At 60.7% G+C, this 57283-nt stretch carries 51 protein-coding genes, 2 tRNA genes and 1 pseudogene; 28 read left to right on the top strand and 26 right to left on the bottom strand.

What is annotated here, in order from left to right; translation table 11 throughout:
* Positions 1 to 160 precede the first annotated feature (160 nt).
* The gene (locus FH061_RS20445; RefSeq protein WP_151637685.1) at positions 161 to 379 is read right to left on the bottom strand and encodes a glycine zipper 2TM domain-containing protein; all 219 of its coding nucleotides are present in this window, start codon (positions 377 to 379) and stop codon (positions 161 to 163) included.
* A gap of 317 nt (positions 380 to 696) precedes the next feature.
* Here FH061_RS20445 and FH061_RS20440 point away from each other — a divergent pair, with 317 nt between their 5' ends.
* The gene (locus tag FH061_RS20440; RefSeq protein ID WP_151637684.1) at positions 697 to 1026 is read left to right on the top strand and encodes a hypothetical protein; all 330 of its coding nucleotides are present in this window, start codon (positions 697 to 699) and stop codon (positions 1024 to 1026) included.
* Between the two features lie 36 nt (positions 1027 to 1062).
* Here the strand turns inward: FH061_RS20440 and FH061_RS20435 are convergent, their stop codons facing one another.
* Together FH061_RS20435 and FH061_RS20430 are read right to left on the bottom strand one after the other, a co-directional pair.
* A complete protein-coding gene (locus FH061_RS20435) occupies positions 1063 to 3972 on the bottom strand; it encodes a serine/threonine-protein kinase (protein WP_151637683.1) in 2910 nt (969 codons plus the stop codon).
* Positions 3973 to 4011: 39 nt separating this feature from the next.
* Positions 4012 to 4206, bottom strand: coding sequence for a hypothetical protein (locus tag FH061_RS20430; protein ID WP_151637682.1), 195 nt, complete (start codon positions 4204 to 4206; stop codon positions 4012 to 4014).
* 350 nt (positions 4207 to 4556) lie between these two features.
* Between FH061_RS20430 and FH061_RS20425 the strand changes: the two genes are divergently transcribed.
* Entirely contained in the window at positions 4557 to 5198 is a 642-nt protein-coding gene (locus tag FH061_RS20425) for a response regulator (RefSeq protein ID WP_151637681.1), read from the top strand.
* A gap of 78 nt (positions 5199 to 5276) precedes the next feature.
* Here FH061_RS20425 and FH061_RS20420 read toward each other — a convergent pair whose 3' ends face one another.
* Both FH061_RS20420 and FH061_RS20415 read right to left on the bottom strand, forming a co-directional pair.
* Complete coding sequence (locus FH061_RS20420) at positions 5277 to 6770, bottom strand: ATP-binding response regulator (protein WP_192805163.1); 1494 nt, start codon at positions 6768 to 6770, stop codon at positions 5277 to 5279.
* Positions 6771 to 6958: 188 nt separating this feature from the next.
* Positions 6959 to 7930, bottom strand: coding sequence for a DMT family transporter (locus FH061_RS20415; protein ID WP_151637679.1), 972 nt, complete (start codon positions 7928 to 7930; stop codon positions 6959 to 6961).
* Positions 7931 to 8417: 487 nt separating this feature from the next.
* Between FH061_RS20415 and FH061_RS20410 the strand changes: the two genes are divergently transcribed.
* Both FH061_RS20410 and FH061_RS20405 read left to right on the top strand, forming a co-directional pair.
* The gene (locus FH061_RS20410) at positions 8418 to 9815 is read left to right on the top strand and encodes a hypothetical protein (RefSeq protein ID WP_151637678.1); all 1398 of its coding nucleotides are present in this window, start codon (positions 8418 to 8420) and stop codon (positions 9813 to 9815) included.
* A 613-nt stretch (positions 9816 to 10428) separates the two neighbouring features.
* A complete protein-coding gene (locus tag FH061_RS20405; RefSeq protein ID WP_192805162.1) occupies positions 10429 to 11580 on the top strand; it encodes a diguanylate cyclase in 1152 nt (383 codons plus the stop codon).
* A gap of 47 nt (positions 11581 to 11627) precedes the next feature.
* Here the strand turns inward: FH061_RS20405 and FH061_RS20400 are convergent, their stop codons facing one another.
* Together FH061_RS20400 and FH061_RS20395 are read right to left on the bottom strand one after the other, a co-directional pair.
* Positions 11628 to 11996, bottom strand: coding sequence for a DUF423 domain-containing protein (locus tag FH061_RS20400; RefSeq protein WP_151637676.1), 369 nt, complete (start codon positions 11994 to 11996; stop codon positions 11628 to 11630).
* A 57-nt stretch (positions 11997 to 12053) separates the two neighbouring features.
* A complete protein-coding gene (locus FH061_RS20395; protein ID WP_318841035.1) occupies positions 12054 to 12977 on the bottom strand; it encodes a LysR family transcriptional regulator in 924 nt (307 codons plus the stop codon).
* Between the two features lie 116 nt (positions 12978 to 13093).
* Between FH061_RS20395 and FH061_RS20390 the strand changes: the two genes are divergently transcribed.
* The 4 genes from FH061_RS20390 (at position 13094) to FH061_RS20375 (ending at position 18228) form a co-directional block, all read left to right on the top strand.
* Complete coding sequence (locus FH061_RS20390) at positions 13094 to 15265, top strand: alpha/beta hydrolase domain-containing protein (protein WP_151637675.1); 2172 nt, start codon at positions 13094 to 13096, stop codon at positions 15263 to 15265.
* Positions 15266 to 15426: 161 nt separating this feature from the next.
* Positions 15427 to 16782 (top strand): acyclic terpene utilization AtuA family protein, encoded by a 1356-nt coding sequence (locus FH061_RS20385; protein WP_151637674.1) that lies wholly within the window; start codon positions 15427 to 15429, stop codon positions 16780 to 16782.
* A gap of 65 nt (positions 16783 to 16847) precedes the next feature.
* On the top strand, positions 16848 to 17195 hold the full coding sequence (locus FH061_RS20380; RefSeq protein WP_151637741.1) for an AtuA-related protein: 348 nt from the start codon (positions 16848 to 16850) through the stop codon (positions 17193 to 17195).
* 67 nt (positions 17196 to 17262) lie between these two features.
* The gene (locus FH061_RS20375) at positions 17263 to 18228 is read left to right on the top strand and encodes a Bug family tripartite tricarboxylate transporter substrate binding protein (protein WP_151637673.1); all 966 of its coding nucleotides are present in this window, start codon (positions 17263 to 17265) and stop codon (positions 18226 to 18228) included.
* Positions 18229 to 18674: 446 nt separating this feature from the next.
* On the opposite strand, the gene FH061_RS20370 is transcribed toward FH061_RS20375, so the two are convergent.
* Positions 18675 to 19268, bottom strand: coding sequence for an RNA polymerase sigma factor (locus FH061_RS20370; RefSeq protein WP_151637672.1), 594 nt, complete (start codon positions 19266 to 19268; stop codon positions 18675 to 18677).
* Positions 19269 to 19780: 512 nt separating this feature from the next.
* Here FH061_RS20370 and FH061_RS20365 point away from each other — a divergent pair.
* Positions 19781 to 23083 carry an EAL domain-containing protein gene (locus FH061_RS20365; RefSeq protein ID WP_192805161.1) on the top strand — a complete coding sequence of 1101 codons (3303 nt, stop codon included), beginning with the start codon at positions 19781 to 19783 and terminating at the stop codon, positions 23081 to 23083.
* 82 nt (positions 23084 to 23165) lie between these two features.
* Here the strand turns inward: FH061_RS20365 and FH061_RS20360 are convergent, their stop codons facing one another.
* Positions 23166 to 24035, bottom strand: a complete 870-nt coding sequence (locus FH061_RS20360; protein ID WP_151637670.1) for a LysR family transcriptional regulator — start codon at positions 24033 to 24035, stop codon at positions 23166 to 23168.
* 346 nt (positions 24036 to 24381) lie between these two features.
* Between FH061_RS20360 and FH061_RS20355 the strand changes: the two genes are divergently transcribed.
* Both FH061_RS20355 and argH read left to right on the top strand, forming a co-directional pair.
* Complete coding sequence (locus tag FH061_RS20355) at positions 24382 to 25350, top strand: Bug family tripartite tricarboxylate transporter substrate binding protein (protein WP_225984761.1); 969 nt, start codon at positions 24382 to 24384, stop codon at positions 25348 to 25350.
* 144 nt (positions 25351 to 25494) lie between these two features.
* Positions 25495 to 27027 carry an argininosuccinate lyase gene (argH, locus tag FH061_RS20350; RefSeq protein WP_151637669.1) on the top strand — a complete coding sequence of 511 codons (1533 nt, stop codon included), beginning with the start codon at positions 25495 to 25497 and terminating at the stop codon, positions 27025 to 27027.
* An 85-nt stretch (positions 27028 to 27112) separates the two neighbouring features.
* Here argH and uidB read toward each other — a convergent pair whose 3' ends face one another.
* On the bottom strand, positions 27113 to 28468 hold the full coding sequence (uidB, locus tag FH061_RS20345) for a glucuronide transporter (RefSeq protein ID WP_151637668.1): 1356 nt from the start codon (positions 28466 to 28468) through the stop codon (positions 27113 to 27115).
* A 9-nt stretch (positions 28469 to 28477) separates the two neighbouring features.
* The gene (locus tag FH061_RS20340; RefSeq protein ID WP_151637667.1) at positions 28478 to 29365 is read right to left on the bottom strand and encodes a LysR family transcriptional regulator; all 888 of its coding nucleotides are present in this window, start codon (positions 29363 to 29365) and stop codon (positions 28478 to 28480) included.
* 264 nt (positions 29366 to 29629) lie between these two features.
* On the opposite strand from FH061_RS20340, the gene FH061_RS20335 reads away from it, so the two are divergent.
* From FH061_RS20335 to FH061_RS20310, 6 genes are all read left to right on the top strand, one after another.
* Positions 29630 to 29836, top strand: a complete 207-nt coding sequence (locus FH061_RS20335; protein WP_151637666.1) for a hypothetical protein — start codon at positions 29630 to 29632, stop codon at positions 29834 to 29836.
* Positions 29837 to 30025: 189 nt separating this feature from the next.
* Positions 30026 to 32791 (top strand): glycoside hydrolase family 2 TIM barrel-domain containing protein, encoded by a 2766-nt coding sequence (locus FH061_RS20330; RefSeq protein ID WP_151637665.1) that lies wholly within the window; start codon positions 30026 to 30028, stop codon positions 32789 to 32791.
* Between the two features lie 344 nt (positions 32792 to 33135).
* On the top strand, positions 33136 to 34032 hold the full coding sequence (locus tag FH061_RS20325) for a LysR family transcriptional regulator (RefSeq protein ID WP_151637739.1): 897 nt from the start codon (positions 33136 to 33138) through the stop codon (positions 34030 to 34032).
* A gap of 262 nt (positions 34033 to 34294) precedes the next feature.
* Positions 34295 to 35449 carry a muconate/chloromuconate family cycloisomerase gene (locus FH061_RS20320; RefSeq protein WP_151637664.1) on the top strand — a complete coding sequence of 385 codons (1155 nt, stop codon included), beginning with the start codon at positions 34295 to 34297 and terminating at the stop codon, positions 35447 to 35449.
* A 76-nt stretch (positions 35450 to 35525) separates the two neighbouring features.
* Positions 35526 to 35804 (top strand): muconolactone Delta-isomerase, encoded by a 279-nt coding sequence (catC, locus tag FH061_RS20315; protein WP_151637663.1) that lies wholly within the window; start codon positions 35526 to 35528, stop codon positions 35802 to 35804.
* Positions 35805 to 35846: 42 nt separating this feature from the next.
* Positions 35847 to 36818 (top strand): tripartite tricarboxylate transporter substrate binding protein, encoded by a 972-nt coding sequence (locus tag FH061_RS20310; protein ID WP_151637662.1) that lies wholly within the window; start codon positions 35847 to 35849, stop codon positions 36816 to 36818.
* A 186-nt stretch (positions 36819 to 37004) separates the two neighbouring features.
* Here the strand turns inward: FH061_RS20310 and FH061_RS20305 are convergent, their stop codons facing one another.
* Entirely contained in the window at positions 37005 to 37883 is an 879-nt protein-coding gene (locus tag FH061_RS20305; RefSeq protein WP_151637661.1) for a LysR family transcriptional regulator, read from the bottom strand.
* A 120-nt stretch (positions 37884 to 38003) separates the two neighbouring features.
* Here FH061_RS20305 and FH061_RS20300 point away from each other — a divergent pair, with 120 nt between their 5' ends.
* The 3 genes from FH061_RS20300 (at position 38004) to FH061_RS20290 (ending at position 40229) form a co-directional block, all read left to right on the top strand.
* Positions 38004 to 38426 (top strand): VOC family protein, encoded by a 423-nt coding sequence (locus tag FH061_RS20300; protein ID WP_151637660.1) that lies wholly within the window; start codon positions 38004 to 38006, stop codon positions 38424 to 38426.
* A gap of 27 nt (positions 38427 to 38453) precedes the next feature.
* Complete coding sequence (locus FH061_RS20295) at positions 38454 to 39155, top strand: fumarylacetoacetate hydrolase family protein (protein ID WP_151637659.1); 702 nt, start codon at positions 38454 to 38456, stop codon at positions 39153 to 39155.
* Positions 39156 to 39293: 138 nt separating this feature from the next.
* Complete coding sequence (locus FH061_RS20290; protein WP_151637658.1) at positions 39294 to 40229, top strand: dihydrodipicolinate synthase family protein; 936 nt, start codon at positions 39294 to 39296, stop codon at positions 40227 to 40229.
* A gap of 37 nt (positions 40230 to 40266) precedes the next feature.
* On the opposite strand, the gene FH061_RS20285 is transcribed toward FH061_RS20290, so the two are convergent.
* Positions 40267 to 40905 (bottom strand): flavin reductase family protein, encoded by a 639-nt coding sequence (locus FH061_RS20285; protein WP_151637657.1) that lies wholly within the window; start codon positions 40903 to 40905, stop codon positions 40267 to 40269.
* 217 nt (positions 40906 to 41122) lie between these two features.
* On the opposite strand from FH061_RS20285, the gene FH061_RS20280 reads away from it, so the two are divergent.
* From FH061_RS20280 to FH061_RS20255, 6 genes are all read left to right on the top strand, one after another.
* Entirely contained in the window at positions 41123 to 41332 is a 210-nt protein-coding gene (locus tag FH061_RS20280; RefSeq protein ID WP_151637656.1) for a dodecin, read from the top strand.
* A 357-nt stretch (positions 41333 to 41689) separates the two neighbouring features.
* A complete protein-coding gene (locus FH061_RS20275) occupies positions 41690 to 42649 on the top strand; it encodes a hydroxymethylglutaryl-CoA lyase (RefSeq protein WP_151637655.1) in 960 nt (319 codons plus the stop codon).
* Positions 42646 to 43884, top strand: coding sequence for a CaiB/BaiF CoA transferase family protein (locus FH061_RS20270; RefSeq protein WP_151637654.1), 1239 nt, complete (start codon positions 42646 to 42648; stop codon positions 43882 to 43884). Before FH061_RS20275 ends, FH061_RS20270 begins: the two co-directional genes overlap by 4 nt.
* A gap of 63 nt (positions 43885 to 43947) precedes the next feature.
* Positions 43948 to 44472: a gamma carbonic anhydrase family protein gene (locus FH061_RS20265; RefSeq protein ID WP_151637653.1), complete on the top strand. Its 525-nt coding sequence runs from the start codon at positions 43948 to 43950 to the stop codon at positions 44470 to 44472.
* A gap of 47 nt (positions 44473 to 44519) precedes the next feature.
* Positions 44520 to 45494, top strand: a complete 975-nt coding sequence (locus FH061_RS20260; protein ID WP_151637652.1) for a Bug family tripartite tricarboxylate transporter substrate binding protein — start codon at positions 44520 to 44522, stop codon at positions 45492 to 45494.
* 606 nt (positions 45495 to 46100) lie between these two features.
* A complete protein-coding gene (locus tag FH061_RS20255; RefSeq protein WP_151637651.1) occupies positions 46101 to 46565 on the top strand; it encodes an MgtC/SapB family protein in 465 nt (154 codons plus the stop codon).
* A 215-nt stretch (positions 46566 to 46780) separates the two neighbouring features.
* Here FH061_RS20255 and FH061_RS31795 read toward each other — a convergent pair.
* From FH061_RS31795 to FH061_RS20220, 7 genes and pseudogenes are all read right to left on the bottom strand, one after another.
* Positions 46781 to 47023: pseudogene (locus FH061_RS31795) on the bottom strand (porin); the annotation flags it as partial.
* A 79-nt stretch (positions 47024 to 47102) separates the two neighbouring features.
* The gene (locus FH061_RS20245) at positions 47103 to 47447 is read right to left on the bottom strand and encodes a hypothetical protein (RefSeq protein ID WP_151637650.1); all 345 of its coding nucleotides are present in this window, start codon (positions 47445 to 47447) and stop codon (positions 47103 to 47105) included.
* Positions 47448 to 47702: 255 nt separating this feature from the next.
* Positions 47703 to 48038 (bottom strand): BON domain-containing protein, encoded by a 336-nt coding sequence (locus FH061_RS30600; protein ID WP_192805160.1) that lies wholly within the window; start codon positions 48036 to 48038, stop codon positions 47703 to 47705.
* A 330-nt stretch (positions 48039 to 48368) separates the two neighbouring features.
* Positions 48369 to 48842 carry a hypothetical protein gene (locus tag FH061_RS20235; protein WP_151637648.1) on the bottom strand — a complete coding sequence of 158 codons (474 nt, stop codon included), beginning with the start codon at positions 48840 to 48842 and terminating at the stop codon, positions 48369 to 48371.
* A 193-nt stretch (positions 48843 to 49035) separates the two neighbouring features.
* Positions 49036 to 49506: a hypothetical protein gene (locus FH061_RS20230; protein ID WP_151637647.1), complete on the bottom strand. Its 471-nt coding sequence runs from the start codon at positions 49504 to 49506 to the stop codon at positions 49036 to 49038.
* A 174-nt stretch (positions 49507 to 49680) separates the two neighbouring features.
* A complete protein-coding gene (locus FH061_RS20225; protein WP_151637646.1) occupies positions 49681 to 49959 on the bottom strand; it encodes a hypothetical protein in 279 nt (92 codons plus the stop codon).
* Positions 49960 to 50036: 77 nt separating this feature from the next.
* Positions 50037 to 50390 (bottom strand): hypothetical protein, encoded by a 354-nt coding sequence (locus FH061_RS20220; RefSeq protein WP_151637645.1) that lies wholly within the window; start codon positions 50388 to 50390, stop codon positions 50037 to 50039.
* Between the two features lie 306 nt (positions 50391 to 50696).
* Between FH061_RS20220 and FH061_RS20215 the strand changes: the two genes are divergently transcribed.
* Entirely contained in the window at positions 50697 to 51785 is a 1089-nt protein-coding gene (locus FH061_RS20215) for an integron integrase (RefSeq protein ID WP_151637644.1), read from the top strand.
* An 86-nt stretch (positions 51786 to 51871) separates the two neighbouring features.
* On the opposite strand, the gene FH061_RS20210 is transcribed toward FH061_RS20215, so the two are convergent.
* The 5 genes from FH061_RS20210 to FH061_RS20190 form a co-directional block, all read right to left on the bottom strand.
* On the bottom strand, positions 51872 to 52222 hold the full coding sequence (locus tag FH061_RS20210; protein ID WP_192805159.1) for a DUF2195 family protein: 351 nt from the start codon (positions 52220 to 52222) through the stop codon (positions 51872 to 51874).
* Between the two features lie 4 nt (positions 52223 to 52226).
* A complete protein-coding gene (locus FH061_RS20205; RefSeq protein WP_151637642.1) occupies positions 52227 to 52742 on the bottom strand; it encodes a L,D-transpeptidase family protein in 516 nt (171 codons plus the stop codon).
* A gap of 666 nt (positions 52743 to 53408) precedes the next feature.
* A tRNA-Thr gene (locus FH061_RS20200) sits at positions 53409 to 53484 on the bottom strand.
* 3 nt (positions 53485 to 53487) lie between these two features.
* Positions 53488 to 53563: transfer RNA gene (locus FH061_RS20195), tRNA-Asn, on the bottom strand.
* Between the two features lie 244 nt (positions 53564 to 53807).
* Entirely contained in the window at positions 53808 to 54308 is a 501-nt protein-coding gene (locus FH061_RS20190; RefSeq protein ID WP_151637641.1) for a phasin family protein, read from the bottom strand.
* An 894-nt stretch (positions 54309 to 55202) separates the two neighbouring features.
* Between FH061_RS20190 and FH061_RS20185 the strand changes: the two genes are divergently transcribed.
* Positions 55203 to 56378 (top strand): carbohydrate-binding protein, encoded by a 1176-nt coding sequence (locus FH061_RS20185; RefSeq protein WP_192805158.1) that lies wholly within the window; start codon positions 55203 to 55205, stop codon positions 56376 to 56378.
* Positions 56379 to 56590: 212 nt separating this feature from the next.
* Here FH061_RS20185 and FH061_RS20180 read toward each other — a convergent pair.
* The coding region (locus FH061_RS20180; protein ID WP_151636289.1) for a succinate dehydrogenase iron-sulfur subunit at positions 56591 to 57283 on the bottom strand (693 nt) is incomplete at its 5' end.

The following is a 57283-nucleotide window of genomic DNA, read 5'->3' as shown; positions in this document are numbered from 1 at the left end:
TGCCTTGCTTGAGGAGTCGATCGGGGTTGGTATCCGCAAGGAAGAGCCCTCGGATGATGGCGTTGTCAGGCCGGTGATGTTCATGATGACAGCCTCTGCAGGAAGGAAATTCCTGCAGAGAGTGCGCGCGGCCGGCGTATGGTGCCAATTGATGCGGAGCTCAGCGCCTTCTGCCGCCGACCTGGTTGCCAATCACGCCACCCACCGCCGCGCCGCCGACAGTGCCGATGCCGCTGCCGTTGGTCAGCACCGAGCCGGCCACCGCGCCGATGCCGGCTCCCATGGCGGTGTTTTTGTCACGCTGGGACATGCCGGCGCATCCGGTCAGCATCAGCATTGCGGCAAGCGATGTCGCGGCAATCAAAGATCCTTTCTTCATTTCATCCACCCATAAAAATTTAAGACACGGTCATTCGGGTGCCAGAGGCACCAGTGTCGCAAAGCATAGGATAGGAAGCGGCGAGGTTTTGCGCGTGTTGCCAATTGTTACCAATGCGACGGTGCCAATGGACATGCCCGCAACAAAACAAGCGCTGCAGTCACTGCAATTGCTGTCTTGCCTGAGTGCCGGGCATGTCCGCAAGACCGGAAGGTTTTATCCCGGACCGCGATGTGGAACTGGAAGACGGCTCATGCAACTTAAGAAATATAGTTAATTGTTATTTTTGTCAGAACCTTTGTTAAGGAGAGAACAACATGAATCCAGTCGCAAATTTCGCAACTCAAATGAAACTTCAGGGTGGCAAGGGCGGCGCTGAAGATTTGAGCGAAAAAGACTTAAGGTCAATGCTGGCCCAGCCAAAGCTTGGTGACAAAGTACAAGAGAAACTGATTAATGAATTAGCCAAGCGTCTTGAGGCAAAGCTCAACTCGGGGAAAGGCACATCCGATGACATGCGTCAGCTGGAGCTGTTGTCCAGGTTAAAAGAGGGGACGATCACTGAATCAGAAAATGACGACCTCGGCCAACTCATGGGAGTGAAGCTTCCTGACGTGACGAACAGGCAAGGTTCACACACCGTTTGATTCGCGCCCATGCGGCAGGCATGAGCGCGCGCCGGCTTATCTGCCGGCGCCCTCCGCGTCATGCCCTTCGCGCGTGCCCTCGCCGCCGCTGGCTGTTGCCGGCACGGTGCCGGGGCTGCTTTCGGCGCGTACCAGCTGGCCGTTCGAAGTCTGACTGCCGTCGCGGAATTCTCCTTCCCAGTAATTGCCGCTCTGCCAGGTATAGCGGCCTTGCCCGTGGTGCTTGCCGCGCGCCCACTGGCCGACATAGACGTCTCCCGAGCGGAAGCGCGTCTTGCCCTGCCCATCCGGCTCGCCGTTGCGCAGCTCGCCTTCGTAACGGTCGCCGGTGGCGAATTGCAGCACGCCGCGTCCGTTGAGCACGCCGCGCACCCAGTTGCCGCTATAGACATCGCCGCTCTGGAAACGTGTCGTGCCCTGTCCATGCGGCTGGCCGTCGCGCACTTCGCCGTCATAGCGGTTACCGTTGGCGAACTTGAGCACGCCTCTTCCGTTAGGCTTGTCGGCGGACCAGTCGCCGCTGTATTCCTGGCCATTGGCCCAGACGAAACGGCCCTTGCCTTCCTTGACACCCTTCACCAGCCGGCCTTCGAATCGATCGCCGTTGTCCCAGCGGATCTGGCCGCTGCCGGATACCAGGCCGCTGACGGGATCGGCGCTGAAGTTGCCCACCATGGTCTGCCCCGGGAAAGTGTAGGTGCGCTGAGGGCCTGCCGCGGCGGGCAGTGAATTCTCTTCTTTCGGTTCGGCGGGAAGCGGTGCTTCCCTGCGCGCTTGTTCGGATTGTGCCGCAGGCGCCGTATTTTTTGCGATCGTATCCGCCGGCGTTGCGGCTGGGGCGCTGGCCGGGGTATCGGCCTTCTGCGGCGGCTGCACCGGCTGCGGCTGCTCGACTTGTCTGGAGCGCTGGGACAACGTCGTCGCGGCGGCGGTCTCGCTGCGCTCCCTGGGAGCGCCGTCCGCCGTTTTCGCCGTATCGCGTCCGTTGCCGCTACGGCTGGTGCCGCTGGTACCACTAGTGCCACTCATACTGCTGGTGCTGGTGCCGGTGCTGCTTCGGGACACGGCCGCATCGCCTTTCGCCTGCCGTTCCGACGGCTCGCCAAGCATCGCAAGTTCCGAATGCTGTTTTTCCTGCGCGAGGATGCGCGCCACCGCCGCATATTTTCCTTCCGGATATCGCTTCAGGTAAGCCTTGTATCCCTCGGCGGTATCGGTGTTCTTCGCGCCGTTCCACAGCCTTTCTTCCGCCGCCTCGGTGGCCGGTGCGGCAGGCGCGGTTGCCTTGGCCTGCGGCGGCAATTCGCGTGTCGCCCCCTTGTCCTTGGCTGCGGAAGAACGCTCGGCCTGGATGGGCGGCGGAATGATGTCGCGCGTGCGCGTCGCATCGCTGGCCGTGGGTGGTGCCGGCGGTGCCGGTGCCACCGGTGCCATGGGCGGCGTCGCCGCCGTTGGCGCCGGCCTTGGTGCGGGCACGCGCGCCGTACCCTGGACCGTTCCGCCACTGCCGTCGCCTGAATCCATGCCCCTGGCGGTGTCTGGCGTTCCCGTACTTGCCGCCGGCATCGCTCCGGCACTGCCGCGCCGGGTATCCTCGGCCTGCGCGAGAACGTCTTGCCCCTGTCCGGGCGTTATCAGCTGATAGGCGATCAGGGCCGAACCGGCGCCCGCTGCCAGCAATACCGCTGCAATAACTCCCGCCTTCCTGCGGCTGCGTTCCTGCGGGTAGTAGCGCTGCTCGCCGACCATGGATTTCTTCCAGTCGACCTCGGTGGCATCGGCGTCAGCATCGGCATCGGCCGCATCTTTCGGCATCGTGGACGGCGGCATGCTGCGCGCAGCCTGGCGTGTCTCTTGGCGTGCCGCCTGGTTGACATGCTTGCCCGCCATGCCGGTCATTCCGGCGGCGCCCGACTCCGGGGCGGCGCCCGCTTTCGGCTTGCCGGCGCGAGCGGCGCCGGCCGTGCCCGGCAGCGGCCTCGCTTCGACGCCTTCCATGTCCAGCGCCAGACGCATGGCCGGCACCGACTGGATGCGGTGTTCCGGCTTGACGGCGAGCGCATGGTCGATCGCCGCGAGGAAGGCATCGCTGAACCTGCCGCGCCCCGCTGCGCGGGCCGGCACCATGTCGTCATGCACGACCCGCGAGACGGCCGGCGAGGGCGCCTTGCCCGTGATCAGGTAATACACCACCGCGCCCAGCGCATAGATGTCGGTCCACGCACCCTGGCGCAAGCCGGGAATGTCGGCATACTGCTCGATCGGCGCGAAGCCGGGCTTGAGAATGACGGTCGGCCCCTGGGTCAGGTCGCCGATCACGCGGCGCGCCGCGCCGAAGTCGAGCAGCAGCGGCCGCCCGTCCTTGAGCAGCAGGATATTGTCCGGCGCCACGTCGCGATGGAAGCATTGTTCGCGGTGGATGGTTTCGAGCGCGTCGAACATGTTGGCCAGCAGCGCGCGTATCCATTCCTCGTCGGGCGAAATGCGCTTTTCCTTGTAAGCCTGCTTGAGCGTGACGCCGTCATAGAAAGGCATGGCCATGTAGGCGGTGCCGTTTTCCTCCCAGAACCGGTAGACCTTCACCAGCGAAGGAGAATCGAAGCGCGCCAGCAGGCGGGCTTCATTGATGAAGCTTTTCAGGCCGGTAACAAAGGTGTCTTCATACTGGCGCGAGCGCACCGTCACCTGCCGCATCTGCGTGCGTGCCGCCATTCCCGAAGGCATGTATTCCTTGAGCGCCACATGGCGGTCGAGGGAATGGTCATAGGCCAGGTAGACGATGCCGAAGCCGCCCTCGCCGATCAGGTCCATGATTTCGAATTCCCCGAGGCGGGTGCCGATAGGCAGGGTATTCATTGCGCCGCTCATCGCGTTCATGTCGTCGCCCGGAGCGCGTGAGGTTCGGTGTCCGGTGCGTACTACGGTTCTGTCGTTGTCGAATTCCATGTCGTTGAGCCAGTAGGGATGTGATGGGGGCTCCGGCCTTCAGAAACTGTCTGCCCGGGGCGCCGCCGGCGTATCGATGCGGCCGGTCGGCATTAACGCGGAAATGTTCCGGCCGCGAGTCGCCGGATGACGGGTCTTCCGATCGGGAAGACCATCAAGGTCTCTTTCCTGCTGCTCAAAATGCGGGGTCTGAAGAAAGATGTCTTCCGGCCAGATCACCTTGTTTTTCCACATGGGCATGGACTCGCGGTGGGATGTGAGTGAGGCGGCATGCTGCGCGCCATGACGAGCGCGCCCCGCGCGGCTTCTGCCGCAGGGCGCGAACTTGACAACTGCGTTCCGGTCAGAACGGGCAGCGAACCGCGGCGCGGTCAAACACGGACAGGCGGGCGCCTGCCTCGCGCACGCGACAGCCTGGCCATGTCTGGCTACGATACGCCAACGCCGCGCCGGATTCGATAATACTCAAGTAGTAAAGACAGCTTCACCCATGCCATGTAGGCTTTTTTCAAACTGCAACAGAAGCGAAGAAAACATTCACGAAAGAATTTACAAGAGAGGCCGGAGGAAAGGCGACGCATGCGATGAATGTCCTGATAATCGACGATCATGCGCTGATACGCGAAGGCATCGCGATGATGGTCAAGAGCATCCGGCCCGAGGCCGGCGTCTGGCTGGCCGATACCGCATCCGCCGGCGCCGAGATCGCCAGCCGCCAGAACATCGACTTCGCCTTCCTCGACTTGCAGCTTCCCGATGGCTCCGGCTTCGATGCGCTGCAAAGCATGAAACGAAGAAACGAGATGATGTCGGTGGTTGTCGTATCCGCACAGGAAGACCGGCCCACGGTGCTGCGCGCCCTGGAAATGGGTGCCAAGGCTTTTGTTCCGAAGTCGGCCAATTCCGCGGAGATCAGGAATGTCGTGCGGAACCTGTTCGAGGGCAAGGTTTGCCTGCCCGACAGCGTGCTTGCTCCGGATGCGGGCGCGGGCGCGGCGCAAACGCGTTTCGCCGAACCCGAGTGGAACCTGACCGAGCGCCAGAAGGAAGTGCTGGCGCTGCTGGTGCTGGGCCTGTCGAACAAGATGATCGCCCGCAAGCTCGACATCGTCGAATCCACCGTGAAGATTCATGTCAGCGCGATCCTGCGCGAGATGAAGGTGGCCACGCGCACCCAGGCGCTGCTGGAAGTGGCGCGCCGGGGAATTTCGCTGCCGATGTTTTAAATGCCGCTTTCGAGCGCCGTGCCGCCGCCGGCATCGCATGCGGCGTTGCCGGTCGGCCATGCGGCCCGCCGCAAGTGCCTACGCCGCCTTCTCCATCGCCGCCGCCGTCTTCGCCAGCGCCTCTTCAAGGGCGCGATGCAGGCGCGGCGCATTGACCGGCTTGCTGATGAAGGCGTAGCCCATCTCCTGCGCTTCCTTTTCCAGGCCGGGCGAACACTCGCCGGTGATCATGATGACCGGCACTTCATAGGGCAGCATGGGAGAAACTGCCGAGACCACATCGAAACTGGTCAGGTGATGGTTTAGCCGGTGATCGGTGATGATGACATCCGGGAAGCGCGGGTTGTCGTCGATGTAGCGCGCCGCTTCGCCCGGGGAGCGGGCGGTGATGCAGTAACATCCCCATGAGCTCAGGATCGCTTCCATTGCCGCGAGGATGTCGGTTTCATCGTCGACCACCAGCACCAGCGCGCCGTTGAGTATGGAGGCCGGCACCTTTGCAAACGGTTCGCACATGTCGACGGCTTCCGCCGGCGCGCCCTGCAGCTGCAGCTCGAAACAGGAGCCGCGGCCCACCCGCGAACGCAGCCGGAGGCGGTGATCCAGCACATTGGCCAGCCGCTTCACGATGGCCAGCCCCAGTCCCGAACCCTTGCGGCGATCCCGCGACGGATTGTTCAGCTGCACGAACTCGTCGAAGATCGCGTCGAAGTATTGCGCGGGAATGCCGCAGCCGGTATCGATTACCTGGATCAGCACCTGCCCATGACGTTCGCGCAGGGACAGCAGCACGCCGCCGCGCTGTGTGTTGCGGAAGGCGTTCGACAGCAGATTGCTCAGCAGTTCATCCAGCAGGACAGGATCGCTGCGCAGCCGCAGGCCCTCGCGGCAGCGTATGCGGAAGTCGAGCGACTTGCTGGCCGCCACCGCAGCGAAGCGCGATTCCAGCGTGTCGGTGATGGCTCTTGCGTCGAAGGTCTTGAATGCCGGCGTGATGACGCCGGCGTCGAGCCGGCGCAGATCGAGCAGGCGGTTGTACAGTTCGTCGAGTCCCGCGATCGAGCGGTCGAGGCGGTCCAGAAGATAGCGCGGGCGGCCCTCGAAATTTTCTGCCTTGAGCGCGGCCACGAACAGCGTGATCGCATGCATGGGCTGGCGCAGGTCATGGCTCGCCGCGGCAAGGAAGCGGGTCTTGTCCAGACAGGCCTGCTCGGCGACGTCGAGCGCCTTCCGCATGTTTTCCAGGGCCATGCTCTGCTGCGACAACTGTTCGCGCAGCGCGGCGAGATCGCGCCGGTATTCGGATTCGGCGTCTGCCGCATGGCCGAGCCTTGCGGCAAGACGGTGGCGGATGCAGCCGTTGACTACCGTCCAGACTGCCAGGGCATAGCCCATCCAGGCCATGAATGAAAAAGGCTTGCCGCCTGCCAAGGACAGCCAGAGCAGGCAGGCGGCGCCTGCCCCCGGCAGCGCGACAAGACCTGCGAGGCGCATCGCATGCCGCAGCGGCGACGGCTTGCGAGGGGGAATCTCCGGGTGAGGCAGGGAAGCAGGATGGTTCGCAATGCGCATGTCAGACCTCGTCGGTGATGAGTGCCATGCCTGAGATGCGTATGGTACCGACAGCTGCCTGGTAAAACATCGAACCGCCGGTGCGCCGGTTTGAGCGACATTAAGCTCGCGCCAGATATCATGCCGCCGGCGCCGCGACGGCGCCGGCATGGGTATGGAGCCGATAAACGATGGCCTGCGGGGCTTGCTCAGGGCTTGCGTGTGTTCGAGACCTGGCGCGTGACAAGCCAGATGCCGCTGCACACCAGCAACAGCGCCAGCAGGTTCTTCCATTCGAGAATGCTTTCATCGAGGAAGAATGCCGACAGCGCGCTGCCGAAGACCGGCACCAGGAAATTGAAGACGCTGATCGTGCCCACCGGGTTGTACTTGAGCAGCAGGCTCCAGATGCTGAATGCCGCCGCCGACAGCACCGCCAGATACAGCAGCAGCGTCGTCGACATCGGCGTGAAGCCGCTCAGCGTGCCGCCGGTGGCATAGCCGGCGAGCAGCAGGAACACGCCGCCGATGCCGAGCTGCCAGCCGGTCATCACCATTACATCCATGCCCTGCGACAAGCGCTTGCCATAGATCGACGCGGCCGACAGCACGAAGGCGGCGATCACGATGAAGCCTTCGCCCAGCAGCGTGAATTCGAAATCGAGCAGGCCCTGGCCGAAATTGACGACCAGCACGCCGGCGAAACCGGTGAGGCAGCCGAGCGCCTTGCGCCCAGTGATCCTGTCATTGTGAAAGATGAAGTGCGCCAGCAGCACGCTGAAGAAGGTGGTGGTGGCATTCAGGATGGAGCCGCGCACGCCGGTGGTGTAGGCGAGGCCGATGTAGAAGAACACATACTGGATGGCCGTCTGCGTGAGTCCGAGCAGGGAAAGCCGCGCCATGGTGCGCGCATTCATGCCGAACGCCGGCTTGCCGGACGCAACCGCGATGGCCAGCAGCAGCGCGCCGGCGAGCACGAAGCGGTAACCCGCGAACACCAGCTTGCCCGGGATATCGCCCTGGGCGATATGGAACAGCGCATAGCCGTTCTTGATGGCCGGATAGGAACTGCCCCACAGCAGGCAGCACAGGGTGGCAAGCAGAATCACCACCTTGGGCCGGGAGAAGAATTGCTGGACGGAGAACAGGGAAGCGGGAGTTGATTTTGAACTGGCGGACATGCGTGGGAAAACCTGTAAACGGAAATGATGGAAGCCTGAGCCCGGGCATTTCCATTGGTGAATGGCGAAATGCCTGTGGCGGCGAATGGCTGCCATCATAGCAGTCATCGTACAAGTTTGCTTTGATGTCTTACAACAGGGTCGGAATGGTTGATGCCCGGCAAAAACCGGGAAGGGCATGGAACCATTCCTTTTCCGTGGTCACTCAGGAGCGGCGTTTTAATTTGACAAATTAAAGCAAAGGTATCCGCCTTAAACAACAAGCGTTTTTCTTAACCATTAATTTCTTCGGACTGACATGTCATTCTCCCCATTCCGCACTCCGCCTTTACCTGCAACTGTTCCTCTTCCAGATTCTCTGAGTCCTACCAGAGCGCCTTCCGACGCCGGAAGCTCGAGCCGTGGCTCGAATGCTTCCTCGACAGAGGCTGGACGATTGCGTTTCGCCGCTCATCTTGGCGGATTGGTTACCGCATACGAACAGGTAATGAACCACGATCCGATCAGGGATGCCGCCACTGAATTCCAATCGAATATCGCCAGTTATTACAAACGCCGTCAAGGTAAGGAGGCCAATAGCGAGGAACTTTTAAGATCATTCGGCTATGCGCGAGGGCTGCTGCAAAATATGGCAGCATCTCGCGATGCTTCCCCCGTAATGAATGACATGTCCACGATCGTCGCCGACTTTCAGAACCTGAACCTATCCGACACAGCCCGCGCTCGCCCTGGGGGCGATCTGAAGAGACGCGCAGAGCTTCTCAACGTATTGCATGGAAAAATCGGCGACCTCGACCAGGGAAAGACTTCGGGTAATCTGCTGCAAGCTATTGTTTCGCTGCACGCATATGTATCGGAACTGCAGACAGCAGCGCAGACCGCTGCTGCTAGCCATCCCGCCGGATCAAGTATGCCGGTTGCCGGGCCATCGAATGCATCGGAGCGCCAAGAAACATCGATAGCGTCTTTGCATGAACAAACAAGAAGCGCAATATCGCAGCCTGCGCGGAGTCGAAGCTCTTTGATTCCCCAAAACCCCCGGGTCAAGCGTTCACCTGAAGATGCAGGGCAACAAGCCGGCTTCAGGGAGGAGGATGTGCAAAAGGAGACAAGCCGCAGCCCGGATGCGGCGCCCACTAATCCACAATTAGCCCGCGCAACTCGTCCCACGCCCCAGACGCCGGCCGCTCCTGTCGCCCCGTCCATTCCTCCAATGAGCGCCGAAGAGGAAAGGCAAGCAGATGCATTGCTGGAGAAGGCAGCCAGTCGCATAACCAAAATCGGTGATGAGAACACCGGATCTACGGTTAATTTTAAAGTTATGTACCATTCCAGAAAGCTCTCTGCGGCATTTTCTGATCTCAAGACCTTGATGGGAAGGTATTCTGCCGGAGATGATTTGAATACCCGTCAAGCGCTGAGGGAGCATGTACTACTCGGACTTTCACAACTTTGCAGGCATGACAATTTTCCACGGCTTCCCAATGATTTGAAAACCCAGTATGTAAGGCTCTTTCAACGAATCATGCTGCCCAGCAGCCTGGAAGCAGGGCGTCACCGACTCTTTCACAAGAAACCCTATGCTCCTGTGGTGGCCGGTCTGATGCAAAACAATAATGCCGACGTGGGCAGCCTGAAGCTGATTTCGGCTGAGACGGCTCGGACGATCCTGGAAAGACTCGCACCTCTGACAGAACGGTCTTTGATCCGCGCTGAGATTGAACGAATGCTCACTCAAGACCACTCACAAGGAAGCGATCCCACTGATATCACGCACCGTGGCGTTCTTTTCCTTCAAGCGCATCTCATTGCCGCAATACGCCGGCATTGGTTGGAGGAGACGGCTGCGCCAAATCCATCTCAGCCAAATCCATCCGGGCGATAAGACAGTAAGCTGATGCGGCACCCACTTCATTGGCAAATTGGCCGTGGGTGCCGATCAGGCCCGGCGCAGCCTTTTCATGCCTGTCAGGCTCATCAGATATGCGGCTGCCGACAATAATGGGCACCCCCCTCCGGTTAGCGTAATGGCGGCCGAGTCGCCTGACCTGATGCCAGTCCCATGTCATTCCATGCCATGAGCCCGCGTCACTATCCATGTGGTCGCATTGCGCTCCTCATCCATCGCCCTCGCCAGCGAAAAAATCCCGCGATCCCGTTCGGCATGTGATGACCCGGGACGGTTATCACCCGGAGCCGCCGTCATTCCCGCATGGCATGTAGACGAATAGACATGTTCTCGAACGCCGAGTTATAAATCGCGGCGCACAACCGGTTTTGATTGTCGAACGGAAATTTAGTGTGATTTAATAAGACGTTGATGCCCATTGATCAAGGCATTGATCAATGCATCGATCAACGCACAGGCCATATGCCGACTGCGTGAAGTGACGAGATCGCGCCGAGCGTCTTGCCCTGTATTCCGAGGCTGACCCGGACTCCGCCCCGGCAAGGGCGCCATGACTATCGCAACGGCCGGACTGCATGGAAGATCAGACATGAACACAGGCGGTTCCCTGATTTCACATCGGCTTTTGCCGCTGATCCAGCGCGTCGTGCCGGAGCACCTGCGCGGCGATGTCCGGCTCATGTCGCGCACCGAAAATCTGCTGGTGGCGATGGCGCTGTCGACGCTGGTCATCCCAGGCTATGCGGTGTTCTATCAATGGCATGGCCATTCTGTCAACGCGACGTTCTGCTTGCTGGCATGCATCCCTCTCTTCACCAGTCCGGTACTGCTGCGTGTCACCGGACGTCTCGGCCTCGCGCGGGAAGTGTTCGTCGCCGGCATCTTCGGCTTGTTGCTGGCGCTCACTTACGAACTCGACGGCATCATGGCGCCCACCGTGATCTGGCTGGCGGTGTGCCCGCTCATCGCCACGGCGGCGGGCGGCCGCATGCCCGGCTATATCTGGTCGGCCATCAGCATGAGCGCCGTGGCCGGCATCTATGCCTGCGACCGGCTCGGCCTGATTCCGCCCACCACGTTCGGCGACATCCGCCTGCTGCAAGCGGTTTCCACGGTGAGCTTCGTGACGATTGTCGCCTGTTTCCTGATGGTCTACGAACGCATCACCGCCATGGCCATTGTCAGGCTGGATCAGGCGCTAGTGAAGATCAATGAACTTGCCATCCGCGATGAACTGACCGGCGCGTTCAACCGGCGCGAACTGCTGCGTCTGGCCGAGCGGGAAAGGCAGCGGGCGGCGCGAAGCGGCGCCGGTTTCTGCCTGTGCCTGATCGACATCGACCACTTCAAGGAGATCAACGACAGACATGGCCACGCGGCCGGAGACCTGGCCCTCAAACAGGTGGTTCGGCAGGTGCAGGGCGAAATTCGCAGGATCGACATGTTCGGCCGCTACGGCGGCGAGGAATTCCTGCTGTTGCTGGTCGACGCCGAAATGGAAGATGCGCGCGTGCTGGTCGAGCGGGTCCGGCAGAGCATCGAAGGCATGATGCTGCCCGGATCGATGGCCGGCGAGCGCCTCACGGTATCGATCGGCATCGTCCGGTACCGGATGCCGGAAGCCATCGATCAGACCGTTTCCCGCGCGGATGCCGCGCTGTATCACGCCAAGCATACGGGGCGCAATCGGGTGGTGCTGGGCGATGAACCGGAACGGTGGGAAGCGAAGGCGAGGGCGTAACGGGCCGAAAGCAGCGCATAGCAGCTCTGCCTCCGATCCACCCGAAGTCAGCCCCGGAACGCCGCCCAGGCCAGGCACAGCCAGCCCGCCAGCATCGCCAGTCCGCCCAGCGGCGTGATCGCGCCCAGCCAGCGGATACCGCTCAGGCTCAACAGATACAGACTGCCGGAAAATACCAGGATGCCCGCGATGAACAGCATGCCGCTCGCGGTCACCAGCGTTCCCGGCCAGCGCGTATGCGCCCAGGACACGGCCAGCAGGGCCAGCGCGTGATACATCTGATAGCGCACCGCGGTTTCGAAGACCGCCAGCATGTTGGCATCGAGCCTGGTTTTCAGGGCGTGCGCCCCGAATGCGCCGGCGCCGACGGCAATGAAAGCGAAGAGCGCGCCGAGCGCGAAGAATGTTCTGTCCATGTGTGATTAGAAGCCTGAAAGAAGGTTGACCCGGTCGCCGGCAAGCATAACCCGCTTTCAGTGCCGGCGTTCATCCTTGCCAAGTTCCGAACGTATCTTCGATCTGCGTTTCTTCAGCAGGCCGAGGAAGGCTTCCGCCGCGACCGACAGCGGCCGGTCGCCCTGCCGCACCACATAGATGGTGCGCACGATCTTCGGTTCCTTCAGCGGCCGTATCACCAGGTCGGGATGCGAGAACTGGAACAGCGCGAGGAAGGGAATCACGCTGATGCCGATATTGTTGCCGACCAGCGAAGCGACCGAGGCCAGGTGGGCCACTTCCATGATGCCGGCGATGCGGCCCGGATGCAGCGCCGCGTCCAGCAGCTGGCGCACGCTGCTGGTGTGCGACAGGTGAATGAAGGGCTGATGCTGCAGGTCGTGCGCCGACAGCGTCTTCCTGCGCGCCAGCGCATGTTCGCGGTGCATGACGACATAGAATTCGTCGGTGCACAGCGGCTCCGCTTCCAGCCCCGCCATGTCGGCGCCCGCCGCGCACAGTGCAAAATCCGCGCGCCCGGCCCGCACCAGTTCCAGGCATTCATCCGACAGCGTGTCCGCCAGCTCGGTGCTCACGCCCGGATAGCTGGCGCGGAATTCCTTGATCACGACGGGCAGCCAGCCGGCGGCCAGCGAGGGCAGGGCGGCCACCGAGACCCGTCCCTTGCGCTTTTCCACATGGTCTTTCATCTCGCTTTGCACCAGCGCGAATTCGCCGAGCAGGCGGTTGGCCGAGTCGGCAAATACCTTGCCTTCCGCCGTCATCTCGACGCGCCGCGTGCTGCGTGCAAACAGCTTCACGCCGAGCTCATCTTCCAGCCCCTGGATCAGGGCGCTGAAAGCCGACTGCGACAGATGGCATTGCTCGGCGGCACGGGTGAAATTCCTTTGTTCCGCCAATGCAACAAAGGCACGCAGGTCGCGCATGGAGATGTTCATCATTAATTCTAAAAACAGGTTAATTGATCGAAATAATCCGTAAATCGAATGACTAGGCTGCCTATAATTTCCCAGGCAGTCAAGCTATTCGCATACATACATACCTCAGCGAGGAGACAATGCAGAACAGAACCATTACCCTGGCCGCGGCAGCCGCCACCCTGTCGATGCTGTCGGCCTGCGGATCGGGCAACGACCAGGCGTCCGTCAGCGCGCCTTCGGTCACCGCCAATACACCCAGGCAGACCCTTAACATCGCATCGACCCAGGACTTCACGCCGGGTACAAGCTATGGCGCCGCCGGCGCCTATGAGCAGGTGACGGGCACCATCAAGGGAGAAGTCGACCCGAAGGACCCGAAGAACGCCATCATCCAGGACCTGGCACTGGCGCCGGTGAATGCCAACGGCATGGTGGAATACACCGCCGACTTCGTCATGCTCAAGCCCAAGGACATGAGCAAGGCCAGCGGCGTGCTGCGTTACGACGCGCCCAACCGCGGCAACATCCTCACCATGGTCAACCCGACGGCGTCCCCGAGCGATGCCGTCTATCTCGAGCGCGGCTATGTGATTCTGTATTCCGCATGGCAGGGCGATGTGCCGAAGAGCAATCCGAACCGTTTGACGGTCAGCGTGCCGGTCGCGAAAAACGCCGACGGATCGTCCATTACCGGACCCTACCGGGCGGAACTCGTGCCGTCCGCCGCCACGCCCGTCATGACCCTCCCAGGCGGCGTGTTCAACGGCAGCATGATTCCGTATGCGCCGGCCTCGCTCGACAATACCCAGCCCGGCTATGCGCTGACGCGGCGCGCCAACGAAACCGACCCGCGCACGCCGATTCCGGCAAGCGACTGGAAGTTCGCCAATTGCGGCAGCAGCGACAATGCCTTCCCGGGAACGCCGGACCCGACGCGCATCTGCCTCAGGGGCGGCTTCGATCCGAAATACCTCTACGAAATCGTCTACGTCGCCAAGGACCCGCTGGTGATGGGCGTCGGCCTGGCCGCGCTGCGCGATACCGTCAGCTTCTTCCGTTCGAAAGCCGCCGATGCGGCAGGCAAGCCCAACCCGCTGGCCGGGCGCATCACGCACACGATAGGCCAGGGCACATCGCAGTCCGGCAATGCGATGAAAACCTTCCTGCACCTCGGCTTCAACCAGGCGCTCGACGGCGGCAAGGTGTTCGACGGCATGTATGCGCACGTGGCCGCGCGCCAGACCAATGTCAACACGCGCTTCGCCGTGCCCGGCGGCGGCGGCGGGCTGCGCACCGACCACACCGCCTTCGGCCAGACCGCGCCGCGCGGACTCGACAAGGACTATGTCGATGAGCTGAGCGGACGCAAGGGCGGCGTGATGGCCCGCTGCGCGGCAAGCAATACCTGCCCGAAATTCTTCCTCGGCCTGTCGGGAACGGAGTTCTGGCAGTTGCAGGGGTCGCCGGTGCTCACCGATACCTACGGCTTCCGCGATCTCGCGCAGCCGGAGAATGCGCGCATCTATTATTACGCCAGCACGCAGCATGGCGGCCCGGGCGGCACGGCGAGCATCAGCTATGATCCGACGCGCGATATCTATCCGCGCGGCACCGTGGTGCACTTCAACGACACGTTCCGCGCGCTCTTCCTTGACCTCGAGGACTGGGTCACGAAGAACACCGCGCCGCCGGCGAGCCAGGTGCCGAAGATTGCCGACGGCACGCTGGTGCGGCCCGAACAGCTGAAGTTTCCGGTGATGAAGGGGCTGACCTGGGCAAGCGGCGGCACTCAGGGAGCACAGGGTACGCCGGGTGTGCAGACTGCGATCCCGGAGTTCAATTACCTCGCCCGCTACAACGGCTTCCCGCTGCTCGACTTCGGCCCGCAATACAAGCCGCAGGACGAGTCCGGCATCGCCACCCAGCTGCCGCCGTTCTATACCGGCAAGGATTACGCCATCCTCGTGCCGCAGGTCGATGCAAGGACAGGCCTGACGCTGGCCGGCATCCGCAGCGTCGAGGCGCAGGCGCCGCTGGGCACCAGCATCGAGTTCAACTATGTGGCCACGCCGGGCATCGTCGATCTGTCCAACCTGGGCGGTTCCTACATTCCCTTCCACCGGACGGAAGCGGCAAGGATCGCCGCCGGCGATACCCGGCCGTCGCTGGAATCCCTGTACGGCAACCAGGCGGGCTATGTGGCGGCGGTGACGCAGGCGGCCAACTCGCTGGTGGCGCAGCGGCTGCTGCTGCAGCGCGATGCCGAGCGCATCATCCGCGACGCGAACGCGGCGCCGATATTGCCTTGACCCGCATCTGAGGGAATCGCGGGAAGGGCGCCGTACTGCCCTTCCCGTCCCCGGACCATCGCATGCAGTACGATAGCCTGAACCGGCAGCCGCACCGCCGGGACAGGGACAGGCAGCAGTCCGTTTCATTTTTAATTGATCAAACCAAACGCGTGCCTCACATGAATACTTTCCTGGTCGGATCCGCAGCCGGCTTCTCGGGGGACCGCACCGACGCCGCACCTGCCGTGGTCGACACCATGATCCGGCGCGGCCGGCCCGCCGCGCTCATCTTCGAGACGCTGGCCGAACGCACGCTGGCACTGGCCCAGCTGGCGCGGCGCGAGAATCCCGATGCCGGCTATGAACCGCTGCTGGCCGACATGCTGTCGCCGGTCCTTGCGCAATGCCTGCGCCACCGCATCCGCATCGTCAGCAATTTCGGCGCAGCCAATCCCGCCGGCGCCGCGCGCCGCATTCATCAGCTCGCGGCTGAGCAGGGGCTGCCCAAGCCGAGAATCGCCATCGTGTCCGGCGACGAGATCGCCAATGCCGAAGGCAAGGCGCTGCTGCGCGCGCAGATGGGCGAAGGCTTCGATGAGACCCGCTTCGTCTGCGCCAATGCCTATATCGGCGCAGCCGCCATTGCCGGCGCGATCCGGGCCGGCGCCGATATCGTCGTCTGCGGACGCGTCGCCGATCCTTCGCTCACGCTCGGTCCGGTGCTGGCGCACTTCAACTGGCATGAACATGACTGGGACCGCCTGGCCCGCGCCACCATGGCCGGCCATCTGCTGGAATGCGGCGCCCAGGTCACCGGCGGCTACTTCGCCGATCCCGGCTACAAGGACGTGCCCGACCTTGCCCGCGTCGGTTATCCCATCGTGGAGATCGACGAGAACGGCGACTTCGACATCGGCAAGTCGGAACCGACGGGCGGCATCATCGATACCCGCACCGTCACCGAACAGCTGCTGTATGAGCTGCATGATCCCGCCGCCTATCTCACGCCCGACGTGATAGCCGACATTTCGAACGCGGAAGTGCGGCAGACCGGAAACAATCGCGTCGCCGTCACCGGCATCCGGGGGCATGCGCGTCCGGCCCGGCTCAAGGCCAATATCTTTTATGAAGGCGGCTGGTTGGCGGAAGGCGAAATCTCCTATGCCGGTCCGCGCGCCGGCGCCCGTGCCCGGCTGGCCATGGACATCCTGCGGCAGCGCCTGCCGCATTTGAAGATCCGCTTCGACCTGATCGGCGTCATGAGCGTGTTCGGCGACGACGATGGCGCGCAGTTGAACGCAATCGATGCCGGCGCGCTCGCGCAGGCAAGCGACGTGCGCCTGCGCGCCGCCTGCACGCATGAAGACAAGCACGGCGCGGCGCTGCTGCTGCGCGAAGTGGTTGCCCTTTATACCTGCGGCCCGGCCGGCGGCGGCGGCGTGCGCACCAGCCTGCGCTCCCGCCTGAATGCGACATCCTGCGAAGTGCCGCGGGAAACGGTCTCCGAACAATTCAGCTTTGTGGAGCAGGAATGAACGACCATCACAACCACACCGGGCGCAACGGCGATGACAATAAAAATAACAATAACGATGGCGAGATGCGCATTCCGCTGTACCGCCTTGCCCACGGACGCACCGGAGACAAGGGCAACCGATCCAATATCAGCATCATTGCCTATCACAAGGCGCTTTATCCGCTGCTGGAAAGCGAGCTGACCGAAAGCGTGGTGGCAGCGGTGTTCGCCGCGCGCCGGCCGCAGGCGGTCACGCGCTATCTGCTGCCGAAGCTCGGCGCAATCAACTTCGTGCTCGACGGCGTGCTCGATGGCGGCGTCAACGATTCCCTCAATCTCGATTCCCACGGCAAGGCGCTGGCCTTCCTGCTGCTGCAGGCACCGGTGGCGGTGCCCATGCATCTCCGGTCCCTGCTTGCGGGCGGCGAATAGCCGCAAGAACATCAACCACGACGCATTCGACTCATTCAAACCATTCAAATCATTCAAGGAGACACCCATGAAACTTGCCAGACTTCCATCGCTGCTGCTGTCAGCCGCCTGCCTGCTCATTTCCGGCACCGCCGCCGCCGAGTATCCCGACAAGCCGATCCGCTTCGTCGTTCCCTTCGCCTCCGGCACCGCGACCGACCAGATCGCCCGCGCACTCGGCCAGGCCATTACCGTTGAGACCAAGCAGCAGGTCATCGTCGACAACAAGCCCGGCGGCAACGGCTTCATCGGCGCCAGCGAGGCGGCCAAGGCCGCGCCCGACGGCTATACCGTCTTCATCACGACCAACACCACCCATGCGGCGGCGGAGCATCTGTACAAGAAGCTGCCCTACGATCCGGTCAAGGATTTCTCGCCCGTCACCGGGCTGGGCAAGGGCGGACAGATCATGGTGGTCAACAGCCAGTCGCCGATTGCCAGCGTCAAGGATTTCATTGCGGCGGCAAAGAAGAACCCCGGCAAGCTCACTTTCGGCAGCGGCAGTTCATCGAGCCGCATCGCCGGCGAAATGCTGCAGCAGCTGGCGGGCATACAGATCCTGCATGTGCCCTACAAGAGCAATACCTTCGCCGTCACCGACCTGCTTGGCGGCCAGATCGACATGATGATCACCGATACCGCCACCGGCCTGCCGCATATCAAGAGCGGCAAGCTGCGCGCCCTCGGCGTCTCCACCAAGAAGCGCTCGCCGCTGGCAGCCGACCTGCCCACGATTGAAGAGGCCGGCGTGCCGGGCTATGACATGGGCTACTGGTTCGCGGCCTATGCTCCGGCGAAGACGCCGCAGCCCATCGTCAACAGGCTCAATGAGCTTTTCGCGAAGGCCGCAAGCAGCCCGAGCGCGACGACCTTCTTTACCAACAGCGGCGTCGAACCCTTCATCACCAAGCCCGACGAACTGGCGAAATTCCAGGCGGCCGAATCGAAGAAGTGGGAAGAGATAGTCAGGAAGGCCGGCATCGAGAAGGAGTAAGCCTGATTCCGATGCCCGAATAAAAAGCCCACGAACGCAACTTCTGGCGATCGTGGGCATAAGGAAACCGCACTTGGGCTGCGGTTACGGAGACACGGTTGGCCGGCACGGCTTGCAGGCGCTGCGGAATGCCGCTTGCGCAAGCCGGAAATGCCGGTATTCGGTCAACTCGTCTTTATCGCTTCGTTTCAGAATCAGGCCTGCGGGGAAGCCGCCCGCAAATCAGGCGCGCGTTTCAGCGTTCTGCGTAAGCCCTGTAATGTCCCGGCATTCAATGCCGTTCAAGAATGCCGTTAAAGAATGCCGTTAAAGAATGCCGTTAAAGGAGGAGCCACATCTTCTGCCGCGTTTCTTTAAACACAGCTTAGTACAGTATTTCCCAAATTCAAGAGTGGCATGCAAGAATTTTTTCAGGCCGTCGGTGTCCCGAACGGCAGGCTGCCGTTCTACTTGCATTGCGCCCGTACCACGGCGCGAACGCGCGACACGCGTGAGCGCACCGTGCCGACCGGGATTCCCAACTTCTTGGCCGCTTCCTCATAGGTAGTGTCCCCTTCGAGCACCGCCTCGAACGTCGCGCGCAACTCCGGGTCCATTCGATCGAGAATGGCATCGACCTTGCCGACGATCTGGCGCGACTCCACCAGCGCCATCGGATCGATACGGTACTGGTCCACCACTTGCTCGAGCGCTTCCTCGTCGATGGGATCGCACAGCGAGGAGCAGGTACGGCGCACCTGGTTGCGCGCCAGGTTCAGCGCAATGCCGAACAGCCAGGTCGAAGGCTTGGACAGGCCCGAGAAGCGGTCGGCGCAGCGCAGGGCTTCGGCGAAGGTGCTCTGCACCACGTCCTCGGCATCTTCGGGATTGCGGACATAGCGCATCACGAAGCGCAGCAGCTGGGAATGATGTTTTACAAACAGGGCGCTGACATCAATGTTCGGCTGGGCGGCCGCTGTGTCGGTGGTATCGGCGCTGCGGCTGCTGGCGAGCAGGGCAGCGATCTCTGCGGAGATCTCGTTGGCGGTATCGAATGTCATGTTTGTCTCTCAGGCGGTAAGTGGCTACAGTCCCAAACGGCAGTTTTTTGTTAGCTGCCTTACAGTGACTGCAAGATACCCGCGACGAGTTTCCTCATGACAATTCGATGAGGAATGGTGAGACATTGAGACTTTTTGAGAGTGCAGTCCGTAGCGGCCGGCATCGGATGGCGGCGTGATTCCCGGAGCGCAACGCGGCCAGGCGGCAAAAGACGCAAGAGGCGTTTTCTACTTTTTATCACCCTACCAGCCGCCATTCTGGCAAGCGCGGCGCAGCAACGCAGTCGCACGCACCGAATGCATGTTCAATAAAGAGTGCGCGCGTGAGAAACCAGACCGCAACGACCGGCCGTTTGCACGAATGCGCCAGGAAGCCGCCATGCGACATGCGGCATGAACCCGTCAGATTCAGTGGGACAAGCTGCCACTTGGTTACCGGATGTTGTCGTCTTTCCAATCATGGCTTGATAGGCATACAATCGCTCCTACCTCCAACCGATGCAGGATTTTCCATGCCAGGCGACAGCGAGTTTCTTTCGGGCCTTGGCGGAATGCGCAGGCGCCTGAATGCCTACGACTGGGCGGCATTTCCCCAAGGACATCCCGAGACATGGCCGGATGCGGTGAGAACCGCGCTCCAGCTCATGCTTGATTCCCCCCAGCCGGTCGCCATGGCGTGGGGGCCTCAACTTGCGCTGTTCTATAACGATGCCTATGCGGAACTGTTGTCGCACAGGCATCCGGATGCCCTGACACGTCCTTTCCGCCATGTCTGGCCGGAACTGCAAGCCATTCTCGATCCCTTGCTGGAGCAGACCCTCGCGGGCGTCCCGGCATATCTCCAGGACAAACCCTTCCAGGTGCCGCGCAACGGAGAGCGCGAGCATGCCTTCTATCTCTGGTCCCTGCTGCCTTTGCGCGACGGCGACGGCAAGGTCATTGGCATTCTTATTCCCTGCATGGAGATCACGCGCCAGCTGGAAGCGGAGCAGCGCCTCTCCCTGCTCATCGAGCAGACCGCCCAGGCGATATGGGAAGCGGATGCCGACGGCAGGATGTGCCTGAATTCGCCCTCATGGTGCGCCAGCACCGGCCAGACGCCGGCGGAATCGATGGGCCACGGCTGGATCGATGCCATCCATCCCGACGACCGCGTCAATGCCGAACTGCAATGGCAGGAAGCCGTCGCCGGGCGGCACGCGGTCGATGCGGAGCTGCGCCTGCGCTCGGCCGGCGGCGGCTGGCGCTGGTCCAATGTGCGCGCCGCGCCGCTCCTCGATCCCGACGGCGGCATACGCAAGTGGGTTGGCATGAGCCTCGACATATCCGCGCGCAAGGCGACAGAGGAAGGATTGCGCACGCGCGAGGAGCGCTATCGCACCTTGTTCGACTCGATGGATGAAGGCTTCTGCATTGTCGAGATGATCAACGGCCCCGACGGCAAGGCCGTCGATCACCGCTTCATCGAAATCAACCCCGCTTTCGAAAAACTGACCGGCATGCAGCAGGCGGTCGGCAGGACGGCGCGCGAGGTGACGCCGCAGATCGAGCCGTACTGGTTCGATCTGTACGGCAAGGTGGCGGAAACCGGCGAGCCGGTCCGCTTCGAACACCGCTTCTCGGCCAACAACTGCTGGTTCGATGTCTACGCCACCCGCGTCGGTGGCGCCGGCAGCAGGATGGTCGCCGTACTTTTCAGCGATATCACGCAGCGCAGGCTTGCGGAAGAGGCGCTCAAGGCGAGCGAGCTGCGCTTTCGCCAGCTGACCGAACTCAGCCCCGACGGCATCCTGGTCAATGTCGAGGACCGCTTCGTCTATGCCAATCGGGCCGCGCTGCGCCTCTTCGGCGCCGACCGGATGGAACAGCTCATTGGCCTGACTCCCTTTGATCTGGTCGAGCCGGCAAGGCATGAATTCGTCAGGGAGCGCACCGCCATCGTCCGCAGGAGCGGCGATGCCCTTCCGCTGGTCGAGATGCGCTGGCGTCGTTTGGACGGCCAGTACGTGCGGCTGCAGAGCACGGCCGGAGAGATGACCTGGGAAGGGCGGCCAGCGATCCAGGTCGTGCTGCGCGACACCGCCGAGCTGCGGCAATCGCAGGACAAGCTGCGCATCATGGGCGAGCGGCTCAAGCTGGCGATCGAAGGCTCGGGGGAAGGGATCTGGGACTGGAACTTCACTGACAACTCCTACGTGCTGGCGGGCGGATTGAAAACCGTGCTCGGCCACGCCTGCGAGGAACTCGGCGGCAGCGCCGACCAGTGGCTGCAGCGCATCCATCCCGATGACCTGCCTCATGTGCGCACCGCGTTCGAAGCCTGCGCCGACGGCGACGTGCCGGTCTACGCTTCCGAATACCGGATTCGCAGCAGCGCCGGCAACTGGATCTGGGTACGCGCCCGCGGCGTGGTCGTGGAACGCGATGAAGAGCGAAAGCCGCTCGTGATGACGGGCACGCTGACCGACATCACCGCCCGCAAGGAGTCCGACGAGCTCGCGTGGCGGCATGCGAATTTCGATGCCCTGACCGGCCTGCCCGGCCGGCGCCTGTTCCGCGAACGCATGGAAGTGGAAATGCGCCGGCTAAGGCGCAGCAACGATCACCTCGCACTGCTCTTCGTCGACCTCGACGGCTTCAAGCAGGTCAATGATCTTTACGGCCATGACGCCGGCGACCGTGTGCTGGTGGAGGCGTCCCGCCGCATTTGCGCCTGCGTGCACGAGGGCGATACCGTGGCTCGTCTCGGTGGCGACGAGTTCACCATCATCCTGGCCGAGCGCGTCGATCTCGACCACATTGAATTCGTCTGCCACAAGATCCTGTCGCGGCTCGCCGATCCTTTCCGCGTCGGCAAGGAAACCGCCTATGTATCGGGCAGCATCGGCATCAGCCTGTTTCCGCATGACGCGGTCACGCCGGAAGACCTGCTGCGCAAGGCGGACCAGGCCATGTATGCGGCCAAGCGCGCCGGACGCAACCAGTTCGGTTACTTCACGAAGGAAATGGACGACCGGGCGCGCGACCGCCTGCGGATGATGCATGAACTGCGGCACGCGCTCAGGGAGGGCCAGCTCGCCGTGCACTACCAGCCGGTGGTCGACCTCGTCGATCGCCGCATCGTCAAGGCGGAAGCGCTGCTGCGCTGGCAGCATCCCACCATGGGCAATGTCAATCCGGCCGATTTCATCCCGATGGCGGAAGAGTCCGGCCTGATCAGGCAGATCGGCAACTGGGTGTTCCGCCAGGCGGCCGGCTGCTGCAAGCGCTGCACCGACCGTGCCGGCGCGCCGTTCCAGATCAGCGTCAACAAGTCGCCGGTGCAGTTCATGTCGCGCGACACCGACATGAACTGGCTGCAGTATCTGTCGGAGCAAGGCATGCCCGGCAGCAGCATCTCGGTCGAGATCACCGAGGGCGTGCTGCTGCATGCTTCCGCCCGGGTCACCGACAAGCTGCTGCAATATCGCGACGCCGGCGTGCAGGTGGCGCTCGACGATTTCGGCACCGGCTATTCCTCCATGTCCTATCTGCAGAAATTCCAGATCGACTATGTGAAGATCGACCAGTCCTTCGTTCGCAACATCAATACCGATGTGGGCAGCCGCACGATCGCCGAGACCATCATCATGATGTCGCACAAGCTGGGCAAGAAAGTCATTGCGGAAGGTATAGAGAACCAGGAGCAGCTCGACTGCCTCACCGAAGCCGGCTGCGATTTCGGCCAGGGCTATCTGTTCGCGCCGGCGCTTCCGGAAGAAGAACTGATCCGCATGGTGGCCAGAAGGGACGCAATGCGGATGCGGGTGCATTGAACGCGGCGGCCAGGCTGTGTTTAATAAGCGTCGCGAGCGGTTCAGATTGGCGCCGACCGCGCAGCAGCTTATCAAGCACAGCCTAGCCGACATCCTGCAGGCACGCATAGAATGCCGTCGCCAGCGAATGTTCGACCCGGTTCTCGGGGCGCAGCAGGTAGCTTGCAAAATCGATCGCGGGTTCGAATGGCACTGCCTTGAGCGATGGAATCTGCAGGTTGCGGATCACCAGCGGATTGATGATGCTGACACCAAGCCCGGCCGCCACCATGGTGCAGATCGCCGGCGCAAACGTCGCCTCCAGGGTGTGATTGCGGCTGTCCGGCTGAAACGCCGCATCGATCACCGCGCGGGTGGCATCTCCCTTCGGCAGCGAGATGAAGGGCTGCCCGTGCAGATCGGATTTGCGGATGCGTTTTTTCGCCGCCAGCGGATGTGCCTGCGGAACCACGCATACGCCTTTCTCGCGATGGCAGATGCTGGCGGCGACGCCGGGCGTATCGACGGTGTAGGCGACGAGTCCGAAATCAACATAGCCGGTCGCCGTCCACTTGCTGACCGTTGGCGAGTCGCTAATGCGTACGGACACCGGCACATCGGGGAAACGATCGCGGAACCTCCTGATGACCTTCGGCAGCAGGCCGATGGCAATCGAGGACACCGATCCTATCCGCAGTTCTCCGATGCCGAGCCGCCGTATCGACAATGCGGCTTCATCCAGCGTCTGCAGGCTGATGAATGAGCGTTCGACTTCCTTGAACAAGGCTTCGGCTTCCGGCGTTGCCAGAATCTTCCCGGCCTTTCTTTCGAAGAGCCGCAGGCCGGTATCCCTTTCGAGCTGGGACATCAGCCTGCTGATGTTGGGTTGCGAGGTAAAGAGCTTTTGCGCCGCAATGGTCATGGAACCAGTGAGCATGACTGTGTGGAATGCTTCGACCTGCTTGTAGTTCATGGGATTGCCTCTGCCAGCTTGGCCAACTTGTCAAGGATGCCGGTGCCGATCCGGCCTTCCGGTTTTTTAGGCCATGCGCCAGACTGCATCATTGCGATGCGTCTTCATCGATGTCCGCCGAAAACGCACCTGCGATGTGCAGGCCTTTCGCCGAAACCGGTGCGCATGGCGCCGCCGTGCGGTCTTTGCGGCTACCAACAGCCTGCATGGAAATGCCTCATTTTAGCTCATATCATTTTCGTATGGACATGGAGGAAATTGGTATTTGACGGCATGGCTTCGCGCCGCGCACACTGCAAACACCTCATTCAGGCGAGCCTGTACCATTACCCCGATAGGAGTGCTTATGATGCCGTTCCGAAAATTCGCTGTTGCGCTGACCGTCCTGACCTCCGCCGCCTGCGCGATGGCACAGGATTATCCAACCCAGCAGGCGCGCATGCTGGTCGGCTGGGCGCCCGGAGGCGCCAATGACGCCATCGGACGCATCGTTTCCCAGGGATTGCAAAACCAGTCGGGCAAGCCGGTCACCGTCTTCAACAAGCCCGGCGCGGGCAGCACGCTGGCGGCCGATGAGCTTGCCAAGGCAAAGCCGGACGGCCATACCTTGCTGATGGGCTCGACCGGCGGCCAGGCCATCGCCCCGTTGCTGTTCACGAAGCTCACCTTCGATCCCTTCAAGGACATCGTCCCGGTGACGCTGGTGGCCAGGACCGCGACTGCGCTGGTGGTGCATAGCGCCGTGCCGGCGAAGGATGTGCGCGAACTCCTGTCCTATCTGAAAGCCAATCCGGGCAAGACGATGTACGCCTCCGGAGGCAACGGGACCGGCGCGCATCTGACCGCCGAGCTGTTCAAGAGCATGGCGGGCGTCGATGTCGAACATGTGCCGTACAAGGGAGACGCTCCCGCGGTCACGGATGTGATGGCGGGCAACGTGCAGATGGCCTTCACCACCTTGCCGGCGGCGCTTGCCGGGGTCAAGACGGGAAAGATACGCATGCTTGCCGTCAGCACGGCAAGCCGGGTGAAGTCCTTGCCCGATATTCCGACCATCGCCGAATCCGGCGTGCCCGGCTTCGACATCTCGACCTGGTACGGCGTCTTCACCACGGCAAAAACCCCGCAGCCCGTGGTCGACGCCATTGCCAGGGAAGTCGCCAAGGTCGTGGCCGCGCCCGATGCACAGGCGGCGCTCATCAAGCAGGGCGTCGAGCCGGTGACCAGTACGCCGGCGGAGTTCGCCAGGTATTTCTCAAGCGAGGCCGAACGCTGGGCGAAGCTGGCGCGTTCGGTGGGACTGCAGGCGCAGTAAGCCCCTCAAGCCGTTTTCTCTTTTCTTTCGCAGCGGTCCATTGGTGAATGCCGATGGCGGATTGCTGCCGCCCATCCAAGGGAAGGCGGCAATCCGGCAGCTCCTGCGCAGATCGTCATCGCCTATTTTCAGGATGTATCCGATATGGAATCAAAAGTCAGCCGCCGGCTCAAGGAAGCCACCGCACAGGAAGTCTGCGAGCACATCTACACCCCGCGTCTCCAGCGCGATTTCGGGCCGGGCTTCCGCTATCTGAACGATATCAACCAGGCTCATCTCGTCATGCTGGCGCACGCCGGCCTGCTCGACCGCGCCACCGCGGCGACGATCGCCGCCGCCATGATGGAGATGGAGGAGGCGGGCCCGGAAGCGGTGGAACTCGACCCCGCCCGCGAGGATGCGTACTTCAATTATGAAGCGCACCTGATGCGGCTGGCAGGTCCGGAGGCCGGCGGGCGGCTGCACATGGCGCGTAGCCGCAACGACATTCTTGCAACGCAGGACAGGCTGCGAGCCCGCGATCTGACGTTTTCACTGATCGATGCGCTGTGCATGCTGCAAACCACGCTGTTGAAACAGGCGGAGGCCTATGCGGAAACGGTCATGCCGGGCTACACGCACCTGCAGCCGGCGCAGCCGGTGACTTACGGCTTCTATCTCGCCGCGGTGGCGGAAGCCGTCGCCCGTGACATCCAGCGCATCCAGCAGGTGCAGGCGCGGCTGGATGCGTGCCCGCTTGGCGCGGGCGCGCTGGCCGGCACCGCCTTTCCCATCAAGCGGGAAGAAAGCGCGCGGCTCCTCGGCTTCAGGAGCATCGTGCCGAATGCGCTCGACGCCGTCGCTTCGCGCGATTTCGCACTGGAGCTGCTGTCGGCCATGGCCATCGGCGGGGTCACCTGGAGCCGCGTGGCCCAGGACTATTTTGTCTGGTGCACGCATGAATTCGGCCTGATCGATTTCCCCGACAGCGTGGCGGGCACATCGAGCATCATGCCGCAGAAGAAGAACCCGGTGGTGCTTGAACATCTGAAGGGCAAGGCCGGCCACCTGGTAGGCCTGCTGATGGCGGCAATGACTACCGTCAAGGGCGTCAATTTCACCCACACCGGCGATGGCAATCGCGAAAGCGTGCGCAGCCTGTGGGAAGCCGGGGACGAGTGCCTGCGGATCATCAAGCTGCTTGAACTCGTGGTTCGCACGGCCCGCCCGGTGGAGACCGTGATGCTGCGCCGGGTCTCGGAAGACTTCAGCTCCGCGACCGATCTGGCCGATACCCTGGTGCGTGAAGCGGATCTGTCCTTCCGCGAGGCGCATCACGTCGTCGGCGCCGTCGTCAGGAGCGCCATGGATGCCGCCATTCCCGCCCACTCGATCACCAGCCTCATGGTCGATGCCGCCGCCATGGAACAGCTCGGACGCCCGGTGCATCTCGGCGAGGACACGGTGCGCCGCTGCGTTGATCCGAAGGCGGGCGTGCAATCGCGCATCGTGCCCGGGGGGCCGGCGCCGGTGCGGGTGCGCGAGCATATCGACGTCGCCGCCGCCTCCTGCAGGAACGTCATGGCAGACAACGAGCAGCGCAGAAAGCAATCGGCGGAAGCGCGTTCCGCGCTGAAGATGGAGGTCGGGAAACTGGCGGCGGATGCGCTGCAGGCGGTTCGCATGGCCAGGCGATAGTAACGGACCAACGGACCAACGGGCACGCGGCTTGTCAATGAAACGAGCCTGCCCACTGTTTGAAACGCAGCGGCCATGGCGAGTGTTACCTCGAGCCGTTACCCGTTTTCATGTCATCAAGCATCCGGGCGAAGTAGCGGTCGGTGAGCGGGTAGAACAGCATGATCGCAAATGCTGCTGAAAAGGAAAGCGCCGGCAACAGCGCGACCGCCTGCACGATTCCGTGCATGACGGCGTCATTCTGATCCGCGGCATTCGGCACATAGCCGCCTGCCGAAAGCAGGAAAGCGGGAATGGAGCCGCCAAGCGCATATCCGCACTTGCGCGTAAAGGAAAAGATCGAATAGGTCAGTCCTTCGATGCGGACGCCGGTGGTCCATTCTCCATATTCAACGGTATCCGCTTCAAGCGCCCACATGATCGACATGATGAGCCGCACGCCGAGAGACGCAATGACCATGGCAAGGAGTATCCAGGACTGATTGGTTTCGGCGACGGACAGCAGGACAACATAGCCGGCAATGCCGATGACGAGGCCGAGCAGCAGCGTATGTTTCTTGCCGATGTAGAAGACCAGATGCGGGACGAGGAATGCGGAAACCAGGGCGGTACCCACGGTCATGGCGCCCATGAACATCATGAACTGCTTCAGATCGCCATAGATGTCTCGCGCAAAGTACACCATCGCCGCACCGGATGACGCGTATCCCAGCAGGATGCACAATGCGCTGAGGCATAACATCTGCAAGGGCCTGTTGCGCGCCAGCGTGCGCAGGCTGTCGCCGAATGGCGGACGCTCGGGCTTTCGATGAACGACTTCGGATGTCGTCTTGAAGCAGATGGCATGGAACGCCATGCCGACGATAGCCAGAATCATCGTGACGTCCGCAAGCTTTTCCTGGATCAGGGCCGCGTTCACTTCCGACGCGGTTCGTCCGAGGATGGCAGTGAGGATGCCGAACGTAAGCACTGCCATCAATGACCTCGACGCGCCCAGGCGAGCGCGGTCGCGGGGGTCCTGGGTCATTGCCGTTGCCAGCGAGCCGTAAGGAATGTTCACAAAGGAATACGCGGTGCCAAACAGGACGTAGGTCACGCACGCGTACGCCAGTTTTTCATTTTCACTCCAGGCAAGCGGTACGGAAAATACGGCTACGCTCAGCAGCATGAGCGGTGGCGATCCCCATAAAAGAAACGGCCGGAACCGGCCCCAGCGGGTGGAAGTGCGGTCGACGACATGGCCGGCCAGCAGGTCCATGAAAGCGTCATAGATTCTCACCGTGACAAGTATCGTCCCGGCGATTCCGGCTTCGATCCCGGCAACGTCCGTATAGTAGCTGAGCAGGAAAAGCGTGCTTATTGCAAAGGCAAGATTGTTCGCGGCATCGCCGAGACCGTATCCCACGATGCTGTGCCATTGAAGCGGTTTGTTCGCATGCATCGGCGTTGATCACTCCGAGACGGCGCGCAATTTGCGGACCGTTTCAAGCATGGCCTGCAATACCGGAGAACTTTCGTCTTTCCGAAAAATACAATACAGGTCGCACGGCAATGGTGTGATCGCCTTGAGCGGGCGATACACCACATTCGGAACCTGCATGATCCGAAGCGATGCGGGCACCAGGGCAAGGCCGAATCCGCATCCAACCATTGCAACCGCTGAAGCCATGTCGGGCGCTCGCTGCACTACACGGGGTTCGAATCCGTAGTGCTTCAACAATTCGCGGAATTCGCGCGGATGATTATTTTCATTCTGGCGACCTATCATCGGTTCATCGCGTATGTCTTCAAAGTCGACCGCCTGCATTGCTGCAAACGGATGCGATTCCGGCACGGCAAGCACGATCGAATCCCGCAAGGCGAGTTCAATTGCGAACTCCGGAGGCGCCTGGGAAAAGCGATCGAAGCAGATCAGCGTTCGTCCCTGGTGAAGGTATTCCAGCTGCTGAGTGAACGGTGCGCTATGAAGCTGTACTTCGACTTCGGGGTAGTCGCCCGTGAAGGCTTTCAGCAGCTGCGGCACATAAGTCAGCATGGATGAGCCGGCACATCCGACATCAATCTTTTCCAGCTTGACCTGGCTGGCCCGCTGCACCGCATGCCGGGTCAGATCGAAATGGGTGCGCAGTGCCCGTGCATGCTCCAGCAAGGTTTCACCTGCCTTCGTAAGCTCAAGTCCTGACAAGGTGCGGATGAACAACGATACGCCGAGCTCTTCTTCCAGGGACTGGATCTGTCGAGAGAGTGCGGAGATGGAGAGGGGAAGGCGCTCGGCGGCACGCCCGAGATTTCTTTCCTCGGCCGTGATGATGAAGTAATTCAGCTGTCTGTCATTCATGGTGGAATTCTACGGTGCGCCTGCTGGTGTGAGTGGGAAATTTTCCGGCCGGATGATGGCCGGGCATCACGCTGATACCAATTCAGCAATGTGCGCAAGGCCTCGGGCCTTGCTGTGCTTCTTGCTTGTCCCGGCGTGATTCGCCACGTTTGCCTTCGACACATTCCCACTCGCGCCGCCAATCCACCGGATACCGATGGACGGATGTCCGCATGGGCGCAATCCGGTCGGCTGGCCAGACCCCGGCAAGGCAGGGAGCAGGACGTGTCCGTATCTATCCTGGCGCTGCGCCTGCGCCCCGGCAACCTGTTTCATCCTCTTCAGCTTATCAATACCGGGTTTGAATTGCTGCTGCGTAATTTGCAACGGGCTTTGCAAAATATGCGATGGACGATGGAGGCGGATCGTCGGGAGAATCACATCCCATTGCACCAGAAGGAATTCGCCGGGACGGTTCGTACTGGAAGTTAAACGTTTTACTGGCATTCCCGTGGTGTCGTTCGACCCAAGCAATATGCGGTTCGGCACGTTGTCCGGTTTGATGCGAAACCGCAAGCAGCCCCATGAATGTCAGGCGCAGCGACATGCGGCGCGTGCCGACAACGGTCATGCGGACCTGCCAACCATTAAAAGTTTTATAACGACAAGGAGACCCGAAACATGATTTCCCATTCAGGCATGAAACGGAATGCCCTGGCCATTGCGATCGGTCTTGCCCTGGCAACCGGACTGACGGCATGCGGCGGCAACGACAGCGATGTACAGGCGGCGGCGTCTACCGTGACTGCCGCCGAAGTACGCTCCGTGTCACTGCTGGACAAAATGGAATGGCGCTTCATTCAAAACGACAGCCTGACCGATGCGGCAGCCCTGGCCGACAGCGCCACATCCTGGACAAGAGTCAGCCTGCCGCATAGCTGGAACGAAAACGATGCCGCCACCACGGTTCAGACCAACCCTGACAGCAAGGATTACAAGCGCGGACGCGGCTGGTACCGCCTCGATTTTGATCATCCCGCCAATGGATCGACGCAATGGCTGCACTTCGATGGCGCAAGCATTGTCGCGGATGTCTGGCTCAACGGTGAAAAGCTTGGACAGCATAAGGGCGCGTTTACCGCATTTCGCTTCGATGTCACCGGAAAGCTCAAGGCGGGCAGAAACACGCTGATCGTCAAGACCGACAATTCCCAGCCAAGGACCAATACGGATCCGACCGCAATTGCGCCGCTCAGCGGCGACTTCAATATGTCGGGCGGTCTGTACCGCAGCGTGTCTCTCATTTCAACTCCCGGCGCCGCCCATTTCTCGCTTGATGACTTCGGCAGCTCGGGCATCTACGCCACGACCTCTGCGTTGAATGGCAATAACGCCGTGGTGAGCGTCCGGGCCAAGGTCAGGAATGCGACCAGCGCGGATGCCAGCTACACGGTGCAGGCATCGCTGCTCGAAGCGGATGGAGTGACGCCGAAGAAGACGGTGCAGAAAGTGGTTGCGCTCAAAGCCGGAACGACCGCCGATGTCATGAACGACATGGAGGTCAGTCAGGCGCGCTTGTGGCAAGGCCTTGCGGACCCTTACCTGTACAAGCTTGTCGTCGAATTGAAGGACGGCGCCGGCACCACGATAGACAAGGTAATCCAGGACTTCGGCATTCGCCAGATGCACTTTGATCCGAACAAGGGATTTTTCCTTAACGGAAAAGCTACCCCGCTCCATGGCGTGAACATGCACCAGGATTTCCAGGGCAAGTCTTGGGCGATCACCAAGGCCGAGACCGATGCATCATTTGCGCTGATCAAGGAAATCGGTGCGAATACCCTCAGGCTTGCGCACTATCCGCATGCGCAATACACGCTGCAGCAGGCGGACAAGCTCGGCCTCGTGGTGATGGCAGAGGTTCCTTTCGTCAATAACAGCACCATTGCCAGCGGCAGCAACTGCCCGGTCGTCGACCCCGAAACCACCGGCTTTGGCGCCAATGTGCGCCAGCAGGCGCAAGAACTGATACGGCAGCAATACAATCATGCCTCGATCGGCTTATGGTCGATCGGCAATGAAACGACGACGCTCGGAATCCGGTGCGGCAACACCGATGCCAACAACAACGTGCAATCGGTACTGCGCAGCCTGCAGGCTCTTGCAAAGCAGGAAGATCCAAGCCGCCTGACCACGCTGGCCGACCAGATCACCCGCAATGGCGATACCGTGTTGCCGTCGCCCATCAATGTCACGAACATAGCCGATACTTACAGCGTGAACCGCTATTTCCAGTGGTATTACGGCACCTCCGAAACGGCATTGGCAACCCATCTGGATGATCTGCATGCGCAGCTGCCCAGGACGCCGATAGGCGTGAGTGAATATGGCGCCGGCTCGGGCCTGACGCATCACACGGATAACCCTCATGGCGGAAGAGTCTGTTCGCGCGATGCAACGAATGCGTCCAGGATCTGCTATCAGCCCGAGGAATATGCCAATTACGTTCATGAAAAGAACTATGCCGCGATGGTCGGCAAGGAATACCTTTACGGCACCTATGTCTGGAACATGTTCGACTTCGGTTCCGGCATCCGGCATGAAGGCGATATCGGCGCGACCAATACCAAGGGCCTCGTCACGTTTGACCGAAAGACCAGGAAGGACGCCTTCTACTTCTACAAGGCCAACTGGACAAAGGAACCGGTCACCTACATCACTGCACGCCGATATACGGAGCGCGCCTATCCCGTCACCGACATCAAGGTTTATCACAATGGCGAGTCGGTCAGCCTCAACGTCAATGGCGCAACGGTGGGCACCATGACGGCGGCCCAATGCGCGCTGAAGGTATGCGAATTCAAGAACGTGCCGCTGCGGGCAGGGGCCAATGCGATCAGCGTGCAGGGTACGCATTCCGGCCGCATCGTCACCGACTCGGCGAACTGGAACCTGAATGCCGATAATGCGGAAAATATCTACATTGCGGCGGGCCAGCTTGCCAGCGGTTTCGTTTCCAATGACGCACTCCTTGGAAACCATCGATATGGCTCGGACAACTTCTTCAGCGGCGGCACGCCCGTGACGCTGAACCCGACGACGGCTATCGGCGGCATCGGCAGTACGGTGCCAGAGGAAGGGCGCGTATGGGATGCATACCGGGAAGGCGCTTCGTTCAGCTATGAAGTGCCGCTGGCCAACGGCAGTTACAGGGTAACCCTCGGACTGCTGGAACCGACCGCGACATCCGCCGGCGCACGCGTCTTCACTGTCGACGCCAACGGCGTGAAAGCAGCGGATGTCGATGTCTTTGCGAGAGCGGGCGCACGAAACACGGCAACAAGCGCGAGCTTCGCCACCACTGTCACCGGCGGAAAACTGCGCCTGGACTTCAGGGGCGTGACCGGTAATGCGATTGTTTCGAATATCGCCATCACCAGGCAATAATTGCCGGTTTTGCCTGGCTCCGTTCACGCCGGAGCCGGGCAAACCTGTGTGCCGGCAAGGAATCCGATGGTAATCAATCCCTCATCCGCTGGAAGCGGCATGCGCGGCGCACTGTTGTCCCTTCCATGTCTCCTCATCGCCTGCCAGGATCTTTCCTGCATCCGCGTGAGCTTGGCCCCAGGCTGGCTTTCCAGCCTGAGGCGCTTTTCCAAAAGCCCCTTACCATGGGACAGCTTCGCCAGAAGCGGGCCCGTTCAACTTCCCGCTGTTCCAAGAAAACAGTAGATTCAACTCGCCGCTCAGTCTAATATCACTTGCTGTTGTGACTATACCTGGTGAGTATGATGGAACTGCGGCATCTCCGCTATTTCGAAGTGGTCGGAAGAACCCTGAATTTCACCCGGGCGGCCGAGAAGCTGCACATCGCGCAGCCGCCGTTGTCGCGCCAGATCCGGGAGATCGAAGAGGAACTGGGCACCGAGCTGATCGACCGCAGTTCGCGCCCGATTGCACTGACCAAGGCCGGCGCGTTTTTTCTTGAACAATGCGTGCAGATCCTTTCGCGCCTGGACGAAGCCAGGCAGGGCACGCGGCGTATCGGGCAGGGGAAGAAGCGCTGGTTCGGCATCGGGTTCGTGCCTTCGGTGCTGTATGGCTTTCTTCCCGAACTGATCAAGGAATACCGCTCGTCGGACAGCGACGTGGAAGTGATGTTCAGCGAGCTCACGACGATACAGCAGGCGGAGGCGCTGAAAGCCGGCCGCATCGATGTCGGCTTCGGCCGGCTCCTGCTGGAGGATGCCGAGATCCGCTGCGAAGTCCTCGAGGAAGAAGCGCTGGTCGCGGCGCTTCCGGCCGGGCATGCCTTGGCCCGGAGGCAGCGCCTTGCACTCCGGCAGCTGGCGGGCGAGCCATTCATTCTTTACCCGGCACGGCCGCGGCCGAGCTATGCGGACCATGTGCTCAATCTCTTCCGCGCGCATGGCCTGCAGCTGAACGTGGCGATCGAGGCCAATGAAATGCAGACCGCCATTGGCTTCGTTGCCGCGGGAATCGGCCTCACCCTGGTTCCCCGATCGGTGCAGCGCCTGAAACGCGACGATGTCGTGTATCGCCCGGTCAGCAATGCGGATGCGACCTCGCCCGTCATCATGAATGTGAGGAGCAGCGACTCCTCGGGGGAGCTCGCCAGGTTCATGGAGTTCGTCGACCGTTACCGCTCAGGCGGCAAACGCGTCTGAGTCGCGCCGGCAATAATGCGCGGCGGCATCCCGCCGCCATCACTTCGCCATCACCTTGATGTCTTCCCGGCACCATGCCGGCAGGACTTCGCTCCACTGCAATTGCCTGAAAACCGGATTTCCGATGGCTATCGGAAGGATGCCGGTAAAAAGGCAGCCTTGCCTACGATACCTTACAGGTATAACTCTGACGCGAAATGATATTAGACGCAAGGCTGCGGACAACTTACCATTGGCTTGTCGATACCTCATTGTTTCCAACATGTCCAACGAATCCCATCAGCCCTGCATCTCGGCGATTGCAGCCATCATCGTCGACCTGCCCACCATCCGCGAGCACCGGCTGGCGATGACGACGATGAGCCGCCAGACCCTGGTGATCGTGCGCTTGCGCTGCGACGACGGCATTGAAGGCATCGGCGAAGCCACCACCATCGGCGGCTTGAGCTATGGCGAGCAAAGCCCCGAATCCATCAAGCTCGCACTCGACCACTACATCGCTCCCTTGGTTATCGGCATGAGCGCCTCAAGCGCAAATGCGGTGCTCGCCAAGGTCGACCAGTCGGTGCAGGGCAACTCGCTGGCTAAGTCGGCGCTGGAAACCGCGCTGCTCGACGCGCAGGGAAAGCGGCTGGGCGTTCCGGTGCATGCGCTGCTGGGCGGCGCCGTTCGCCATTCGCTGCCGGTATTGTGGACGCTGGCCAGCGGCGACAGCGCGCGCGATATCGAGGAGGCCAGGCATTTGCTGGAAGTGCGCCGCCACAAGGTATTCAAGCTGAAGATCGGCAAGCGCAGCCCCGAGGCGGACATCAGGCATGTGGCGGCGATCAAGGCCGGCCTCGGCGACCATGCCGACATCACCGTCGACCTCAATCAGGCCTGGAGCGAGGCGACAGCGGCGCGTTATATTCCCGAACTGCAGGCGGCAGGCGTGATGCTGGTCGAGCAGCCTATCGCGAAGGACAACCGCCGAGGTCTTGCCCGTCTCGCGCGGATGTTCACCGTTCCCATCATGGCGGACGAAGCTATCAGCTCGCCCGCAGACATGTTCGATTATGCGTGTGACGGCGCGGCCGCGATCGTTGCGCTCAAGATCGCCAAGTCGGGCGGGCCGCTCGGCGTGGTTCGTACCGCCGCGGTTGCCAATGCGGCCGGTGTCGGCTGCTATGGCGGCACGCTGCTCGAGGGCACCATCGGCAGCATCGCATCGGCGCATGCCTTTGCCGCCTGCCGCACAATGGAATGGGGCACCGAGCTGTTCGGGCCCCTGCTGCTGAAGGACGATATCGTCATCGAGCGCGCATCGGTTGTGGACTTCGAACTGGCGGTGCCCTCGGCGCCGGGACTCGGTGTTGCCATCGATGAAGATAAGCTTGCCCATTACCGGCGCGACAGGAGCCGTACCGCGGTTGCCTGAGGCCGGGCGGCCGCCACGCCGGCCACACCAGTCACGTCTGCTACGCCACTGCATTAACGACAAAAGGAAAATCATCATGTTATTTCTCGTTCGAATGGATGTGCTGTTGCCACCCGATATGCCCCCGGCGATTGCCGATGACATCAAGGCGCGTGAAAAAGCCTATGCGCAGGAATTGCAGCGCAGCGGCAAGTGGCTGCACCTGTACCGGGTAGTCGGTGAATATGCGAATTACAGCGTGTTCGATGTTGAGTCCAATGACGAACTTCACAACCTGCTGGCGGCGCTTCCCTTGTTTCCCTACATGAAAATCAAGGTGACGCCGCTGGCAAAGCATCCGTCGGCCATTGTCTGACGTCCAATTTCTAATTGAAGTGCGGGAAGAGCAGGAGCGAAAATGAAACAGTTGATGATGAAGGCCCTGTTGGGCAGTGCGGTATTGGGTGCGGCTTTCGGAGCGCTTGCCGCCGACGCGTATCCGAGCAAGCCCATCAAGTGGGTGGTGCCCTTTACGCCCGGCGGCGCCATGGACACCATGGCGCGCACGCTGGGCGAAAAAATGTCGCAGAGCATGAAGCAGCCGATCATTATCGAAAACCGGCCCGGCGCGGGCGGCGTGGTGGGATCGTCCGCCGTCGCCAAGTCCGAGCCGGACGGCTACACGATGATGATCGTGTCGATCGGTCATGCGGTGAACCCGAGCCTGTACGCCAAACTCGCCTACGATCCGGTCAAGGATTTCGAGCCGGTCAGCCTGGTAGGCATCGTGCCCAACGTCTTGGTGGTCAATCCATCGGTAAAGGCGAACAACGTCGCCGAACTGGTCGACCTCGCAAAGCAGCAGCCCGGCAAACTCACGTTTGCGTCCGCCGGCAGCGGCACGACCATTCATCTGGCCGGCGAACTGTTTGCCTCCATGGCCAACGTCGACATCCTCCACGTCCCCTACAAGGGAAGTGCGCCGGCGGTCACCGATCTCATGGGCCGGCAGGTCGACATGATGTTCGACTCGGTCTCATCCGCCAAGCCCTACATCGATGCCGGTCGCCTGAAACCCCTCGCCGTCACCACCAGCAAGCGTTCCAGCGTGTTGCCGAACGTGCCGACCGTTGCGGAAGCGGGCATCAAGGGTTATGAGCTCAGCGGCTGGTATGCCGTGTTCGTCCCCGCCAAGACGCCGCAGCCTGTCGTCAACCGCATCAACGAGGAATTGGTGAAGGCGCTCGGGCAGCCGGATGTGAAGGCGAGATTCGCGCAGATCGGCGCGGAGCCGGTCGGTTCTTCCCCCGCGGAACTCGGCAAATACCTGAAGTCGGAAACGGCGAAATGGTCCGAGATCGTCAAGGCCCGCAATATCAAGGCGGACTGATTGCATCGGCGAAGCGGGAGCGCGCCCGGCTTTCGCGGATCCCGGTTCGATGGCCGCCGCTGCTCTGCCACCTCTGCTGCGTCAGGCATCGAGACATCTGCAAGAACCGGGGCATGATGCATCGACATGATCCGCCGGGACCTGCAAGCCTTCGAGTCGTGTTGAGAAACTGCCGAGGGCGGCTTTCTAATCCCCAATCACGAACCGTGCTTCTTCGCGCAGGCTTTCGATCAGCAAGGCGATCGGCTCCCGCCTGAGCGCCGACACCCTGACCAGCACGCCGATGTCCCGCGTCAGCGGCCGGCCGGGCAGGGGCAGCACGGCAATGCCCCTGGTGGCCGCGAGCGGCACCAGGCTGCCGGGAATGATGGCCCACCCCAGGCCTTCGCTGACCATCTCGAGGATGACCGACGGTTCATCCAGCTCCATGCCGTCCTGCACCCAGAGGCGGTGCTGCTTCAGGTAGCGGTCGACGAGCTGGCCGCCATAGGAGTTGCGGTTGTAGCGGACGAAGGGCAGCCTGGCCGCCAGCTGCTCCAGATCCCGCGGCCAGCCGTCCGGCACAACGATCACATACGCTTCCTCCACCAGCAGAATCCACTTCAGGTCCGACGGAATGCCCAGGCGCGGCTTGATGATGACCGCGATGTCCAGCTCCCGCGCGTCGACCTGGGTCAGCAATTGGGTCGACATGCCAGGCACGATGTTGATATGCACCTGGGGAAAGTGCGAGCGGAAGCGATGCAGGGCTTTCGGCAGCAGCGCCGACTGCACGGTGGAAATGGCGCCCAGATCGATGGGCCGCCGGTCGGCCGCCCGGGCGCCGCCGCCTTTCATGCGGTCGTAGAGTTCCAGCATATGAATGGCGTCGGGCAACAATGCCTGTCCCGCATCGCTGAGGGAAACCGACTTGCCCGTTCTCTCGAACAGCACGGTGCCAAATTCCTCTTCCAGCTTGCGTATCTGGATGCTGACCGCCGATTGCGTCAGGCCGAGCTGCATGCCGGCGGCGGAAAAGGAGGAAGTGCGGGCGGCGACGACGAAGGTGCGTAGGTAGCGCAGCATGTATAAAAAAGTTTTATGCCAAGACTGAAAATGTTTCGTTTCATATTAAAGATTCGCTTTACTATAATCAATCGGCAACTTCGCGATCGCCCCTGATCTTTTCGTATCGAAGGACTCTTCATGCCAGCCATCCCGCTCTTCCATCTCGCCTTTCCGGTCAATGATCTGGCGGAAGCGCGCCGCTTCTACGGCGACCTGCTGCAATGCCCGGAAGGCCGCAGTTCGGATGAATGGGTGGATTTCAATTTCCACGGACACCAGCTTGTCGCGCATCTCGTGGAAGCCGGCAGCCGGCAGGAACCGACCAACGAGGTAGACGGCAAGCAAGTGCCGGTGCGCCATTTCGGCGCGATTCTGCCGATGGAGCAATGGGAAGCGCTGGCCGCCAGGCTGCGCAATGCCGGCATCGACTTCGTGATCGAACCCTATGTCCGCTTCCAGGGGGAAGTGGGAGAACAGGCGACCATGTTCTTTCTCGACCCGTCGGGCAATGCGCTTGAATTCAAGGCATTCGGCGATATCAGCCAGGTCTTCGCCACATAAGCATCCAACTCCTTCAAGGAACCACCCATGTCCGATTACGTCATCGCACCTCCCGCGCAGGCCTCCATTGCAGTGAGTGGCAGCCAGCAGCGCTTCCCGATCCGCCGCGTGTTCTGCGTCGGCCGCAACTATGAAGCGCATGCCCGCGAAATGGGCAATGACCCGACGCGCGAGCCGCCGTTCTTTTTCATGAAGCCGGCCGATGCCGTCGTGCCGGCGGAAGGCACGCTGCCGTATCCGCCGCTGACGGAAGACCTGCATCATGAAATCGAGATGGTGGTGGCCGTCGGCAAGGCCGGCGTCAACCTCGATGCTGCCGATGCGCTCGATGTGGTCTGGGGCTACGGCGTCGGCGTCGATCTGACGCGCCGCGACCTGCAGAACGTCGCCAAGAAAATGAGCCGGCCATGGGACTGGGCCAAGGGCTTCGATGCCTCCGGCCCGTGCGGCGCCATCGTGCCGGTCGAGCGCACCGGCCATCCGCAGGCTGGCCGCGTCTGGCTCGCCGTCAACGGCGACGTGCGCCAGGAAGGCGATCTGAACGAACTGATTTGGCCGGTGGCCGACGTGCTGGCCTACATCTCGCAAAGCGTGGCGCTGGCCCCGGGCGACCTGATCTTCACCGGCACGCCGGCCGGCGTCGGCCCGCTGCAGCCGGGCGATCGCGTCACCGGCGGCGTGGCGGGCGTCGCCGAGATCGCTTTCACGATGGGGCAGCGGCCTGCCTGATCGCCGGCCGGCATCACCGGCATCACCGGTATTGAAGGCATTCCCGCCGACATCTGCTCAACGCCCGCCATGAAGCATTCAGGCCCGGCAAGGTAATCAAGGCGAATGCAGGCACCAATGCCGCAACAAGGAGCTCACATGAAGACACTGGACACATCGGCGAAGGGCGTCTACCTGATCGCCGTCACGCCCTTCCGCGACAATGGCGAACTCGATCTGGAAAGCACCGACCGCATGGTCGATTTCTACCTCGACAAGGGTGCCACCGGACTGACCATCCTCGGCATCATGGGCGAAGCCACCAAGCTGACCGCCGATGAATCCCGCGTCTTCGTCAAGCGGGTGCTGGCTCGGGTTGGCGGCCGGGTGCCGGTGATCGTCGGCGCATCGGCGCCGGGCTTCGCGCCGATGCGCGAGCTGACGGCGAGCGTGATGGACATGGGCGCCTCGGGCGTCATGGTGGCGCCGCCTTCCACCGTGCGCACCGACGACCAGATCGCCGCCTACTTCGACATGGTCAATGAAACGCTCGGTGCCGACGTGCCCTGGTGCCTGCAGGACCATCCGGTATCGACCGGGGTGCAGATGTCGACCAGCGTGATCCTGCGCATACTGAAGAATTCCCCCAGCTGCGTCATGCTCAAGCATGAGGACATGCCGGGTCTTGCCAAGCTGAGCGCCATCCGCGCCGCGAGCGAGCGCGGCGACACCAGGCGCATCTCCATTCTCACCGGCAATGGCGGCGGCCTGTTCCTGCCGGAGGAAATGACGCGCGGCGCCGACGGCGCGATGACCGGCTTCGCCTATCCGGAAATGATGGTCGGCGTGGTCAATGCCCATGCCGCCGGCGACATCGAACGCGCGCATGACATCTTCGATGCCTACCTGCCGCTGGCGCGCTACGAACAGCAGCCCAACATCGGCCTCGCGGTGCGCAAGCACATCATGGCCGGGCGCGGCGTGATCGCCTCGGCGGCGGTGCGCAAGCCCGGACCGAAACTGTCGCCGGCCGATATCGCCGATATCGAGCGGCTGACCAGGCGCCAGGAAAAGCGGCTGCGCGACATCCAGTGACGCAGGCGCGCAGCCATGCCGATTTGGGGGAGAGGCATTACCCCGGCGGCTGCGGAGCCTTGGGCCTGTACATCTTGAACTTGGCGCTTGCGTCGATGGCGAAATAATCGGCCGGTCCGCCGCCGCGCAGGATCGGCTGTGCCGCGGCGGTGTCGTATATGCCCTCCACGAGCAGGTGCCTGGCGATATGCACGCCCACCACTTCCCCCAGCACCAGGAATGAGTCGATCGATCCGCCCTGCGCATCTTTCAGCTGGATGATCTGGGTCAGCTTGCACTCGAAGGAGACCGGGCTTTCCGCCACGCGCGGCACGGCGATGTTGCGCGAAGCCACCGGCGTCAGATCGGCCAGTGCAAACTCGTCCACTTCCGGCCCGACCGCGGTGCAACTGATGTTCATCGCTTCCGCCAGGGGCTGCGTCGCCAGGTTCCATGCGAATTCGCCGGTCTCTTCGACATTGCGCAGGCTGTCCTTGCGCCCGATGCTGGAGAAGCCGATGATGGGCGGCACATAATTGAAGCCGTTGAAGAAGCTGTACGGCGCCAGGTTGAGGTTGCCGGCGGCGCTGCGCGAGGAAATCCATCCGATCGGACGCGGCCCCACGATGGCGTTGAATGGATCATGCGGCAATCCATGACCGGCTTTCGGCTCATAGAAGTGAATATCTTCGTTCACGGTAAAGATTTCCTGAGTTAATTTATCTGCGCTTGCAGGAAGCGGCTTGCCTCACCGCGATATTTTACGGGAATGGCGTTTTTTGATTTTTTGCGGCGCTTTGGTCCATGTTGATCCAGCTCTGGACATGTGCAATTGCCGTTGGCAGGAACGTTCGCGGTGCGAGAATGGAAACCGCATTCATTCAATCCGATGTCGAAACACTCAAGGAGACTTCATGTCCGCGCATACCTACAAACTGATTGAACTGGTCGGCTCCTCTCCCAACGGTTCGGACGAGGCAATCCAGAACGCCATCGCGAAAGCATCCCAGACGATCAAGCACCTGGACTGGTTCGAGGTGGTTCAGACGCGAGGCCATATCGTCGATGGAAAGGTCGCGCATTTCCAGGTCACCCTCAAGGCGGGTTTCCGTATCGAAGACTAGCCTGTTCCGGGGCGAAGGTATTCAACAATATGCCGCAAGGAGGAACGGCGGCAAGGCAGTTGAACTCAAGCCCATGGTTGAGTGATGATTGCCTCTGCTCACTGTTTCCAGGCTGATATTCTCGCCATGGATGTCGAGGCGGCCGGTGCCCATGCATCGGCCGCTTTTTTATTCCCGCGGGAGAACAAGGCATTTATCCATTCAGCCATCGCGATCCGCGATGGACGGCATTCCCAATTACCGCTTTTTGCGCGATTGCTTAATCGATATGCTGTTTTCCATTCGAGGACGGAATGCCTCCGTTCCCGCCGCTTCATCATCCGCTCCTTCGATTCCTCGACTTAGGAAAACCCTTCGATGTCAATCCGGAAACAACATGTCACCGTTCAGGAAGTCGGCTTGCGCGACGGCCTGCAAAGCATTTCCGCCGTCATGCCCACCAGCGAAAAGAAGCGCTGGATCGATGCCGAATATGCAGCCGGCGTGCGACACATGGAAGTCGCCTCCTTCGTGCCGGCCAGGCTGCTGCCGCAAATGGCCGATGCGGCCGACGTGATCGCTCATGCGCTTAGCTATCCCGACCTCACGGTGACTGCGCTGGTGCCGAATCTCAAGGGCGCCGAAAGGGCATTCGAAGCGGGCGTGCATCGCATCGTCGCGCCGATCTCGGTCAGCTCCGCGCACAGCATGGCAAACGTGCGCAAGACGCCGCTCGACATGGTGGCCGAGTTCGCCCGCATTGCCGAATTGCGCCAAGCCATGGGCATGCAGGGCAGGACGAAGCTGATTGCCGGCCTGTCGACCGTGTTCGGCTGCACGCTGCAGGGCGACGTGCCGCTGGAGGACGTGCGCGAGATCGTGCTGCGGGTGCTCGACATCGATTGCGACATCATCGCGCTGGCCGACACCACCGGCCATGCCACGCCCGGCCAGGTCGAACGCTTCTTCGGCGCACTGAAGCCGCTCGCCGAGGACAAGCTGACCGTCGCCCATTTCCACGACACGCGCGGAATGGCGCTGCCCAATACCATGGTGGCGCTCAGGCACGGCATCTTCGAATTCGACGCATCGCTCGCCGGTCTCGGCGGCTGTCCGCATGCTCCCGGCGCGACCGGCAACGTCGCCACCGAAGACCTGGTCTTCATGCTGGAGAGCCTGGGTTACCACACCGGGATCGATGTCGAAAAACTGCTGGCCGCGCGCTCGATCATCAGGGAGTCGCTGCCGGACGAGGCGCTGTACGGCTCGCTGGCGCGCGCCGGCCTGCCCAAGGGCTACACCAAACCGACATTGGAAACAGAAGAGGTAGCAGCATGAGCAAGCAAGATAGCAAGCAAGACAGCGGGCAGCGTGGACGGCAATCCGGCGGGCGCCTGCCGCTGACCGGCATCCGCGTGGTCGAGATCACGCACATGGTGATGGGCCCGACCTGCGGCATGATCCTGGGCGATCTCGGTGCCGACGTCATCAAGGTGGAACCGCCCAAGGGCGACAATACCCGCCGCCTGCTCGGCGCCGGCGCCGGCTTCTTTCGCACCTTCAACCGCAACAAGAAGAGCGTCGCGCTCGACACCAATACCGAAGAAGGCCGCGAAGCGGTGCGCAGGCTGGTCGACACTGCCGACGTGTTCATCGAAAACTTCAAGCCGGGCCGCATGAAGGATCTGGGACTGGATTACGACACGCTGCGCAAGCGCAATCCGCGCCTGATCTACGTGTCGCACAAGGGCTTTCTGAAAGGCCCGTACGAGAACCGCCTGGCGCTGGATGAAGTCGTGCAGATGATGGCCGGTCTCGCCTACATGACCGGCCCGGTCGGCCGCCCGCTGCGCGCCGGCAGCTCGGTCAATGACATCATGGGCGGCATGTTCGGGGCCATCGGCGTGCTGGCCGCGCTCAATGAACGCTGGAGCACCAACGCCGGCAAGGAAGTGCAGAGCGCGCTGTTCGAGAACTGCGTGCTGCTGTCGGCCCAGCACATGCAGCAGTATGTGGTGACCGGCGAAGCGGCCGCGCCCATGCCGGAGCGCATCAGCGCCTGGGCGGTGTACGACGTCTTTGAACTGGCCAACCAGGAGCAGCTGTTCATTGCCGCCACCGGCGACGCGCAATGGCAGGCGCTGTGCCGCCTGATCGGCCGCGACGACCTGCTGGCCGACCCGAAGCTGGCGACCAACAACCAGCGTGTCGTGGTGCGCCCGTGGCTGCTGTCGACCTTGCGTGAAACCCTGCGCGGCTTCGATGCCGGGACGCTGGCGCCGCAACTGGAAGCGAGCAACATTCCATTCGCCTCCATCGTGCGCCCCGAACAGCTGTTCGACGACCAGCATCTGATTCAGAGCGGCGGGCTGACCAGGCTGACGCTGGAAGACGGTTCGCAGACCGACATGCCGCTGCTGCCGATCGCGCTCGATGGCGAGCGTCTCAAGCCGCGCCGCGCCATCCCGAAAATCGGCGAGCACACCGATGAAGTGCTGCGCGAGCTCGGCTTTTCGGAAGAGCAGATCGCGGCGCTGCACAGCGTGCCCGTCAAGGCCCGCGAAGCGGCCTGAACGCAGCAACAAGCAGGATGCAGCATAGGTAAAGCAAGAGGCACGCAGCCCAAGGAGCGAGACATGGCAATCTACAAGATCGGCGAGCGCACGCCGCAGATCGATGACAGCAGCTTCGTCGCGGAGAACGCGGCGGTGATCGGCGACGTCCATCTTCACGGCAACGCCAGCGTCTGGCCGGGCGCGGTGCTGCGTGGCGACAATGAGCCGATCACTGTCGGCGAGAACAGCAACATCCAGGAAGGCGCGGTACTGCATGCCGATCCCGGCTATCCGCTGAACATCGGGCGCAACGTCACCGTCGGCCACCAGGCGATGCTGCACGGCTGCACCATCGGCGAAGGATCGCTGATCGGCATCCAGGCCGTCATCCTGAACGGCGCGGTCATCGGGCGCAACTGCCTGGTCGGTGCCGGCGCGATCATCACCGAAGGCAAGCAGTTCCCGGACAATTCGCTGATCGTCGGCGCGCCGGCGAAAGTCATTCGCGAGCTGAGCGAGGGAGCCATCGCCAACATGGCGAAGAATACGGCGAGCTATGTGGAGCGCGGCGCTTACCTCAAGCAACACCTTGTCCGCATCGATTGATATCAACAAATTCCGAGCTACCAAATCAGACAGTTGGAGACAGTATCATGAACAGCATCTCATCCAGGCGCCGCGCTGTCGCGGCCATCCTTGCATTGTCGGCGGCGCTGCCTTTCCCGTCGTTTGCGCAGGGCGACAAGACGGTCCGCATGATCGTTCCGAACGCGCCGGGCTCCAGCGTCGATGCGCTCTCCCGCACCGTCGGCGACAAGCTGGCCAGGGCGGCCGGCGGCAACATCGTCATCGAGAATCTTCCCGGCGCCGGCGGCGTTCCGGGAACCGCGCAACTGACGCGCGCGGCGAAAGACGGACTGACGCTCGGCATGGTGTCCAACAACCATGTGGTCAACCCCAGCCTGTACAAGAAAATTCCTTACGATGCGATCAAGGACATCACGCCGATCACCGTCGTCGCCGGCTCGCCCTTCGTGCTGGTTGCCCATCCCTCGGTGCAAGCCAGGGATCTGAAGGAACTGGTCGCGCTGGCCAAGGCCAACAACGGCGAACTGACCATCGGCTCCTCGGGCAACGGCACCATCCTGCATCTGGCCGCGGAAGCGCTGCAGAGCGAGGCCGGCATCAAGCTGCGCCATGTCCCCTACAAGGGCACGGGCCAGCTGACCACAGACCTGCTTGGCGGCCAGATCCAGCTGGCGTTCCTCGGCGTCACGGGTGCGGCCCAGCATGTGAAGGCCGGCAAGCTGAACGCGATCGGCGTGTCGACCGCCACGCCGTCGCCCCTGCTGCCGAATGCCCTGCCGCTGGCGCAACAGGGCCTGACCAATTTCAACCTGCAGGGCTGGATCGCGCTGATCGGACCGGGCGGCCTGCCGGCGCCGATGGTGAGCAAGCTGTACAACGACACCAAGGCGCTGCTGGGCACGAAGGAAGTGCAGGACGCGCTCACTGCGCAAGGTTTCACGCCGATGGGTACCGCCCCCGACGCGACCGCCGCGCTGTTTCAGAACGAGCTGACCCGCTATGCCAAGCTCATCAAGCAGTCGGGCATGACAATTGACTGATAGTAGGCGCACGGCCTTCAACCGGTCCTCAACCAGCCTCAAGCGGTATTGAAATTATCCTCAGATAACTTTCACTTGGCGGAGTCGTGCGCCGGCGCGGCTCCGCAATTCAGTTTGCGTCTTGCCTGAGATAAGAAACGTATTTTGCAGCGCAAAAAAAATTGAGCCCAATCAAAGGCCGAACAATTCTCTGCATCGAAAAGAATCTTTGAAGCGTAGCGGGGTCTACCAGGAATTGCGGGTGTTAAGCAGTCAATAAGCTGCCTGCATTTCCGGCGGAGGCATCGCGTGAGGCCAAAGGTTTTCGAACTTCTGGTTCATCCAGCGGCTGCACGTTCTTCAAGTGCCAGCATCGCTCGGTCGAGCATTTTCCAAGACATGCCTGTTCATTCCGACAGAACGAGAAAATGTGGCCACCGCATTTCGCGTCAGGGCGAACATGGCAACGTGTTTGGCCATGCGACGACGAGAATGCCGGGACTTCATCATCGTTTCCCGTAACGGCCCCGACCATGCACACCGGATTGCCAGCTTGCCGGAAGGGCATGAGCGCAACTGCTCCCGGCAAGCCATGTCTGTCATTCACCTATGAAAGAGGGAGCTTCAATGCCGTGGCAAGACATCTGGGTCGTCCTGCAGCAGGAATTTTCCGATCTCTCGGATACCGCCGACATCACGCGGGTGACCCTGCGGCTGCTGGTCGCTACCGTCCTGGGCGGAATACTCGGTTACGAACGTGAAGCCGTTGGCGCTTCGGCGGGCCTGCGCACGCACATGATGGTGTCGCTCGGCGCGGCGCTCTTCGTGCTGGTTCCGCTGCAGACCGGCATGGCGGTCGAGGACGTGTCGCGCGTGATCCAGGGACTGGCGGCCGGCATAGGATTCCTCGGGGCGGGCGCCATCATGAAACGCTGGGAAGCCGGAGAGATCCATGGACTGACCACCGCGGCCGGCATATGGCTGACCGCGGCGGTGGGCTGTGCCGCCGGGCTGGGGCATGAAGCGACTGCGGTCCTGAGTACGGCCCTTGCGTTGATCATCTTCTCGCTGCTTCGCATCACCAAGAAGTGATCGTGCGCCGTCCGGCATGGCTCCTGGTCTTCCATCGCCATATCAGAATAAAAAGGCCCGCGTCCCCGGATGCGGGCCTCATCCAACCTCTTCAAGGACAAATCAGAAACGGTGGCGGATGCCCGCATTGATGACCTTGTCGGTCGCTCCCGGACGCGCGGCGAGATAACTGACCGCCGCCTCGTTCGAGGTGCGCGAATAGGCGTGTAGAGATTGGTTCTCTTGGACAGCGCGTAGGTATACGCGAGATTGAGCTGATCGGCATCGGCATTGGCGCGTACCCTGTCGTCCTTTTGCAGATAGGAGACCAGGATGGCATGCGGACCGAAGGGGACGGATGCGCCGATCATGGCATCGCGGGTGTCCAGCGTGCCGACGCCGCGGTTCACCGCATACGCCGCATGCAGGCGTGCCACGCCGAAGTCGTACACGCCGCCAAGCAGGGGCCGGTGAATCATGCTGCAATCCGGAGCGGAACGCGGATGAATGCGGAGATTCTCGCGAACCAATAAGGCGATGGACGGGCTGCCAGCCAATTCAGATAGAGGCGGGCTTGAGCTGCCGCTGGCGTGCGGAAGAATCTGTCCATTTTCCGGTGCGCAGGGCAATGACTTGCGCATTGTGCTGGCGCGCGAGTGCCTGCGCTTCCTCGGTAAATACAGTGCCGACGATGAGCACGCCGTCCTGCGCCGGCTCGCCCATTCTCCGCAAGGCCCGTTCCAGCGGCGCCGACATCACGACGTCCCGTTCGCCGTGGTCGCACAGGATCAGCGTGTAGACGCCGTCCGGGCGCGTTGCCTTCGCCGCGGCGTCGCGGTAGGCCGGTGGAACAGCGTCCCGTATCCGGCTGCCTGGCACCTTCGCTCGAATGTTCGCTTTCATCTGGTTCCTCCGTGTCCGGATTGGACCTCCGAAAGCCTGGGCGATTCCCTGTTCCTTGCTCGGTTGCCTGTGCCGCTGGTATGCGTTGCCAACGGGAAGCCTGGGATCGGCAGGCGCATGGCTTCGCGCTTGGAATGCGGCGAAGCCGCGCCTATGCCATGCAGGCGCCGACGATGAGCGGTTTGATTATCGTGAGGGGGAAGAAAGGCGCTGCGCCGGGCGCGCTCGGCGCCCGGCCATGACGATGACTACGAATTACTTGCAGGTCATGCAGACGATGACCTGATTGTCGACGGCAACCACGCCTGGCACCTTTTTCGCGATGGCCGCTGCTTTCTGGAATGCCGTGACCGACTTCACTTCGCCTTTCAGGCGAACCTTGCCCTGCTCGGCCTCGGGATTGACTCCTGCGGTTTCAGGATCGGCGGCCAGAGCGGTCTTGACGCTCTGGGTGATTGCGGCATCGCCGCTGGGTGTGGACGCGGTAGTCTGCGAACCTGCCTGCGTGGTGCCGGCCTTGCCTCCCATGCCGGCGCAGCCGGCGAACAGGACAGCCGACATCACCAGACCAAGTAAATTTACCGTTTTCATAGAGTTCTCCTTGCTTTGTTGATAGTTTGTCTCTACCGATAATTTACATTGGAATCTGTCTTTCTGCTCGACACGGCTGCTGCTGAAGATCAAGCGTTGTTGCAAGGTCTCACTAAGAGGCATCCTGAAACGTCGGAAATGACCGTTTTCTGGACAAGTGGATGGACCTTGGACGCTATCTAGTAGCTGCCAGATAGCCTGCTGTAGTATGAAAGTTCGATAAGGGAGGAGCGCGACGGCGCGAGTGCACCTGGCGTGATCTACGGACCTAATAAAGTTTCGAATAACCAGTTGCGCGCCGCCTGTGTTCATGGGCGTGTTAAATGAGGATTAGAAGCTGATGTAAGAGACCACAACAAATCCAAGTTTTGGAGAAGCAACGATTGCTGGCGACCCTCTATTTAAGTGAGTGTAGTATCCCCCTTCGTGCCACGCTGCATTTGTGACCGTCTCTATCAATGCACTGTTTGTCGCGCATCCCAAACCACTCCATCTGTTTTTACCCAGCTCAGCATTAGTCCAGAAGGAAGGAAGTGGAGTTTTCTTCCATGGAACATAAGCGTCACTATGGTATCGCGACACTCTTGGGCTCGCACGTTTACTGAAGAATGCGTCTTCATGTTGAAGAATACGCGTTTTTACTTCTTCATTTAGTTTGAATATGGCCACACCACATCTGCCATTGTCTTCTACAACGACCGCAGACTGTGATTCAAATTCAGCTGGCAGCATGCCTACAAAAGGAAACCTCAGCGCGTAGGAGCAACCAAAATATACTGACGTGACGATAAACAAGGCAAGCAAAAGAATCGGCTTGCCTATACTCCTCTTATCGCTTTGAGCTGATGCGGCGTCCCTTTAACGTTCAGGTCGATCCACGCGAAGCGTGGGTGTCGAATGGCGCGTTAGACAAAAGCAGCCGCAATCGCATAGCGCTCAAAGCGACATACTCTTCCGTGCGACTCCAAAACGCCATCTAAAATGTTCAATATGTTGATTACCCAAAACTCACACAGGCTTGTGAGCCGCTTGGATTTGCCAGATGCCACGGATTGCCCTTCACATTGACAAACAGTGTTACGGCCCTCATTCGGTCAGGTGGAGCGAATGCCGATTCCATAGTCGGTTGATTATCTGGTGGTAGGACTTGCACTCGGACAGTGGTATCTGTATCAGTGGTCATGACAAAGCTGAGCGATGTCTGGCCGTTGACAAGATCACTGAGGCAAAAATTATCTATTATTGCGACAAGCGAACCATCACCGGCGAAGGCAATGCGCTGTCCGGATTCCATTGTGAGAGTGGCAGTAGATCCGCCAGAAACGCGTAATGCAGGTGAACTGCTATTTGGCACATTGACTTCAACGAAAAAGGGAGAAGTTGATATCGCTTTTTCGCCATTGTCATCATTACTGCCACCGCAGCCAGCCACTGCAAGGGCTAACAAAATTGCGACTGTCTTATTCATTATGCTTTTCCGAACTACTTGTATAGATAGATGCCACGGTGACATAAGTATCGGTGTGATTAGGCTGCAACCGTTCCGTATCGAAAAGGCGTACCGATGGCGTTGTTGCAAATGAACTCTAACGTTTCGCATAACCAGCGGCCGCGCGGACTGTGTTCATCTACAAGTTAGATGTTATTCGATGGTCCATACTTCCGCTCTTTGCGGGATGGTCTGGCGATTTTCAACCGTTTTGACTCGGATGGTAAGCCGCCGACGAGGATTGAACGTTTCAGGAAGCTGAATGGACTGCACCGTCGCGCTGATGCCGGCACTATTGGGAGTACGGAATTCGGGCTTCTGGCCAAGACAAACGACCACGGGAATTTGTTCGATACTGACGCCACTAGTGACAGTCATATCTCCTTCTGCAAGCTCTGTGATTTGGGAGACATTGAATAGCAAACGTGCCATAGCAATCTAACGTTTCGGATAACCGGCGGCGACGCCGTCGGAGTTCATAACGAAGTTAGACGCACGGCCCGCTATGCTCATAGGTAATCTCCTTCGCAAACGCTGCAACCATGACTGAAATAGCAATGGTGTTTGACGCACCAGGCGGAAACAATTGGATCAGCGGTTTCCTCCGCTACCACCGCAGTTCCTTCAATAAAGCCATTGGGAAGTTCGCCGGTAAGCTTGAGCGCGTCACGATATGGTCGTGTTGATGTGAGCTGAACCTTCCGCCCCTGCGATGCCGCCTGCTTGACCAGTTGATAGATCTGGGGAAGCGGCAGAGGCATCACATCCCCAAGGTGCTGTGCAGCATCGCGGAGATTCTTCGGATCTACCTCTGCCCAAACGGAAAACAATGTTGGATCGTGAAGAATTGGTGCGTTCGTCATGGGCGTCTAACTGTTTCTTGGATGGCGCGATTGTCCGGTATGCAGGCCCGCCTGTCTGATATGCAGCGCCGTTTGATCGCGCGCAAACCGCGTGGGTGGCCAGATTGGCAGCATGGCTGTATGTATGCACAGGTATAAATAATCGTGAAAGACAGCAGCACTGCGGAGACGCCCCAGCCACCCCGGCTGCTTGATCAGTTGCGGCGTTGCATTCGTGACAGGTTTTACAGCCTGCGTACCGAGCGCGCCTATGTGTAATGGTGTCGATGGTATATCCGGTATCACGGCCTCCGCCATCCCAGGGATATGGGGGCGGACGAAATCCGCGCCTTTCTGTCGTATCTGACCAACGAACGCAACGTTTCCAGTTCCACGCACACCCAGGCACTGTGCGCGCTATTGTTTCCCTATAAACAGGTGCTGCACATCGACTTGCCCTGGATCGACGGCGTTTGCCGTCCGCACAAACCGGTGAAACGGCGGACGGTGTTTACCCAGGAAGAAGTACGCATGGTGATCCGCCATATGCAGGGGGTGCATCAACTGATCGCGCGCCTGCTCTATGGCACCGGCATGCGGCTGATGGAATGTGCGCAGTTGCGCGTCAAGGATATCGACTTCACCCGCCGCGAAATCACGGTACGCGCCAGCAAGGGCGGCAAGGACCGCCTCACCATGCCGCCCCTGTCTCTGGTTCAGCCGTTGAAGGACCAGCTCGCCCAAGCCAAATTGTTGTATGAGGCGGACCGGCGCACCGAACGTCCCGGCGTGATGCTGCCGTACGCGCTGGAGCGCAAGTATCCGCAGGACGGCACGCAATGGAAATGGTTCTGGGTGTTCCCGTCCGATCACGAATCGACCGACCCGCGCAGCGGCATCGTGCGCCGTCATCATTTGTATGAACAGACCATCCAGCGCGCGATCAAGCGCGCGGTGGAAGCAGCCACGCTGACTAAACCGGCGTCGACGCATACGTTCCGGCACAGTTTTGCGACCTACCTGCTGGAATCAGGTTATGACATTCGCACCGTGCAGGAACTGTTGGGACACACCGACGTGTCGACCACGATGGTGTTGCGCATGTGCTCAACCGGGGCGGACGCGGGGTCGTGTCGCCGCTGGACACCTTGCCGGCGTCGTGACGTTGGCGCATTCCCGACGATGGTGTGTCCGGTATCGGATTTACTATTGATAACGTGTTTTATCAAGAGTACCCATACACTTTCTCACCGTTTCCGTACGAGTGATCAGCTGCCCGTTGTTTCTCTGCGCAGGCCCTGGCCGAATGCCTTGCGTTCCCTGAGTGCCGCTATCTTTTTCGCATCCATTCCGAGTTCGCGCAGGATGTCCAGCGTATCTGCGGTGGAGGCAGGCTCCAAGTCGGACGGGAGCTGAAAGGAAGTCACGTCCGGCTCCGAGCAGGTTCTTGCCATAGCCCTTCGGACCGAGGCAGAGCGAGCCGCGTAAAGGACGAAGTATTCTTAAGGAGGCCCGGCGCATCCGATACGCAACGATACATCGCTCTGTTTCGAAAACTCTGCGGCTTTTCCGAGATGGAGTTTTTTCTTTTCCGATCGGATGAGATCGAACCGTGCCTGGAGCAACGTCATTCCATCCGTATTCAGCAAAGAATAGGCCGCTGCCGTCGACGTGCATCCGCAGTGTCCTGCCGGTTGAATTATTCTCATATCGGCATCGATGTATACCCTGCCATTGACGGTATAGGGGGCGGACGCGGTCACGGCGACGCATTCCTGGAACAAGTTCTGCACCGGCAGGACGGGAAGGCCGTGCGCATATGCCATCGGGTACAGGATCAGTCCTGCCAACAAGCATTTATGCACGCGTGCCTCCGTTTGTCGGGCGGCCCGATACATACTTTACACGCAGAACGAGATAGCTTTGCCGAGTGGCGCCTGCGTAATGTCTTAGACTATGGAAGAACGTGCCTTCTACTTCTATGCAGCCATGGCTGTATCCCTTGGTGGAATCATGCAGATAGAAACCGCCGCGTGATGGTTTGCAAGCCTGCTGCGTCTTAACGTCGGCAGGCTCCATGCGAGCGCGGTTTTGTCCCCAGTTGGCCCAGAATGGTTCGCACTTTCCGGCAGCCTCTCCGCGCGGATTTTGCTGAATACCCCAAGTCGGGGCTAGATTGCATCGATTGTTGCCGTCGTCTTTTGCTAGTCCTTTTTTCCATAGGAAGACCTTGTAGACTCCTTCCGGAATCGGGCCGTACTCAGGGGTGCATTGATGTGTCGGATGTTGGAATCCTTTGAATCCGGTTGTCGCCTTGAAGCGAACTCCATTCCAATGAAGTCGTTGTCCATCGAGATCCATATGTGCCAACATCCCATTTCCTCTCTCGCAAACGGTTATTTTATTGTATGTTTATTAATAAAATAATTGCAATATTTTATCCGTCTCCGTTGTCGGGAAAATTTCTATCTGTACGGTCCTGACAGGAAGTTCCAAACACTGTTGTGTTAAATGTTCCTGCTTTTCGAAAGCCCTGTTAAAGCCCTGTTCCCCATCAGACTGCGTCAAGGTTGGCCTTGCTGGCAGTAGGCGTCATGCTTGATACAGTTCTTCGTCTTCTTCCAAGGAAGAGGGCCAAGCCGTCTGTCTAGTTGGGCATGGGACGCATACTTCGCCGGCCCCTAACGCAGTGTCAATCGCAAACAAAAAGTGACAGTAGCCCGCCGCCCAAAGATAATTCCGATGGATGTTTGCTACCCTGGTTTGATCCCATACCGGGCCATCCCTACTTTAACTTTGACATTGGCAGTGAAGCATCCTGACTTGCAGAGGCCTTTGACATTGACTTGAACCTGTCACAGTTTCCCATCTTTTTGAACGGCGCCATTTTGCACAATCCCGGAAAATCCTGCGTAATCGGTAGCAGCGAAAAAGCGTTCTTTGCTGCGACATGCTTTTCTTCGACCAAAACGAAAAAGGCCTCAAACCTTTGATTTCATAGGTTTGAGGCCTTATACGTTACGACTGCCAAGTGTTCGGTGGTGCCGCCTGTCTGATTCGAACAGACCACCTGATGATTACAAGTCAACTGCTCTACCAAATGAGCTAAGGCGGCACGTGGCTCCCCGACCTGGACTCGAACCAGGGACCTGCGGATTAACAGTCCGTCGCTCTACCGGCTGAGCTATCAGGGAATGGAGTCGGCATTATAGCGATCATCGCGGCGCCGTCAATAGCCGATCTGACATGAACCATCACCGGCACCGCGAAGACAGGGAATGGGTTGACTGCATCGCTGTCCGCGATGCGGATTTGCGGCGGGCTTATGCGTGGCGGCAGCAGCCTGATGTTTCGCTAACAGGGCTGCTGCTCCTGTTGATGGCTGCCTGCGCAATCGTCCAATGCACTGCAGTCCATTCCCGGACTGAAAAGCATCGATCAGTGCTTGGTGCGAGTGCCCGATTTTTCCGGTTCCACCGCCACGGACGCAACCAGTTTCTCAATCAGGGGCGAGGGTTGGACTTCAGCCTCATGCGGCTTGGTAATCACCGCCGGTGTTTCCACGAAGGCTTCCGCCACCGGCACCGAGGGCTCCTCGGCGGTACTGGAGGACTCTACGGCGCCAAGCACCCGGCGCGGCGAGCCCCAGGTCTCGAGCGCAATGTTGCCCACGTTTTGCCAATATCCCGTGATTTTCTCCACGGAGGATTTGGACTGCTCGCCGATCAGTATCTGGACATCGGCAAGCGACCTTACCTGAAGCGCCTTTTGCAGATCCACTGCCGATTCTTCGACCAGGCGGCGCATCGCCTGGCGGTTCAATTCCTGCAACTGCAAAGTGGCATTCAATAACCTGCCGGTGAATGCCATGACCGGAGCCTGAGAGCCGAAGCTGGTTCGGGGCGCAGAGGAATCGGTGTTGAAAGGGAACATGAACATGATCGTAATCCTTAATCGAGAGAAGCAATGCCACGGCGGTACCGTGCCGTAAGCAGGGAGACGATTACCGACCAGGAACAGTTGAGCCGGTAATGCATGTGCGACAAGCCGTGATTCACAGGCCGACGCAGCAGGAGTAGAGATATTGACAACGGCAAAGTTCCGCCGACTGGCAAATAATTCGCTGCATCGCAGCAAACGAGTCTACAGAGCTGGAGCTGCAGAATGTGAGATGAAAAATGTTGCAGCTGCACCTGTACAACAAAACGAATATTCCGGCCGGTATGTTGGAGGAAGGCAAGGCCGGAAGGTGCGGATGGTGAAAGAGAATCATCGGATGGCATGCAGTCGGATCGCGTGCTCGCGAGGCTGCACGATGGGTAATTGATGGCGTTGGATTCCTCCATGCTGCCGGCAATTCGCCGGCGATTCGCTGACACTTTTCTAACACTTCGGTCGTATAGGCGTTTGCATGGGCGAGTGCTAAGTTAAAACTCCTACCTCACCGGAAGCCGTCATGAAGATGTTGCTATGGACTGCCGTGCCATGCGCCGCGTCATGGATGAGCACCTTCGGAGCGCCGGATGTTTTTGCCCGCACGCCGGCATTCCTGTTCTCCATTACTGTCTTCCGGAAAATCAGTGAATGCATTCTTCCACGGAAACCGTTGCTTGCCGGTGCCGGCCTGTGCATGACTATTGCCAACACACCGTGGAATCCGCTGTCCCGCTTCGGCGGTCAGCGCATATCAGCGCGCAGCAAAGCATGTTCAACCCGATCACGCAGTCGTCTTCCCTGGCCGGCGTGAACAATGAAAGGAGATATTCCAGGAATACCCGAGCGCGGCCCACCATGTTGTATTCATTGATGTTCAATTCGAACGGATGTATCGCCATGAAACTTTCCCAGCTGATGTTATGCGGCGCTGTCGCTGCAATGGTTTCTCCCTGCATTGCCCAGGTCAATACCGCGACCGTGACAAATGAGAATTCGAGCCTGGCGTTTACCCGGGGAGAATCCTCGGCAAGCTTTCCCTTCTCTCTTCCGCAGCGCCTGGAGTGGGTCGTGGATGGCCGGAGAATCCTGGTATATCCATCCAATCCTTCGGTATTCATCAATGTGAACAACCATCTGCATGGCTCCGGCCATGTGGAGCCCTATCAGCTGCATGCTCAGGGCAACGTGCTGGGATACGAAGCCTCGTCGAATCCCAAGGACGTCTCAGGACGAGTCACCGGCGCGATCGTCTACACCGTCAACGGCGGTGCCGCGGGCAGCGGCATCTCGCGAATTTCCGAAAAGGTCGACATCTTCAACAGAAGCGGCGAAGCGATACCGCTGACCCTCGGCGGCCTGGGCTGGAAACCTACCGGCACCGGCGCACATGACCGCAATCTTGAGATCCCCGACATTTCCGGCCTCGATGTCACCGGAACCACGGTCGCGTTCGTACAGGGCAACGGTTACCGTGACCCGCAGGGCGCCGCGCATTCGGGATCGATCGTCGATCGCCCCGAAGCCAACGCCAACTACAGGAATATCGCGGACAATACCAATCCGACATTCGCTTCCGTCACGGTTTATCCCGCATTGTCGTTTTCGGGATTCAATACCTTTAGCCGCAATATCACCTTGCCGGCGGGCGCCACGCTGAGCATGATCACCGAGATCAATGTGAAGAAGAGCACGATCAACGGGCCGATCTATGAGGGAGAAAGCTTCTCGACATCCCAGGGGGTCGTCGTCGAAGGTTCTCATCTTGCGAGCCTGGACAATGGAGACTGGGCCGGATATACCCAGCTGAATTTCGGAACGGGCGCGACGGTTTTCGAAGCCCTGGTTGCCGTCGATCCGCAGTTCGCGAACCAGAAGCTTGAAATCAAGCTGGGCTCGCCGACGGGAACGAAAATCGGTGAGATGATCATGCAGTCAACCGGAAGCTTCGCCAACTTCCAGTGGCAAAGCACCAACCTGAACCAGGTGGTATCGGGTATGCAGGACGTCTATTTTCTCGCGGTGGGAAGTTTCGGCGTTGGCAATGTCGATAAATTCAGGTTTACCGCCAGATGAGCAAGTTGAGGAGCGCTCGCTGCCTGCCATATGCAGCCATGGCATGACGCCGGAAGACACTGGTTTGACGCGTTTCGGGTGCTTTAAAAAAGTAGTGCAGGCACGGAGGCCTGCACTACTGATCTGATGCATTTGTTCATCCCGCCTGGTCAGGCTGAAACCTCATCTGCACGGATGGCAATGCCCCTGAGGGGACATGCGAATCGCGCCGATTACACTGCGCGACGCACCATCAGTTCCTTGATCTTGCCGATGGCGCGCGTCGGATTCAGTCCCTTCGGACAGACATCCACGCAGTTCATGATGGTATGGCAGCGGAACAGGCGGTACGGGTCCTCGAGGTTGTCGAGGCGCTCGCTGGTTGCCTGGTCGCGGCTGTCGGCAATGAAACGATATGCCTGCAGCAGACCCGCCGGTCCCACGAACTTGTCCGGATTCCACCAGAACGACGGACACGACGTCGAGCAGCATGCGCACAGGATGCACTCGTACAGCCCGTCGAGCTCTTCCCGCTCCGCCGGCGTCTGCAGACGCTCCTTCTCCGGCGGAATCGTCTCGTTGATCAGGTACGGCTTGATCGAGTGGTACTGCTTGAAGAACTGCGTCATGTCCACGATCAGGTCGCGGATCACCGGCAGCCCCGGCAGCGGACGCAGCACGATCGGCTCGGTCAGCTCGTTGAGGTTGGTGGTGCAGGCCAGCCCGTTCTTGCCGTTGATGTTCATCGCGTCCGAGCCGCAGACGCCTTCCCGGCAGGAGCGCCGCAGCGCCAGCGAGTCGTCCACGTCGGCCTTGATGCGCTGCAACGCGTCCAGCAGCATCTTGTCGGTGTCCTGCAGCGTCACCGTCAGATCCTGCATGTAAGGCTTGGCGTCCTTGTCCGGATCGTAACGGTAGATCTTGAA

This window comes from Noviherbaspirillum aerium (assembly GCF_008929045.1).
In the GTDB taxonomy this organism is placed as follows: domain Bacteria; phylum Pseudomonadota; class Gammaproteobacteria; order Burkholderiales; family Burkholderiaceae_D; genus Noviherbaspirillum; species Noviherbaspirillum aerium.
Note: the sequence above shows the minus strand (reverse complement) of the source record. Positions and strands in the feature narration are given on the sequence as shown.

What these genes read in the sequence shown, in the direction of transcription:
- FH061_RS20420 (WP_192805163.1), bottom strand. Translation starts at nt 6,770, where the DNA reads ATGCGCATTGCGAACCATCCTGCTTCCCTGCCTCACCCGGAGATTCCC.
- FH061_RS20385 (WP_151637674.1), top strand. Translation starts at nt 15,427, where the DNA reads ATGAATACTTTCCTGGTCGGATCCGCAGCCGGCTTCTCGGGGGACCGC.
- FH061_RS20185 (WP_192805158.1), top strand. Translation starts at nt 55,203, where the DNA reads ATGAAACTTTCCCAGCTGATGTTATGCGGCGCTGTCGCTGCAATGGTT.
- FH061_RS20415 (WP_151637679.1), bottom strand. Translation starts at nt 7,930, where the DNA reads ATGTCCGCCAGTTCAAAATCAACTCCCGCTTCCCTGTTCTCCGTCCAG.
- FH061_RS20325 (WP_151637739.1), top strand. Translation starts at nt 33,136, where the DNA reads ATGGAACTGCGGCATCTCCGCTATTTCGAAGTGGTCGGAAGAACCCTG.
- FH061_RS20445 (WP_151637685.1), bottom strand. Translation starts at nt 379, where the DNA reads ATGAAGAAAGGATCTTTGATTGCCGCGACATCGCTTGCCGCAATGCTG.
- FH061_RS20405 (WP_192805162.1), top strand. Translation starts at nt 10,429, where the DNA reads ATGAACACAGGCGGTTCCCTGATTTCACATCGGCTTTTGCCGCTGATC.
- argH (WP_151637669.1), top strand. Translation starts at nt 25,495, where the DNA reads ATGGAATCAAAAGTCAGCCGCCGGCTCAAGGAAGCCACCGCACAGGAA.
- FH061_RS20330 (WP_151637665.1), top strand. Translation starts at nt 30,026, where the DNA reads ATGATTTCCCATTCAGGCATGAAACGGAATGCCCTGGCCATTGCGATC.
- FH061_RS20435 (WP_151637683.1), bottom strand. Translation starts at nt 3,972, where the DNA reads ATGGAATTCGACAACGACAGAACCGTAGTACGCACCGGACACCGAACC.
- FH061_RS20305 (WP_151637661.1), bottom strand. Translation starts at nt 37,883, where the DNA reads ATGCTGCGCTACCTACGCACCTTCGTCGTCGCCGCCCGCACTTCCTCC.
- FH061_RS20230 (WP_151637647.1), bottom strand. Translation starts at nt 49,506, where the DNA reads ATGAATAAGACAGTCGCAATTTTGTTAGCCCTTGCAGTGGCTGGCTGC.
- FH061_RS20365 (WP_192805161.1), top strand. Translation starts at nt 19,781, where the DNA reads ATGCCAGGCGACAGCGAGTTTCTTTCGGGCCTTGGCGGAATGCGCAGG.
- FH061_RS20225 (WP_151637646.1), bottom strand. Translation starts at nt 49,959, where the DNA reads ATGGCACGTTTGCTATTCAATGTCTCCCAAATCACAGAGCTTGCAGAA.
- FH061_RS20190 (WP_151637641.1), bottom strand. Translation starts at nt 54,308, where the DNA reads ATGTTCATGTTCCCTTTCAACACCGATTCCTCTGCGCCCCGAACCAGC.
- FH061_RS20440 (WP_151637684.1), top strand. Translation starts at nt 697, where the DNA reads ATGAATCCAGTCGCAAATTTCGCAACTCAAATGAAACTTCAGGGTGGC.
- FH061_RS20340 (WP_151637667.1), bottom strand. Translation starts at nt 29,365, where the DNA reads ATGAATGACAGACAGCTGAATTACTTCATCATCACGGCCGAGGAAAGA.
- FH061_RS20310 (WP_151637662.1), top strand. Translation starts at nt 35,847, where the DNA reads ATGAAACAGTTGATGATGAAGGCCCTGTTGGGCAGTGCGGTATTGGGT.
- FH061_RS20270 (WP_151637654.1), top strand. Translation starts at nt 42,646, where the DNA reads ATGAGCAAGCAAGATAGCAAGCAAGACAGCGGGCAGCGTGGACGGCAA.
- FH061_RS20265 (WP_151637653.1), top strand. Translation starts at nt 43,948, where the DNA reads ATGGCAATCTACAAGATCGGCGAGCGCACGCCGCAGATCGATGACAGC.
- FH061_RS20290 (WP_151637658.1), top strand. Translation starts at nt 39,294, where the DNA reads ATGAAGACACTGGACACATCGGCGAAGGGCGTCTACCTGATCGCCGTC.
- FH061_RS20255 (WP_151637651.1), top strand. Translation starts at nt 46,101, where the DNA reads ATGCCGTGGCAAGACATCTGGGTCGTCCTGCAGCAGGAATTTTCCGAT.
- FH061_RS20260 (WP_151637652.1), top strand. Translation starts at nt 44,520, where the DNA reads ATGAACAGCATCTCATCCAGGCGCCGCGCTGTCGCGGCCATCCTTGCA.
- FH061_RS20360 (WP_151637670.1), bottom strand. Translation starts at nt 24,035, where the DNA reads ATGAACTACAAGCAGGTCGAAGCATTCCACACAGTCATGCTCACTGGT.
- FH061_RS20400 (WP_151637676.1), bottom strand. Translation starts at nt 11,996, where the DNA reads ATGGACAGAACATTCTTCGCGCTCGGCGCGCTCTTCGCTTTCATTGCC.
- FH061_RS20390 (WP_151637675.1), top strand. Translation starts at nt 13,094, where the DNA reads ATGCAGAACAGAACCATTACCCTGGCCGCGGCAGCCGCCACCCTGTCG.
- catC (WP_151637663.1), top strand. Translation starts at nt 35,526, where the DNA reads ATGTTATTTCTCGTTCGAATGGATGTGCTGTTGCCACCCGATATGCCC.
- FH061_RS20280 (WP_151637656.1), top strand. Translation starts at nt 41,123, where the DNA reads ATGTCCGCGCATACCTACAAACTGATTGAACTGGTCGGCTCCTCTCCC.
- FH061_RS20320 (WP_151637664.1), top strand. Translation starts at nt 34,295, where the DNA reads ATGTCCAACGAATCCCATCAGCCCTGCATCTCGGCGATTGCAGCCATC.
- uidB (WP_151637668.1), bottom strand. Translation starts at nt 28,468, where the DNA reads ATGCATGCGAACAAACCGCTTCAATGGCACAGCATCGTGGGATACGGT.
- FH061_RS20380 (WP_151637741.1), top strand. Translation starts at nt 16,848, where the DNA reads ATGCGCATTCCGCTGTACCGCCTTGCCCACGGACGCACCGGAGACAAG.
- FH061_RS20245 (WP_151637650.1), bottom strand. Translation starts at nt 47,447, where the DNA reads ATGAAAGCGAACATTCGAGCGAAGGTGCCAGGCAGCCGGATACGGGAC.
- FH061_RS20395 (WP_318841035.1), bottom strand. Translation starts at nt 12,977, where the DNA reads ATGATGAACATCTCCATGCGCGACCTGCGTGCCTTTGTTGCATTGGCG.
- FH061_RS20425 (WP_151637681.1), top strand. Translation starts at nt 4,557, where the DNA reads ATGAATGTCCTGATAATCGACGATCATGCGCTGATACGCGAAGGCATC.
- FH061_RS20430 (WP_151637682.1), bottom strand. Translation starts at nt 4,206, where the DNA reads ATGTGGAAAAACAAGGTGATCTGGCCGGAAGACATCTTTCTTCAGACC.
- FH061_RS20220 (WP_151637645.1), bottom strand. Translation starts at nt 50,390, where the DNA reads ATGACGAACGCACCAATTCTTCACGATCCAACATTGTTTTCCGTTTGG.
- FH061_RS20205 (WP_151637642.1), bottom strand. Translation starts at nt 52,742, where the DNA reads ATGTTGGCACATATGGATCTCGATGGACAACGACTTCATTGGAATGGA.
- FH061_RS20410 (WP_151637678.1), top strand. Translation starts at nt 8,418, where the DNA reads ATGAACCACGATCCGATCAGGGATGCCGCCACTGAATTCCAATCGAAT.
- FH061_RS20370 (WP_151637672.1), bottom strand. Translation starts at nt 19,268, where the DNA reads ATGACATTCGATACCGCCAACGAGATCTCCGCAGAGATCGCTGCCCTG.
- FH061_RS20375 (WP_151637673.1), top strand. Translation starts at nt 17,263, where the DNA reads ATGAAACTTGCCAGACTTCCATCGCTGCTGCTGTCAGCCGCCTGCCTG.
- FH061_RS20300 (WP_151637660.1), top strand. Translation starts at nt 38,004, where the DNA reads ATGCCAGCCATCCCGCTCTTCCATCTCGCCTTTCCGGTCAATGATCTG.
- FH061_RS20295 (WP_151637659.1), top strand. Translation starts at nt 38,454, where the DNA reads ATGTCCGATTACGTCATCGCACCTCCCGCGCAGGCCTCCATTGCAGTG.
- FH061_RS20215 (WP_151637644.1), top strand. Translation starts at nt 50,697, where the DNA reads ATGGGGGCGGACGAAATCCGCGCCTTTCTGTCGTATCTGACCAACGAA.
- FH061_RS20355 (WP_225984761.1), top strand. Translation starts at nt 24,382, where the DNA reads ATGATGCCGTTCCGAAAATTCGCTGTTGCGCTGACCGTCCTGACCTCC.
- FH061_RS20275 (WP_151637655.1), top strand. Translation starts at nt 41,690, where the DNA reads ATGTCAATCCGGAAACAACATGTCACCGTTCAGGAAGTCGGCTTGCGC.
- FH061_RS30600 (WP_192805160.1), bottom strand. Translation starts at nt 48,038, where the DNA reads ATGAAAACGGTAAATTTACTTGGTCTGGTGATGTCGGCTGTCCTGTTC.